The sequence below is a fragment of the Streptosporangium sp. NPDC087985 genome (genome assembly GCF_044741965.1).
Taxonomy (GTDB): domain Bacteria; phylum Actinomycetota; class Actinomycetes; order Streptosporangiales; family Streptosporangiaceae; genus Streptosporangium.
On the sequence record NZ_JBIUTQ010000002.1, the window covers coordinates 548794 to 604729 of the forward strand.

54 protein-coding genes and 4 tRNA genes (1 of these 58 cut by a window edge) are annotated in these 55936 nt (G+C 69.3%); 26 read left to right on the forward strand and 32 right to left on the reverse strand.

What is annotated here, in order from left to right:
- The 5 genes from ACIN94_RS07810 to der form a co-directional block, all read left to right on the forward strand.
- A partial coding sequence (locus ACIN94_RS07810; RefSeq protein ID WP_400701046.1) for a pseudouridine synthase occupies window positions 1–1247 on the forward strand: 1247 nt, incomplete at its 5' end.
- Window positions 1248–1324: 77 nt separating this feature from the next.
- A complete protein-coding gene (gene aroH, locus ACIN94_RS07815; RefSeq protein ID WP_400701049.1) occupies window positions 1325–1684 on the forward strand; it encodes a chorismate mutase in 360 nt (119 codons plus the stop codon).
- Window positions 1685–1691: 7 nt separating this feature from the next.
- The gene (locus ACIN94_RS07820) at window positions 1692–2801 is read left to right on the forward strand and encodes a prephenate dehydrogenase (RefSeq protein ID WP_400701052.1); all 1110 of its coding nucleotides are present in this window, start codon (window positions 1692–1694) and stop codon (window positions 2799–2801) included.
- 127 nt (window positions 2802–2928) lie between these two features.
- On the forward strand, window positions 2929–3585 hold the full coding sequence (gene cmk / locus ACIN94_RS07825; protein WP_400701055.1) for a (d)CMP kinase: 657 nt from the start codon (window positions 2929–2931) through the stop codon (window positions 3583–3585).
- Window positions 3586–3620: 35 nt separating this feature from the next.
- Complete coding sequence (gene der, locus ACIN94_RS07830; RefSeq protein ID WP_400701693.1) at window positions 3621–5009, forward strand: ribosome biogenesis GTPase Der; 1389 nt, start codon at window positions 3621–3623, stop codon at window positions 5007–5009.
- 80 nt (window positions 5010–5089) lie between these two features.
- Here der and ACIN94_RS07835 read toward each other — a convergent pair whose 3' ends face one another.
- The 9 genes from ACIN94_RS07835 to ACIN94_RS07875 all read right to left on the reverse strand — a co-directional run bounded on the left by ACIN94_RS07835 (window position 5090) and on the right by ACIN94_RS07875 (window position 14080).
- Entirely contained in the window at window positions 5090–6514 is a 1425-nt protein-coding gene (locus ACIN94_RS07835; RefSeq protein ID WP_400701058.1) for a DUF2207 family protein, read from the reverse strand.
- Between the two features lie 2 nt (window positions 6515–6516).
- The gene (locus tag ACIN94_RS07840) at window positions 6517–7068 is read right to left on the reverse strand and encodes a LemA family protein (RefSeq protein ID WP_400701061.1); all 552 of its coding nucleotides are present in this window, start codon (window positions 7066–7068) and stop codon (window positions 6517–6519) included.
- Between the two features lie 238 nt (window positions 7069–7306).
- Window positions 7307–8890, reverse strand: a complete 1584-nt coding sequence (locus ACIN94_RS07845) for an MFS transporter (RefSeq protein ID WP_400701064.1) — start codon at window positions 8888–8890, stop codon at window positions 7307–7309.
- A 3-nt stretch (window positions 8891–8893) separates the two neighbouring features.
- Window positions 8894–9574, reverse strand: a complete 681-nt coding sequence (locus tag ACIN94_RS07850) for an LppX_LprAFG lipoprotein (RefSeq protein ID WP_400701067.1) — start codon at window positions 9572–9574, stop codon at window positions 8894–8896.
- A gap of 59 nt (window positions 9575–9633) precedes the next feature.
- Window positions 9634–10098, reverse strand: a complete 465-nt coding sequence (locus ACIN94_RS07855) for a MarR family winged helix-turn-helix transcriptional regulator (RefSeq protein ID WP_400701070.1) — start codon at window positions 10096–10098, stop codon at window positions 9634–9636.
- 99 nt (window positions 10099–10197) lie between these two features.
- Window positions 10198–10788, reverse strand: a complete 591-nt coding sequence (locus ACIN94_RS07860) for a malonic semialdehyde reductase (protein WP_400701073.1) — start codon at window positions 10786–10788, stop codon at window positions 10198–10200.
- A 212-nt stretch (window positions 10789–11000) separates the two neighbouring features.
- Entirely contained in the window at window positions 11001–11639 is a 639-nt protein-coding gene (locus ACIN94_RS07865) for a 4'-phosphopantetheinyl transferase family protein (protein ID WP_400701076.1), read from the reverse strand.
- 40 nt (window positions 11640–11679) lie between these two features.
- Window positions 11680–12441: a hypothetical protein gene (locus ACIN94_RS07870; protein WP_400701079.1), complete on the reverse strand. Its 762-nt coding sequence runs from the start codon at window positions 12439–12441 to the stop codon at window positions 11680–11682.
- 220 nt (window positions 12442–12661) lie between these two features.
- Complete coding sequence (locus ACIN94_RS07875) at window positions 12662–14080, reverse strand: aminopeptidase P family protein (RefSeq protein ID WP_400701082.1); 1419 nt, start codon at window positions 14078–14080, stop codon at window positions 12662–12664.
- A gap of 323 nt (window positions 14081–14403) precedes the next feature.
- On the opposite strand from ACIN94_RS07875, the gene ACIN94_RS07880 reads away from it, so the two are divergent.
- Entirely contained in the window at window positions 14404–14832 is a 429-nt protein-coding gene (locus ACIN94_RS07880) for a CBS domain-containing protein (protein WP_400701085.1), read from the forward strand.
- 47 nt (window positions 14833–14879) lie between these two features.
- Here the strand turns inward: ACIN94_RS07880 and ACIN94_RS07885 are convergent, their stop codons facing one another.
- Window positions 14880–18182 carry a S8 family serine peptidase gene (locus tag ACIN94_RS07885; RefSeq protein WP_400701088.1) on the reverse strand — a complete coding sequence of 1101 codons (3303 nt, stop codon included), beginning with the start codon at window positions 18180–18182 and terminating at the stop codon, window positions 14880–14882.
- Window positions 18183–18672: 490 nt separating this feature from the next.
- On the opposite strand from ACIN94_RS07885, the gene ACIN94_RS07890 reads away from it, so the two are divergent.
- Entirely contained in the window at window positions 18673–18927 is a 255-nt protein-coding gene (locus ACIN94_RS07890; protein ID WP_326821594.1) for a Smr/MutS family protein, read from the forward strand.
- A 47-nt stretch (window positions 18928–18974) separates the two neighbouring features.
- Here the strand turns inward: ACIN94_RS07890 and ACIN94_RS07895 are convergent, their stop codons facing one another.
- A complete protein-coding gene (locus tag ACIN94_RS07895) occupies window positions 18975–19880 on the reverse strand; it encodes a hypothetical protein (protein WP_400701092.1) in 906 nt (301 codons plus the stop codon).
- 272 nt (window positions 19881–20152) lie between these two features.
- Between ACIN94_RS07895 and ACIN94_RS07900 the strand changes: the two genes are divergently transcribed.
- The 7 genes from ACIN94_RS07900 (at window position 20153) to ACIN94_RS07930 (ending at window position 26381) form a co-directional block, all read left to right on the forward strand.
- Window positions 20153–20404 (forward strand): hypothetical protein, encoded by a 252-nt coding sequence (locus ACIN94_RS07900; RefSeq protein WP_400701095.1) that lies wholly within the window; start codon window positions 20153–20155, stop codon window positions 20402–20404.
- A gap of 127 nt (window positions 20405–20531) precedes the next feature.
- Window positions 20532–21497 carry an ABC transporter substrate-binding protein gene (locus tag ACIN94_RS07905; protein ID WP_400701098.1) on the forward strand — a complete coding sequence of 322 codons (966 nt, stop codon included), beginning with the start codon at window positions 20532–20534 and terminating at the stop codon, window positions 21495–21497.
- Window positions 21498–21499: 2 nt separating this feature from the next.
- A complete protein-coding gene (locus ACIN94_RS07910; protein WP_400701101.1) occupies window positions 21500–22417 on the forward strand; it encodes an amino acid ABC transporter permease in 918 nt (305 codons plus the stop codon).
- On the forward strand, window positions 22414–23166 hold the full coding sequence (locus tag ACIN94_RS07915) for an amino acid ABC transporter ATP-binding protein (protein WP_400701104.1): 753 nt from the start codon (window positions 22414–22416) through the stop codon (window positions 23164–23166). Before ACIN94_RS07910 ends, ACIN94_RS07915 begins: the two co-directional genes overlap by 4 nt.
- A complete protein-coding gene (locus tag ACIN94_RS07920; RefSeq protein WP_400701107.1) occupies window positions 23163–24266 on the forward strand; it encodes a M20 family metallopeptidase in 1104 nt (367 codons plus the stop codon). Before ACIN94_RS07915 ends, ACIN94_RS07920 begins: the two co-directional genes overlap by 4 nt.
- The gene (locus ACIN94_RS07925; protein ID WP_400701110.1) at window positions 24263–25450 is read left to right on the forward strand and encodes a cyanophycinase; all 1188 of its coding nucleotides are present in this window, start codon (window positions 24263–24265) and stop codon (window positions 25448–25450) included. The genes ACIN94_RS07920 and ACIN94_RS07925 overlap by 4 nt, the downstream gene beginning before the upstream one ends.
- Window positions 25451–25487: 37 nt before the next feature.
- Window positions 25488–26381, forward strand: a complete 894-nt coding sequence (locus ACIN94_RS07930) for a MurR/RpiR family transcriptional regulator (RefSeq protein ID WP_400701113.1) — start codon at window positions 25488–25490, stop codon at window positions 26379–26381.
- A 4-nt stretch (window positions 26382–26385) separates the two neighbouring features.
- On the opposite strand, the gene ACIN94_RS07935 is transcribed toward ACIN94_RS07930, so the two are convergent.
- Window positions 26386–26823 carry a MerR family transcriptional regulator gene (locus ACIN94_RS07935; protein ID WP_400701116.1) on the reverse strand — a complete coding sequence of 146 codons (438 nt, stop codon included), beginning with the start codon at window positions 26821–26823 and terminating at the stop codon, window positions 26386–26388.
- A gap of 94 nt (window positions 26824–26917) precedes the next feature.
- On the opposite strand from ACIN94_RS07935, the gene ACIN94_RS07940 reads away from it, so the two are divergent.
- Window positions 26918–27967, forward strand: a complete 1050-nt coding sequence (locus ACIN94_RS07940) for an aldo/keto reductase (RefSeq protein WP_400701119.1) — start codon at window positions 26918–26920, stop codon at window positions 27965–27967.
- Between the two features lie 145 nt (window positions 27968–28112).
- On the opposite strand, the gene ACIN94_RS07945 is transcribed toward ACIN94_RS07940, so the two are convergent.
- Window positions 28113–28418: a hypothetical protein gene (locus ACIN94_RS07945; protein ID WP_400701122.1), complete on the reverse strand. Its 306-nt coding sequence runs from the start codon at window positions 28416–28418 to the stop codon at window positions 28113–28115.
- A 197-nt stretch (window positions 28419–28615) separates the two neighbouring features.
- Here ACIN94_RS07945 and ACIN94_RS07950 point away from each other — a divergent pair, with 197 nt between their 5' ends.
- Entirely contained in the window at window positions 28616–28924 is a 309-nt protein-coding gene (locus tag ACIN94_RS07950) for a hypothetical protein (protein WP_400701125.1), read from the forward strand.
- Between the two features lie 28 nt (window positions 28925–28952).
- Window positions 28953–30911 carry a hypothetical protein gene (locus tag ACIN94_RS07955; RefSeq protein WP_400701128.1) on the forward strand — a complete coding sequence of 653 codons (1959 nt, stop codon included), beginning with the start codon at window positions 28953–28955 and terminating at the stop codon, window positions 30909–30911.
- 10 nt (window positions 30912–30921) lie between these two features.
- Here the strand turns inward: ACIN94_RS07955 and ACIN94_RS07960 are convergent, their stop codons facing one another.
- Window positions 30922–31398: a hypothetical protein gene (locus ACIN94_RS07960; RefSeq protein ID WP_400701131.1), complete on the reverse strand. Its 477-nt coding sequence runs from the start codon at window positions 31396–31398 to the stop codon at window positions 30922–30924.
- Window positions 31399–31898: 500 nt separating this feature from the next.
- Here ACIN94_RS07960 and ACIN94_RS07965 point away from each other — a divergent pair, with 500 nt between their 5' ends.
- Together ACIN94_RS07965 and ACIN94_RS07970 are read left to right on the forward strand one after the other, a co-directional pair.
- Window positions 31899–32726 (forward strand): helix-turn-helix domain-containing protein, encoded by an 828-nt coding sequence (locus tag ACIN94_RS07965; RefSeq protein WP_400701134.1) that lies wholly within the window; start codon window positions 31899–31901, stop codon window positions 32724–32726.
- Window positions 32717–32917 (forward strand): DUF397 domain-containing protein, encoded by a 201-nt coding sequence (locus ACIN94_RS07970; RefSeq protein WP_400701137.1) that lies wholly within the window; start codon window positions 32717–32719, stop codon window positions 32915–32917. Before ACIN94_RS07965 ends, ACIN94_RS07970 begins: the two co-directional genes overlap by 10 nt.
- 458 nt (window positions 32918–33375) lie before the next feature.
- Here the strand turns inward: ACIN94_RS07970 and ACIN94_RS07975 are convergent, their stop codons facing one another.
- Window positions 33376–34455: a serine/threonine protein phosphatase gene (locus ACIN94_RS07975; RefSeq protein WP_400701140.1), complete on the reverse strand. Its 1080-nt coding sequence runs from the start codon at window positions 34453–34455 to the stop codon at window positions 33376–33378.
- Window positions 34456–34681: 226 nt separating this feature from the next.
- Here ACIN94_RS07975 and ACIN94_RS07980 point away from each other — a divergent pair, with 226 nt between their 5' ends.
- On the forward strand, window positions 34682–35161 hold the full coding sequence (locus ACIN94_RS07980; RefSeq protein ID WP_400701143.1) for an AAA family ATPase: 480 nt from the start codon (window positions 34682–34684) through the stop codon (window positions 35159–35161).
- Window positions 35162–35211: 50 nt separating this feature from the next.
- On the opposite strand, the gene ACIN94_RS07985 is transcribed toward ACIN94_RS07980, so the two are convergent.
- Window positions 35212–35733, reverse strand: coding sequence for a MarR family winged helix-turn-helix transcriptional regulator (locus ACIN94_RS07985; protein ID WP_400701146.1), 522 nt, complete (start codon window positions 35731–35733; stop codon window positions 35212–35214).
- 67 nt (window positions 35734–35800) lie between these two features.
- Here ACIN94_RS07985 and pip point away from each other — a divergent pair, with 67 nt between their 5' ends.
- A complete protein-coding gene (gene pip / locus ACIN94_RS07990) occupies window positions 35801–36760 on the forward strand; it encodes a prolyl aminopeptidase (RefSeq protein ID WP_400701149.1) in 960 nt (319 codons plus the stop codon).
- 10 nt (window positions 36761–36770) lie between these two features.
- Here the strand turns inward: pip and ACIN94_RS07995 are convergent, their stop codons facing one another.
- The gene (locus ACIN94_RS07995; RefSeq protein WP_400701152.1) at window positions 36771–37667 is read right to left on the reverse strand and encodes a LysR family transcriptional regulator; all 897 of its coding nucleotides are present in this window, start codon (window positions 37665–37667) and stop codon (window positions 36771–36773) included.
- A gap of 122 nt (window positions 37668–37789) precedes the next feature.
- Between ACIN94_RS07995 and ACIN94_RS08000 the strand changes: the two genes are divergently transcribed.
- Window positions 37790–38182, forward strand: a complete 393-nt coding sequence (locus ACIN94_RS08000; protein ID WP_400701155.1) for a nitroreductase family deazaflavin-dependent oxidoreductase — start codon at window positions 37790–37792, stop codon at window positions 38180–38182.
- A gap of 138 nt (window positions 38183–38320) precedes the next feature.
- Window positions 38321–40162 carry a glycoside hydrolase family 15 protein gene (locus ACIN94_RS08005; RefSeq protein WP_400701158.1) on the forward strand — a complete coding sequence of 614 codons (1842 nt, stop codon included), beginning with the start codon at window positions 38321–38323 and terminating at the stop codon, window positions 40160–40162.
- 65 nt (window positions 40163–40227) lie between these two features.
- Here the strand turns inward: ACIN94_RS08005 and ACIN94_RS08010 are convergent, their stop codons facing one another.
- Window positions 40228–42975: an AAA family ATPase gene (locus tag ACIN94_RS08010; RefSeq protein ID WP_400701161.1), complete on the reverse strand. Its 2748-nt coding sequence runs from the start codon at window positions 42973–42975 to the stop codon at window positions 40228–40230.
- A 179-nt stretch (window positions 42976–43154) separates the two neighbouring features.
- On the opposite strand from ACIN94_RS08010, the gene ACIN94_RS08015 reads away from it, so the two are divergent.
- Entirely contained in the window at window positions 43155–43823 is a 669-nt protein-coding gene (locus tag ACIN94_RS08015) for an esterase/lipase family protein (protein WP_400701164.1), read from the forward strand.
- Window positions 43824–43950: 127 nt separating this feature from the next.
- Here the strand turns inward: ACIN94_RS08015 and ACIN94_RS08020 are convergent, their stop codons facing one another.
- From ACIN94_RS08020 to ACIN94_RS08045, 6 genes are all read right to left on the reverse strand, one after another.
- On the reverse strand, window positions 43951–44322 hold the full coding sequence (locus ACIN94_RS08020; RefSeq protein WP_400701167.1) for a PTS-dependent dihydroxyacetone kinase phosphotransferase subunit DhaM: 372 nt from the start codon (window positions 44320–44322) through the stop codon (window positions 43951–43953).
- Window positions 44323–44398: 76 nt separating this feature from the next.
- On the reverse strand, window positions 44399–45040 hold the full coding sequence (dhaL, locus tag ACIN94_RS08025; RefSeq protein ID WP_400701170.1) for a dihydroxyacetone kinase subunit DhaL: 642 nt from the start codon (window positions 45038–45040) through the stop codon (window positions 44399–44401).
- Between the two features lies 1 nt (window position 45041).
- On the reverse strand, window positions 45042–46034 hold the full coding sequence (gene dhaK / locus ACIN94_RS08030; protein ID WP_400701173.1) for a dihydroxyacetone kinase subunit DhaK: 993 nt from the start codon (window positions 46032–46034) through the stop codon (window positions 45042–45044).
- A gap of 140 nt (window positions 46035–46174) precedes the next feature.
- Window positions 46175–47149 (reverse strand): aldo/keto reductase, encoded by a 975-nt coding sequence (locus ACIN94_RS08035; RefSeq protein ID WP_400701176.1) that lies wholly within the window; start codon window positions 47147–47149, stop codon window positions 46175–46177.
- Window positions 47150–47357: 208 nt separating this feature from the next.
- Window positions 47358–49253: a S9 family peptidase gene (locus tag ACIN94_RS08040; protein ID WP_400701179.1), complete on the reverse strand. Its 1896-nt coding sequence runs from the start codon at window positions 49251–49253 to the stop codon at window positions 47358–47360.
- Window positions 49254–49350: 97 nt separating this feature from the next.
- Window positions 49351–50406: a zinc-binding dehydrogenase gene (locus tag ACIN94_RS08045; RefSeq protein WP_400701182.1), complete on the reverse strand. Its 1056-nt coding sequence runs from the start codon at window positions 50404–50406 to the stop codon at window positions 49351–49353.
- Between the two features lie 220 nt (window positions 50407–50626).
- Here ACIN94_RS08045 and ACIN94_RS08050 point away from each other — a divergent pair, with 220 nt between their 5' ends.
- Window positions 50627–52063, forward strand: coding sequence for a glutamate--cysteine ligase (locus ACIN94_RS08050; RefSeq protein WP_400701185.1), 1437 nt, complete (start codon window positions 50627–50629; stop codon window positions 52061–52063).
- Window positions 52064–52150: 87 nt separating this feature from the next.
- The gene (locus ACIN94_RS08055; protein ID WP_400701188.1) at window positions 52151–53194 is read left to right on the forward strand and encodes a hypothetical protein; all 1044 of its coding nucleotides are present in this window, start codon (window positions 52151–52153) and stop codon (window positions 53192–53194) included.
- 25 nt (window positions 53195–53219) lie between these two features.
- On the opposite strand, the gene pcp is transcribed toward ACIN94_RS08055, so the two are convergent.
- From pcp to ACIN94_RS08095, 8 genes are all read right to left on the reverse strand, one after another.
- Window positions 53220–53840: a pyroglutamyl-peptidase I gene (pcp, locus tag ACIN94_RS08060; RefSeq protein ID WP_400701191.1), complete on the reverse strand. Its 621-nt coding sequence runs from the start codon at window positions 53838–53840 to the stop codon at window positions 53220–53222.
- A complete protein-coding gene (locus ACIN94_RS08065) occupies window positions 53837–54214 on the reverse strand; it encodes a thiol-disulfide oxidoreductase DCC family protein (RefSeq protein WP_400701194.1) in 378 nt (125 codons plus the stop codon). Before ACIN94_RS08065 ends, pcp begins: the two co-directional genes overlap by 4 nt.
- 76 nt (window positions 54215–54290) lie before the next feature.
- Entirely contained in the window at window positions 54291–55175 is an 885-nt protein-coding gene (locus ACIN94_RS08070) for a hypothetical protein (RefSeq protein ID WP_400701197.1), read from the reverse strand.
- A 273-nt stretch (window positions 55176–55448) separates the two neighbouring features.
- Window positions 55449–55520 (reverse strand) — tRNA-Val (locus ACIN94_RS08075).
- A 13-nt stretch (window positions 55521–55533) separates the two neighbouring features.
- Window positions 55534–55605: transfer RNA gene (locus ACIN94_RS08080), tRNA-Gly, on the reverse strand.
- A 77-nt stretch (window positions 55606–55682) separates the two neighbouring features.
- Window positions 55683–55753 (reverse strand) — tRNA-Cys (locus ACIN94_RS08085).
- A gap of 25 nt (window positions 55754–55778) precedes the next feature.
- Window positions 55779–55850 (reverse strand) — tRNA-Gly (locus ACIN94_RS08090).
- Between the two features lie 77 nt (window positions 55851–55927).
- On the reverse strand, window positions 55928–55936 hold the 3' portion of the coding sequence (locus ACIN94_RS08095; protein WP_400701200.1) for an N-acetylmuramoyl-L-alanine amidase. Its footprint extends 1932 nt past the window's final position; the window shows 9 of its 1941 coding nt (coding positions 1933–1941); its start codon lies beyond the right edge, outside the window — the gene reads right to left on this strand; the stop codon is at window positions 55928–55930.

Here is a 55936-nt window from a genome sequence, read left to right on the forward strand (position 1 = left end):
GTCGTGATGACCGTGGGGCGTCCCGTGGTGGGTCGCAGGGCGGTTTCCGTTCGGACGGTCCGCGCCGTGATGACCGTGGCGAGTTCCGTTCCGAGCGTGACGGTTCGCGCAGCCAGTACGGCAGGCCCGCCGAGGGTGGTTTCCGTTCGGATGGTCCGCGTCGTGAGGACCGTGGCGGGTCGCAGAGCGGGTTCCGCTCGGACGGTCCGCGCCGCGATGACCGCTCCGGCGCCCCGCGAAGGGATGCCCGTGACGGTTCGCGCGGCCGCTACGAGGCGCCGGGTGGCGGTTCCCGTGGCCGCTTCGGCAGGACCGATCGACGAGACGAGGTCCAGACGATCGGTGGCAAGCGGGCCGGCTCCTACGGCGAGCGCCGCCCCGGTGCCGACCGTGGCCCCGCGAAGGCCGAGCGCCGCCCTGGCGCGATCGAGAACGACCGGTTCAAGACCGCCCGCCAGCCCAAGCGCGACTCGGACTTCTACGACAGGGACTACGTCGACGAGCGCGACACCACCGAGGTCCCGGACGGCGTCCGGCTGCAGAAGGTCCTCGCCCAGGCGGGCGTGGCCAGCCGCCGGGCCTGCGAGGACATGATCGGCGATGGCCGGGTGACGGTCGACGGCCAGGTGGTCCGCCGCTTCGGTGCCCGGGTCGACCCGGCCAAGCAGGTCATCCATGTCGACGGCAAGCGTCTGCCGACGATGCCTGACCTGGTCTACCTCGCCATCAACAAGCCGATCGGCGTCGTCAGCACCATGTCCGACCCCGACGGCCGTCCGTCGCTGGCCGACTTCGTGGCCGACCGCACCGAGCGGCTGTTCCACGTGGGCCGTCTGGACACCGAGACCGAAGGTCTCATCCTGCTCACCAACGACGGCGAGCTGGCCAACCGGCTCACCCACCCGAGCTATGGCGTGCAGAAGAAGTACTGGGCGAAGGTCCCCGGCAAGATCGAGCGTGATCTGGGCCGCCGCCTGAAGAAGGGCGTCGAGCTGGAGGACGGCATCGCCAAGGCCGACTCCTTCACCCTGGTCCAGGAGCACGGGCAGCAGGCGCTGGTGGAGATCGTCCTGCACGAGGGGCGCAAGCACATCGTCCGCCGCATGCTGGAGGAGGTCGGGCATCCGGTCATCGACCTGGCCCGCATCGAGTTCGGTCCGGTCAAGCTCGGCCGTCTCAAGCCGGGCACCGTACGCGCGCTGAGCCTCAAGGAAGTCGGCGAGCTCTACGCCGCCGTCGGCCTGTAACCTTCCTGGACACGCATGGTTTCAACACGCCGGATCGCCTGCGGGTGGTCCGGCGTGGACGGTATGGAGGAGCGACGATGGTGCGGGCGATTCGGGGCGCGATCCAGGTCGAGGGTAACGACCGGGAGGCCATTCTGTCCGGGGTGACCGAGCTGGTCACCGAGGTGATGGGACGTAACAGGCTCACCACCGACGACGTGATCAGTGTGATCTTCACGGCCACCCCCGATCTGACCGCGGAGTTCCCCGCCCTGGCCGCCCGCAAGCTCGGCTTTCACGACGTCCCGCTGATCTGCGCGTCTGAGATCGACGTTCCGGGCGCGCTCCCCCATGTCGTACGGCTGATGGCCCATGTGGAGACCGACCGGCCCCGCCAGGAGATCCAGCACGTCTACCTGCGCGGCGCGACGGCCCTGCGTGTGGACATCGCCCAGTAACCCCGTCATGCGGCACCACGTCCAAGAAGTTCAGGGAGAACGCGTGAGCGGCCTCGAAAGCGTCCTCGTCGTCGGCACAGGGCTGATCGGCACCTCCGTCGCCCTGGCCCTGCGCGAGCAGGACATCACCGTCTACCTGTCCGACCGCGACGAGGGAGCCGTACGGCTGGCACGGGAGCTGGGTGCCGGCACCGAGTGGACCGCCGGGCGGACCGTGGATCTCGCGGTCATCGCGGTCCCCCCGCACATGGTCGCCGACCGGCTCGCCGACCTCCAGCGCGCCGGGGCCGCCCGGTTCTACACCGATGTGGCCAGCGTCAAGGTGCTACCGCTCCAGCAGGCCGTGGATCTCCGCTGCGATCTGACCACCTACATCGCCGGACACCCGCTGGCGGGCCGGGAGCGCTCAGGGCCCGCCGCGGCCCGGGCCGACCTGTTCCTGGGCCGTCCGTGGGCGCTGTGCCCGACGGAGGAGACCTCGCCCGATGCGGTCGAGGCCCTGATGGGACTGATCAAGCTCTGCGGCGGCGAGGCCGTCAGGGTCGAGGCGGCCGAGCACGACCGGGCCGTCGCGGTCGTCTCGCATGCCCCGCATGTGGCCGCCGCCGCGGTGGCCGCCCGGCTCGCCGCCGCCCCGGCGACCGCGCTCGGCCTGGCCGGGCAGGGCGTCCGCGACGTCACGCGCATCGCGGCCGGCGACCCCGGCCTGTGGACCGGGATCCTGTCGGGCAACGCGCTGCCGGTGGCCGACGTGCTGGAGGCGGTGGCCGCCGATCTGGCGGCCGCGGCCGCCTCGCTGCGTGCCTCCGCCGATCCGACGGCCATAGGCCAGGTCACCGAGCTGCTGCACCGCGGCGTCGCGGGCACGGACCGGATCCCCGGCAAGCACGGAGGCCCGGCACGCACCTACGCCACCGTCCAGGTCATCATCGGTGACCGCCCGGGCGAGCTGGCCCGGCTGTTCCAGGTTGCAAAGGAGGCGGGCGTCAACATCGAGGACGTCCGGCTGGAGCACGCCCCCGGCCTGCCGCTGGGCGCCGCCGATCTGTCCGTGCAGCCGGATGCGGTGACCGCGCTGTCCGCGGCACTGCGCGCGCACGGCTGGCACCTGCCGTAACCGCTTTTCCCGCGGTCCGCCCGGTGGGCCGCGGCGGACGCTTCCGGAGCCGATCGATGCGTGTTTCCGCCCTGGCTCCCGGTAGCCTCCTAGGGACAATTGAAACGGGCTGCAAGGGAGAGGCGTCGTGACCGGACTGGTCGTCGCCATGGACGGTCCTTCGGGGTCGGGCAAGTCGAGTGTGTCGCGCGGGGTCGCGCGGGCACTGGGACTGCGTTATCTCGACACCGGAGCGATGTATCGGGCCATCACGTGGTGGGTGCTCGAGCGGGGCGTCGATCTCACCGACCCCGGAGCGATCGCCGCCAGGGCACTGGACCCGGTTCTCTCGATGGGCACCGACCCGGACGCCCCGACGGTGGCGGTGGACGGTGCCGACGCGGCCCTGGCCATCCGCACCGCCGAGGTCACCGCCGCGGTCTCCGCGGTCAGCGCGGTGCCCGAGGTGCGGCGCCGGTTGGTGGCCGAGCAGCGTGAGATCATCGGCGGGGGCGGCATCGTCGTCGAGGGCCGTGACATCGGCACGGTGGTCACGCCCGACGCCCCGGTCAAGATCTATCTGACCGCGAGCGCGGACGCCCGGGCACTCCGCCGTACGGCGGAGCTGACCGGCACCACGGTGGAGGCGCAGCGGGCCGCGATGGCCCGGCGCGACACCCTGGACTCGACAAGGAAGACCGACCCGCTTGCCATGGCGGCTGACGCCGTCGAACTTGACACCACGGCGCTGAACCTGGAAGAGGTCATCGCCGAGGTGCTACGTGTGATTAAGGAAAAGGCGTGATCGGGGAAGAAGACAGCGGCTGGATCGAGGCTGAGCTGGCCGATCTGGGTACCGACAACAGCTCTGAGGACGTGGGCCCGGACTCGGGCCCGCAACCGGTCGTGGCCGTGGTGGGCCGCCCCAATGTGGGCAAGTCCACTCTGGTCAACCGGATCATCGGCCGCCGTGAGGCGGTCGTGGAGGACGTGCCGGGCGTGACCCGCGACCGGGTCACCTACGACGCCAACTGGCGCGGACGCCGGTTCACGGTGGTCGACACCGGCGGCTGGGATCCCGACGCGACCGGGATGGCGCTGAAGATCGCTGAGCAGGCGCAGGTCGCGGCCGAACTGGCCGACGTGATCCTGTTCGTGGTGGACGCGGTGGTCGGTGTGACCGACGCCGACGAGATCGTCGGGCATGTGCTGCGCGGTTCCGGCAAGCCGGTCATCCTGGCCGCCAACAAGGTCGACAACCAGCAGATGGAGCTGGAGGCCGCTGCTCTCTGGTCCCTCGGCCTGGGTGAGCCACAGCCGGTCTCGGCCCTGCACGGCCGCTCCAGCGGCGATCTGCTGGACGTGATCCTGGACAAGCTGCCGGAGACGCCGCAGCAGCGTTTCGGCGTCGAGCGCGGTCCGCGCCGGGTGGCCCTGCTGGGCAAGCCCAACGTGGGCAAGTCCTCGCTGCTGAACAAGCTGGCGGGTGAGGAGCGCGTGCTCGTCGACCCGATGGCCGGCACCACCCGTGACCCGGTCGACGAGCTGATCCAGCTCGGCGGCAAGACCTGGCGGTTCGTGGACACCGCCGGTATCCGCCGGCGTGACCGCGAGCTGAAGGGCGCCGACTTCTACGCGAGCATGCGCACCCGGGGCGCCCTGGAGCGCTCGGAGATCGCGGTCGTGCTCATCGACGCCAGCGACGTGCTGACCGAGCAGGACCTGCGGATCATCTCCCTGGTGATCGAGTCGGGCCGTGCCATGGTCGTGGCGTTCAACAAGTGGGACCTTCTCGACGAGGACCGCCGCTACTACCTGGAGAAGGAGATCGACCGCCAGCTCATCCGCGTGCCGTGGGCGCTGCGGGTCAACATCTCCGCCAAGACCGGCTGGCACGTGGAGAAGCTCGTCCCGGCCATCGAGAAGGCGCTGGACTCCTGGTCCACCCGGGTCCCCACGGCCCGTCTCAACGCCTTCCTCACCGACCTGGTCGCGGCCACCCCGCCCCCGGTCCGCGGCGGCAAGCAGCCCAAGATCCTCTTCGCCACCCAGGCGTCGACGGAGCCGCCCAGGTTCGTGCTGTTCACCTCGGGCTTCCTTGAGGAGACCTACCGCCGCTTCATCGAGCGCCGGATCCGCGAGGAGTTCGGCTTCGCGGGCTCTCCCATCGAGGTCACGATGAAGATCCGCGAGAAGCGGCAGCGGCAGGGACAGGGACAGAAGAAGTAGGGAACTCCCGCGCGTGGCCCGGTCCCCAGGCCGGGCCACGCCGGTCAGGTGCGCGGGGCCGTACGGACCGGGCCAGGTGGTCAGGCGGGGTCGGGGCCGTATCCGGTGTCGCGGAAGAGCTTCACCTCGCCGAGGTTCTCAGGGGCGTTCATCTGGTACTCCCCGGTGTCGGAGTAGCTCTCGATGTGGTGATGCGAGCGCTCCAGGACCTCGATCTCGTTGATCCAGCCCAGCCGGCGGCCGAGGACGGCACGCACGACGTCGCCCTCGGACAGGCCGTCCCACAGCTCGGCGCTGATCCCGTAGGCCTTGACCAGGCGCTCGTTCCCCTCGTCGAGGGCACACCAGTAGACGTACTTGGGATTGTCGCCGGAGCCGGCCTGGTAGCGGCGGAGCCGTACGATCTGGCCCTGCGCGGTGGTCTTGGTGGTGAGGTCGGAGAGCGCGTGGAGAATCGGGACCACCGCCACGCACATGCCCACGGCGAGGGAGACGGGGCGGACCAGGCTGTCGGGCCAGAGATCGAAGGCAGAGGCGACCAGTAGCGCGATCCACGTCCAGAAGCCGGTGAAGGCGCCCGCGACCAGCGCATAGAAGATCATCGGTAGTGGCCGGCGTCCCCACATCAGGCGGCGCGGGTAGCGCACCTGGACGGTGTGCCACATGCCCCCGTAGTCCGACCAGGCACGCCGGTCGTCGGCGGGGGTGCTCACCGGGAGACTGGTCACCGCGCGGGGGGCGAGACCCAGGGCGGCGGCGTAGGCGAGCTGCCGTCCCCAGATCGTGACCGCCGCGGCGGGCTGCTCGGCGAACCGGCCGCCCGCGAGGTGCTCGCGGACGCCCAGCCAGTGGCCTGCCACCTCGGCGCCCAGCCGGGTGCCCCGCTCACCGTTGAGCCTGCCCATCAGCTGGACGAGGACGCCGAAGGCGACCAGGGCCGCGCCGAAGCCGCCCCGGTCGTCGCCGTCCTTCGAGGTGACGATGACCGCCAGGCCGATCATGAGCGCGGGCAGCGCGGCGGTGACCGTGAGGAGGGCGGCCTGGGCCCTGTTCCAGCGGGGCTGCGACAGTCCTTGGGCCCGGGCTTCGGCGATGACCTTCCGGCGGAAGCTCTTCCACCACCGGCCCAGGTCGCGCGAGCCCTCGGCGAGGGCGCCGGTGGCCACCACGCCGTTCACGGCGAGGGACGTCACGTGGTCGAAGACGAGCTGCTCGTACGGGTTCAGGCCCACCGCGCGGCGGATCCTCACGAGGGCGAGCTCCGGGCCGATCTCCTCGATCTGCACGGCGCCCTTGGCCGCCAGGTCCAGGAGGGTCGCGGAGGGCGCCTCGTCGCACAGGCGCCAGTCGCCGGTGATGAGGTCGACGAGCGCCGGGGACTGCCCGGGAAGCTCGCCGGGGGGCGGCCCGGCGTGAACGGGCGGGTTCCTGGTCGCGACAGCCATGGCGAGCAGGAGCAGCAGCCAGAGTCCGGTGGCGGCCGTCGCCGCGAGCCAGAGGCCCATCTCTAGAACCGGACCTGGACCGGGCCGCGCTCCTCGTCGGGTGCCCGGAAGTAGTCGCGTGGGGAGAAGCCGGTCATGCCCGCCACGATGTTGGCCGGGACCGTCTGGATGGCGTTGTTGTAGGTCAGGACGGCGTCGTTGTAGTACTGCCGGGAGTAGGCGATCCGGTTCTCGGTGGTGGCCAGTTCCTCCTGCAGGTCGGCGAAGTTCTGGCCGGCCTTCAGATCGGGGTAGGCCTCGGCCACCGCGAACAGGGTCTTCAGCGCCGCGGACAGGGCGTTCTCGGCGACCGCCTGGTCACGCGGGGTCCGCGCGGAGATCGCCTGGGAACGCGCCGCGACCACCGCCTCCAGGGTCTGCCGTTCGTGGGAGGCGTAGCCCTTCACGGTCTCCACGAGGTTGGGAACGAGATCGTGGCGGCGTTTGAGCTGGACGTCGACCTGGGCCCACGCGTTGTCCACCGCGCCGCGCGTGCGGACCAGCCTGTTGTAAACCGAGGTGAGGAGAAGGACGAGGAGGAGAACGAGGACGGCGAGGACAGCCAGAGTGATCAAGGGGGGCCTCCTGGAGGGGGGCGGCAGCGTACTGTGAGCCGGTCCGCCGGATCGGGTCCATCTGATCCCGTACTCCTTGCAGGCCGCCTGCAGACGGATGTCCAGCCCAGACCTGATTACCCCGGATCTTCCCTTAAAGGAGTCTGATCCGATAGACCTCGGAGCAAGATCGCGAAGATGGGTGAGGGCCCGGAGTCAAAGGTCGGCCCGTGTCCGTCCTCAACGGAGGCGCCGGCGTTCAGCGTCCTGTCATGGGCGGCGTCCCGGACCTGGGCGGGAGCAGCAGCGCGACCAGCGCTCCCGCCGCGCACAGGACGGCGGTGATCAGGAAGATCTCGCTGTACTCGGTGTGCAGGGCGACCCGGACCCGGTCTCCGTACTCGGCGAGCCGCTGGGCGTAGACGGCGGGGTCCACGCCGAACGGCAGCGGCGTGTCCAGGTCGGCGGTGAGCGACTGGAACCGGTGGAAACCCCACGCCGACAGCCCGGCGACGCCGAGCAGCATGCCCATCATCCGGGCCACGACCACGGCCGCGGACGTCACACCGTGCTGGGCGGCCGGGGTGGCCCGCAGCGCGGCCGAGGAGAGGGGGGCGATCACCACGCCCAGGCCGAGACCGGCGACGACGAGGTCGACGTCCATGCGGTACCCGGCGGCTGCCAGGTCGACGGGCCACTGGCCGATACGGACGTAGCCAGCCGTGGCCAGAGCCAGCCCGGCCACCGCCACCGCCCGCTCGCCGTACCGGCGGGCCACGACCCCGCCCAGCAGCGCGGCCACCGAGAGCGCGATGAGGAAGCGGGACAGCACCAGCGCGCCGTCCAGCGTCTCCAGCCCGAGCAGCGTCTGCGCGGACAGCTGGACGTCCACGAGGGTGACCAGCAGTGCCGCGCCGGTCAGGAAGCTCACTCCGAGCGTGGCGAAGAACGGGCCGCGCAGCACCCCGGCCATGTCGATCAGCCGGGTCCGGGACCGCATCTCCCATCCGACGAACCCGAGGGCGGACACCGCCCCGGCTGCGATCATGGGCAGACCCCAGGGCGGGAGGACCGACGTGCTCGGGTCGGGATTGTAGAGGCCGGCCACCAGCAGGCCCAGCGCGAGGGCCAGCAGCAGGCCGCCGACCACGTCGACGCGGGTGCCGCGGGCCGGCCCGCGCACCGGCGGGGGGACGGACCGCTGGACGGCCGCCGCGGCCAGGGCGACCAGCGGAAGGTTCAGCCAGAAGATCGACCGCCAGCCGCCGAACAGGATGCCGTCCAGCCGCAGGGTGACCGGCACCAGGGCCGCGAGGGCCGCGCCGTACAGGGGGCCGAGCACGCTGCCGAGCTCCTGGGCCGCGCCGACCGCGCCGAGGGCCACCGGGCGGTCGTGCTCGTCCCACAGGTCGCCGACCATGGCCATGGTGATGGGCAGCAGCGCGCCGCCCGCGATGCCCTGCAGGCCACGCCCGGCGACCAGCCAGGGCACCGTGTCGCCCAGCGCGGTGACGAGCGAGCCGGCTGCGAAACCCGCCAGGCAGAGGTGGATCAGTGGGCGCCTGCCGTACCGGTCGGAGAGCCGGCCGAGCAGCGGCATGGCCGCGATGTAGCCGAGCAGGAAGCCGGTGACGATCGGGGTGGCCCGCTCCAGGTGGTTCAGCGGGACGCCGACGTCCCTGGCGATGTCGACGAGGACGGTGACCACGACGTAGGCGTCCAGGGCGGCCAGCAGCACCGCGGTGCCGCCGACGCCGAGGGCCACCCGGCGCCGGGCCGTCCGGTCACCGCCGGGCACCGGACGGTCATGGGCGCTCGCGGGAGGTGCCGTGGGGTCGGTCATGGGTCACTCCACCGGCGCGGTGACCTGGACCGGCACGTCGTAGTCGCGGAAGGAGACGGTCACCTTGCCGCCGTTCAGCGGCAGGTCGGCCTTGAGTAGACGGCCGGTGGCCTTGTCGATCCAGAGCATGCCGTTCACGCTCTGCGCGATCCCCGGCACCATCGTGGCGAGGACCTGCTGGGAGAGGGTGGCCGAGACCCGGTAGGCGTCGGTGCCGTCCACCTTCTCCTCGGCCTCGGTCCTGGGGTCCAGCGCGTTGGTCAGGAGCTGAACGACCCCTCGGTCGGGGTTGAGGATGGCCGACGGGTCGTAGATCGCGGCGAGATCGCTCCGTGACATCCTCTGGAAGCCGCCGGTCACGCCCTTGAAGTGGACGACCTCCCCGATCACCACGAAGCTGATCTCCTGGAGGCTGCCCGCCAGGTCGAGCTGGATGGTGCCGTCGGCGTCGCCGGTCCCGCTGAGGCGACCGGTCGCCTTCTTGACCGGCACCGGCGGAGTGCCCTCGGTCTCCATGGTGAAGGCGGCGGACGTGGCGGCCCGCATCGCCTCCGCCGACTTCTTGACCAGCTCGGCACCGCCGGGCAGCGCCGCCCGATCACTGGAGGCGCCACCGCCGCTGCATGCGGTGATCAGGGAGAGCGCGGCGATTACCGCGGCGATGAGGATCCGGTGAGCAGGCATGGCCGGATCGTAGCGACCGTCCGCCGGCTAGGGGCGGACTCGCCGGTATCGGTTTCGCTTCACCGCAGGCTTTTCAGATGGTTCACCACGGGGGTGTAGGCCTTCTCCAGCTCGATGAGCTGGTCGTCGGTGAGCAGGTCGATGAAGTGCTGCCGGACGCTGTTCACGTGGTGCGGCGCGACCTTCTTTATGGTGGCCCAGCCGTGTTCGGTGAGCACGGCGAAGGTGCCGCGCCGGTCGTCAGGGCAGTCCTCCCTGGCCACCAGCCCCGCCGCCTCCATCCGGGAGATCTGGTGGGACAGGCGGCTGCGGGACTGGATCGTGGCGTCGGCCAGGTCGCTCATGCGCATGCGGTGGTCGGGGATCTCCGAGAGGTTGACCAGGATCTCGTAGTCGTTGACGGAGAGCCCGAAGGGGTTCAGCTCACGGTCGAGGCGGTGTTCCAGGAGCTTGTACGCGGCCAGGTGGGCACGCCAGGCCCGCTGCTCGATCGAGGTGAGCCAGCGTGGCTCCTCATCGTTCACTGGTGGCTCACCGCTCCTCGTCCGCCGGGCGGCTCCGGCCGGTCGGTCACTGGGCTCCCCGTGACGGGTCCGCTCCCGGTTCATGGATCAGAACCTACCTCAAACGGTGGTGACAACTTCGTCGTAGGCCAGGCGGGGAAGGCGGTCGAACCAGGGGTTCTCGCCGGGCTTGCCGATGTTGACGACGGCCAGCACGGTGTGGTCGCCGTCGAAGTACTCCTTGTCGATCCCGGCGGCGTCGTAGCCGGTCATCGGACCGGCGGCCAGGCCCGCGGCGCGGACGCCCAGGATGAAGTAGCCGACCTGCAGGGTGGCGTTGAACCTGGCGGACTGGATGCGCTTCGCCTCGTCGGTGGCGAACATGTCCCTGGCGCCGGTGGCGTGCGGGAAGACCTTGGGGAGTTCCTCGTGGAAGTCCAGGTCGGCGGCGAGGATGGCGACCAGCGGGGCGGCGGCGGTCTTGGCCTGGTTGCCCGGGGCCATCAGGCCGACCAGGCGCTCGCGGGCCTCGGGGGTCCGGACCAGGACGACCCGCAGCGGCTGCTGGTTCATCGCGGTCGGGGCGTACTTGACCAGCTCGTAGATCGCGCGCACCTGCTCGTCGCTGACCTGCTCGTCGGTGAAGGTGTTGGCCGTACGGGCATCACTGAAGAGAAGGCGCTGGGCGTCGGAGGAGAGAACGAGAGTCATCTTTGATCCTTAGTGCGTTCTGCGAATTACCTACCTTCTCCAACATGAGTGAAAATTCAACCATTCCTGAGGGCCGGTGAGACATGAGACACAGGCGACCTGCCAGTTCATCGGCCCGCCGCCCTGGACCGGGCCGCCGGCGGAGAGGAACGCAGGCTCAGTGAGCTCTTTCCCCGACCTCACAGGTGTCCCTTGCCCCGGCCTCCGGAAGATCAGCCCAGGGCGGCCGGATGGTCGGTGACGACGCAGACCGCGACACCTGAGCCGGTCCGCCACTCCAGCAGGTGCCTGCCCTCCCACTCCAGGCGGCCGGACCCGTCCACCTCGAGGGGGAGCCCGGACAGGTCCGTCGTGCGCAGGTCGTCCATGGTGAGCTCGCCTCGCTTGATGAGCGCCTCCTTACGGACCCAGAGGCGGATCAGCGCTCCGTTGTCACCGACCAGGGGCCTTTCCACGGGAGCCAGGGCGTGCGCCACCAGGACCTCGTCCAGCGGGCCCTCGGGGACGTGCTCGGCGTCCACGCCGACCCGGCCCGGGCCCACCGCCGCGCACACGTAGCCATGGGTGTGGGTCAGGCTGACGCCGAGCTCTGGGACCTCCGCGAGGTACGGTCTGCCGTGCCCCGGCCCGCACCGGTCGCAGTGCTGGAGCAGCGTCAGCCGGTCCTCGGGAACGCCGACGACCTTGGCCGCGCATCGCCGTACCAGGAGGTGGGCCGCCACGAAGTCGCGCCGGTCGGTCTCCCGGAGGAACTTCGCCGCGCGTTCGCGCTCGACCTCGGTCAGCAGATCCATGGCGGCGGGGGAGTGGATCTCGCCGGTGGGGCCGGCCATCACCAGGCAGTCGTGCATTCGATCAGACTAGATGTTCGAGGCCTTGGCCGGGGGATGACTACCCGTCCTTTCCGGTGGCGCTCGGGGAGGGCCCGGGAGCCGGTTCCACCGCCTTGCCGTGGGGGTCGGTGACCAGTTCGTCGGCCGCGCCCATCACGGTCGCGTCGTTGACCTTCCACTGGTCGCCGGTCTTGACCAAGCCGAGCTCCATGTAGGTGCCGAGCATGCGCCGGGTCCCTGCCGTGCTCGTGACCTGGGAGTCCACGACCGTGATCGCCTTTGCCCTGCCCCGCGCGATCTCGGAGACGTAGACGCCCCTGACCAGGGCGGACGAGCTCGCCTTCATCGAAGTGATCACTCTTTCAAGGGGGCTGAACGCCTCGTTGTAGGTCTTCTCGAAGTTCTCGTCCGAGATGGCGAGGACCTGGTCGCGATAGGCCTGGAGGTTGGAGTAGTCGTAGGTCTGCAGGGCCGTGGCGAACTCGCGTGCCCGCGCGGAGACCGCGCCGCGTTCGGCCTTCTCCGCGGCCAGCCGGCCGGCGGCCCTCCACTGGAGCGCGGCGGTCGTCGCCGTCGACGCCAGGACCACGGCGGTGACCGCACCGATCAGCCTGCCCCGCCACGCCCCGAACCCCACCGGCTTCTTCCCCGCGGCCCAGGTGCTCGCCTCCCCTCCGGCCCGATGCGCGACGTCGGGCGCGAGGGCCGATCCGGGCTCCCGGCGCTCGGGCAGAGCGGGGACGGCCTCGGCTGAGGGTTCCGTGGGCGGGCCGGGGTCGACGGCGGCAGGTTCCTCAGGCTGCTGCGGAGTGGGGCTCAAGTGTCTTACTCCTGTTCACGGCGGCAGGATGTCCGGCCGGTGGCGATCCAGCCGAGCACGCCGCAGGAGATCACGACGGAGACGGATGGACCACTGCGCTCACCGTGTTGAATTCTTTCCCTTTCCGCAGGTCGTTCGCTCTTCCTGGTTACTTCGCGAACGGATTTCCTCGTTGCGCCGGCCGCCGTGGCTCACCGGGCCGGGCTCCCCGCCCGCTGCCTCAGGCGAGGATCGCGCTCATCCAGCCCTCGATCTCGTCGGGGTGGCGGGGCAGCTCCGCAGACATCAGGCGGGCGCCGTCGGCGGTGATGACGAGGTCGTCCTCGATGCGCACGCCGATGCCGCGCAGCTCCGGCGGGAGCGTCAGGTCGTCCGGCTGGAGGTAGAGGCCGGGCTCGACGGTGAGCACCTGCCCCTCCTCCAGCACGCCGTCCAGGTAGACCTCCGAGCGGGCCTTGGCGCAGTCGTGGACGTCCATGCCGAGCATGTGGCCGCTGCTGCACAGGGTGTAGCGGCGGTACAGCCCGCTGTCGGCCTCCATCGCCTCATCCGCGCTGATCTTCAGGACGCCCCAGTCATGCAGGCCCTCGGCGATGACCCGCATGGCCGTCCGGTGGAAGTCACGGAAGCTCGCACCCGGCCTCAGGACGGCGATCGCCGCGCTCTGAGCCTCGTAGACCAGCTCGTAGACCTGGCGCTGGATCGGACTGAACCGGCCCGACAGCGGCAGGGTCCTGGTGATGTCGGCGGTGTAGAGGTTGTCGGTCTCCACGCCCGCGTCGAGCAGCAGCAGGTCGTTCTCGTTCAGCCGGCCGTCGTTGCGGATCCAGTGCAGCACGCACGCGTGGGCGCCGGAGGCCACGATGCTGTCGTAGCCGACCGCGTTGCCCTCCAGGCGGGACCGGAGGCCGAAGACACCTTCCAGGTAGCGCTCGCCGCGCCGGTGGGCCAGCGCCGCGGGCAGCGCCCGCACCACGTCCTCGAACCCGCGCGCGGTCGCGTCCACCGAGAACTGCAGCTCGGCGACCTCCCACTCATCCTTGATCAGCCGCATCTCGGAGAGGAACGTCTCCAGCTCGCCGTCCCCGTCGTGCGGCGCGACCCGGGCGTCCAGCGACGCGTCCACCCCGCGCAGCACCCGTGCGGGGCCGCCGAGCACGTCGTCGAGCTTGTCGATCGGCGCGCACTCGATCAGGTAGAGCGCCTCGGCCTCGGCCAGGTCGGGGCGGCGGCCCACCCAGAACTCGCCGTAGCGGCGGTCCCGGTAGAACTCCTGCCCGGCCGTCCCCGGCGCGGAGCGCGGTGAGCGAGGCCGCAGGAACAGCGTGGCCGCTCCGGACGGCGCGATGACCAGGACGTTGTCCGGCTCCTGGTCGCCGGTGAGGTAGGTGAACGCGCTGTGCGCCCGGAACCGGTAGTCGCTGTCGTTGCTGCGGGCCTTGAGTGTGCCGGAGGGGATGATCAGCCGCTCGCCGGGGAAACGCGCGGCGAGCGCGGCACGGCGCTTGGCGGTGTAGGAGGCCAGCGGCAGCGCGGTCAGGTCGTCGCGGCGGGTGTCGGCCCAGCCGGTCTCCATGAACGCGGCGAGGGCTTCGGAGACCGGCAGGTCGTGGCTACCGGTGTTGAGTTTGTCGGTCATTGTGTCCCCGGGGGCGAAGATATGTGGTATTTCACACGTTACTGCTGGTCCATGCGGCTCGCACCCCACTTTAGGTGGATGCGGGCCGCGCTCCGGACCGGAGATCAGCCCACCGGCACCGGGTAGTCCTTGGCCAGGTCGGAGACCGCCGCCTCCTTGAAGATCACGGCGCCGCCGAGGGCCGTCCTGTCCGGCTTGACGACGGAGGAGGCGCGCGTTCCCTCGGGTGAGGGCGCTCCCTTTACCGCTGCCGGCGCTTAGACAGGGCGTCGGCAGGGCAGGGTTCAGAGATACCCCAGCCGGGATGAACCGAGGTGGTGTCAATGCTGATCGGCGCGATTCTGCGGAGCAAGGGAACGGCTGTGGCGACCGTCCGCCCAGAAGCGACGGTGACCGAACTCCTGGCGATCCTGGCCGAGCGCAACATCGGCGCCGTGGTGGTCTCCGAGGACGGCTCGTCGATCGCGGGCATCGTCTCCGAACGTGACGTGGTGCGGCGGCTGAACGACCAGGGCGCCGACGTGCTGGCCGCCCCGGTGTCGTCCATCATGACGACCGAGGTCCGCACCTGCCTGCCCACCGCCAACGTCGACGACCTGCGCCAGACCATGACCACGCACCGCATCCGGCATGTGCCCGTCGTGGAGGGTGAGCGGCTGGCCGGGATCGTGAGCATCGGCGACGTGGTCAAGAGCTCCATCGAGTCGCTGGAGAGCGAGAAGGCCTACCTGGTCGACTACCTGCAGCGCTGAGACCCGGGTGGGGCCCGGCACTCCGGTGCCGGGCCCCACGGGGTCCGCTACTGCACGGTTATCTTGTCGACCTTGATCGTGGTGCCCTTCACCTGCGGTGTCGACGTACTCGTCGTCACCGTCCCGGTCCCCTTGCTGACTCCCTTGACCTTCATCGTGTAGGTCAGGGTGCCGCCGGGGGCTCCGGGGGTGCTGGTCACCCGCAGGTCCTGGGTCGGCGGCCCGGTGATCTGGGAGCCGGCCGTACCATCGCTGTTCTCGGCACCGACGGTCAGGCCGTAGCCCGCCGGCGGATTTCCGGGAAGCCTGCTCGGGTTGTAGGTGTAGGTGATGTCCTCGGTCCCGTTCAGCCCGATCCACTGCTGGAACACCTTGGTGTTCCTCGTGCCGTAGGGGTTGACCCGCCATTCCACGACGAGCCAGGTGTCCACGCCGTCGGTCAGGGTCGCTACGTAGACGCCCGGCGCGCCGGTGCCGTCCAGGTCGGTCCAGTAGGTGGCGAGCACGTTGTTCGGTCTGGCCGGGTCGGGCAGGGTCTGCGGTTCGTAGTCGATGTCGGCGGAGCCCGAGGTGCCTCCGGGGATCGTGTAGCCGTTGGAGACGATGCCGAGCCGGGTGTAGGTCTTGCCTGCGTAGACGAACGCCGGAACGGTGTAGTTCAGCGCCTGCTCGTCGCCGATCGGCGTCGGCGCGATGCCGAAGGCGTCGAGCGGCAGGTAGGGCGCGGGCCCGGTGCCGGGCGCGATGCTCGGCCTGTCCGGCTGCTTGGCGGTCAGGGTGGTCTTAGCCGTCGCGGTCTGGGAGCCGACCTTGGTGGCGCCGGTCACCGAATTCAGCTGCAGCTTGCCGTCCAGCGTGCTGACCGCCGTGACCTCGGCGTCCTCAAGGGTGTTGTTCTGCACGCTCACCGTGCAGGTGGACTCGCCGGTGTTGCGGGCGATGGTGTCCGGCACGCAGGTCTGCTCGACCGGGACGGCGCCTTGCTTGCGGTAGAACGCGACCGGCAGGTGCAGGTCGCGGTTGCCGTTCACCTGCTTGAGGTTCACCTGGCCGAAGTACTGCCCCTCGGGCAGGTCCGGCGCGGTGACCACCACGGTGATCTCGACGCTCTTGCCCCGCTTGACGTTGAACCGGGACGGCTGCACCGAGACGTTCGCCCCGCTCACGGTCGTGCCCGTGGCGGTGTAGACAAGCGTCTTGTCGGTGACATTGGTGAGCGTCCGCTTGGCGGTGATGAGACCCGGCATGGTCGGGGCGTTCACCGACGGCAGGTTGAGATCGATGCGGTTCAGCGGGTCGTTCGCGGAGGCGGCGAAGTTCTCCGCGGTCTCGTTCAGCGTCAGACCCGGGTCGCCGGCCTTGGTCAGGTCGATACGGCCGCCGCCGAGGTCGAACGGGTCGGCGGGTGTGACGCGGTCCTGCTTGGTGACCGAGGTCTTGGCCGTCGTCTCCAGCGCGGACTTGACCTGGCCCGGGGTCCAGTCGGGATGCAGCGCGAAGACCAGCGCCGAGGCGCCCGCGACGTGCGGTGACGACATCGAGGTGCCGGCGATGACCTGGTACAGGTTGCCCTGCGGGCCACCCGCCGGGTCCTCCAGCGTCGGCGTCTGCCCGGCCAGGATGTGCAGGCCGGGCGCGGTGACGTCCGGCTTGAGGAAGTCGCCACCCGGTCCCCGCGAGGAGAACGTGGTCATCGCGTCGCCCTGCCAGGTGGCCTTGGTGCCCTGGGTGAACGAGCCGGTCGTCCCGGGGTTGGCCGACAGGAAGGCCTGCAGGGTGTCGCCGTCGGGCTTGTCGAGGTGGACTGTCGGGATCCAGTGGTTGTCGGTCATCACGTCGAGCGGCGTGGTGTTGGTGAGGATCATGCCGGCCGCGCCGCCCCTAAGGACGTTGTAGCCCTTCATGACCCGGCCCGCGCCGCGCTCACAGACGACGATCTTGCCGGTGAACAGGCCCGGAGGGGCCGGTGCCGTACACAGCGCGTTGTAGTACGGCGCTGCCGAGGCGAGCACCACCGGGAGCGACGAGGTGACGCCGGCCGTGATGGAGGCGCCCTTGACCGTGGTCTTCGCGCCGCCCGAGCCGTTCAGCGTGACCGTGGACTGGAAGGTCCTGCTCTGCGTGGAGGCCGCCACGGTGGTCACCCACGGGCCGAGGTGGTTGACGGTGGCCGCTCCGGGGCCCTCGTTGCCCGCCGAGGCGGAGACGAGGACGCCCGCCGCGTAGGCGTCGAGGAAGGCCAGCTCCACCGGGTCGCTGTAGGGGGAGGTGCCGCCGGAGATCGAGAAGTTGATCACACGGACGCCGTCGAGGATGGCCCGGCCCACCGCCTGCGCGGAGTCGGAGGGGTAGCAGCCCTGCACGCCGCAGACCTTGTAGACCGACACGTGCGCCGCCGGAGCCATGCCATGGATCGGCCCGCGGCTGATGCCGAGCGGGTTGGCGTCGGCCACCGGGCCGCCGGCCGAGGTGGTCGCGGTGTGGGTGCCGTGACCGTTGGAGTCACGGGCGCTGGTGGGGTAGACCTCGCCGCCGAACACCGAGTTGTAGGTGTCGAGGAACGGCGCGCCGCCGATCAGCTTCCGGTTGCAGACGAACGGGCCGGTCCCCGGCGTCAGCGGGTTGTTCCCGAAGTTGCAGACGCGCGGGGTGCCGTCCTTGGTCGGAGGTACGGGGGGCAGCGTGCCGGGATCGGCGAACTGGGGGTGCTCCGGCCAGACACCGGAGTCCAGGATGCCGACGATGACGCCCTTGCCGGACGAGGCGCTGCCGCCCAGCTGGCTGTAGATCGTGGGGGCCCCGATGAAGGAGGCGCTGGAGTCGGTCAGGAGCTGCTCGGGCCTGTCCTCCTGGACGGCCGCCACCCCGGGCAGTTTCAGCAGCTCGGCTGCCTTGTTGGCGGGGATCCGCAGCGCGATCCCGCCGTAGACGGTGCGCAGCTTCTGCCCGGCCCGGGCGCCCGGCATCTTGGCCAGGCCGGAGAGGAAGGCGTTCTCGACTTCCTCGATGTGCTTTTCGTATTTCTTGGCCTCGGCGCTTTTGATATCAAGCGCCCTGCCGGTCTTGGAGGGGCTTGTCGCAGGAAGTCCTTCGAGCTCACCCTGATAGGCGGCGTACGAGTCGTAGTCGAGTTTGACCATCACGTTGACGGTGGCGTCCGAGGTGGACTCCAGAAGAGCCTGGTCGCTCTGGGCGAGCTTGCCGGTCGTGGACTTGGCGCCCTGGACCGATTCGCCTCCGGTCAGCGGGGTTGCCGTCCACTTTCCGGTGTCCGGGGTGGGGGGCGGATCCGCGCTCGCCGGCGGCGCCATCGCCGCGACGAGTCCGACGCCGGCGGCGAGCACCGCCACACGCCTGATCCGTGATAACTGGGACTTCCTGAGCAACGAGACCTCCCTGTGGGGACGCATGACCACGTCACGCCATGGGAGGGGTGAGGTCACCCGGACATGCCCGGATCAGGGCATGGCTGAGGAGGCCTCGGCCCTCCCCGTTGGGTGACGAGAGAGCGACCGCCTGTAAAGGCGGACGATCATGACTGGGAGCCTAACCAGAGGTTATTTATTTGCCTAGATCCGGAAATTGCCACAATTAGCGCCCGAGTTGGTCAACTTTGATGGCAGGGCCGCCCCGCGATCCGGCAGGACCTCATCGTGGCCGGTGAACGAAACGCCGGCGCCGATGGCCGGCCGGGCACTCACCGTGGCCGTCCCGGATTCCCCGTGGACCGACGCGTAAATGGCCATGTTTCGTTGTTTACGTGATTTGATGCTTATTGCCTGATTTGTTCCGGGGAGGGTGGGCTCACCCGGGGGGCGGGAGGATGAGAGGCTTGGGCGCGTGAAACTGAAGCTGGATCTGCACCCGATCTTCAACCGTGGCGGTGAGATCGACAAGGCGCTGCGCGGCATCATCGACGAGGCCATCAGGAAGAAGGCCACCGAGGTCGAGATCATCCCCGGGAAGGGCTCCGGCCAGCTCAAGAAGAAGGTCCTGCGCTTCCTGGAGCAGAAGGAGATCAAGGCCCTCTATCACCGCATCGACAAGGACTCCAAGAACCACGGCCGCCTGTTCGTCTACTTCCGCTACAAGTAGGGCGGCCGGGCCATGGCCGGTGACGACCTCCATGGCGGACGTCCTCGTCAGATCCCCTCCGGCTGCCATGTCAGCCGGGTGATGCCAGGTCTGGCGGGAAGGGTGCTCTTGCCCACGGGGCTGCCGAATTCGTAAACGACCCGGTGCATCGTCCAGGTGCCCTTGCCGGTCTCCAGCATCTCCGAGTAAACGGGCAGCCGGGTCTCGGGGTCGATGTAGCGGATGATGTCCACAGCGGACCCGCCGTTGGCCAGCAAGCTGTACGGGTGGGTGAACGAGTCGAGTTCGGTGTACTTGAACGCGTCATGGTACAGGCCCGCGCCAACCGCTGACCCGGTGCCGAACCGCAGCGGCTTCACGCTGATCTCGAGGCGCACGTACGGCTTGCCATCCCGTTTGACGACGCTCATCCCACGGCCTTTGATCAACCCCTGATAGTTGCCGAGTTGCCCGACGAAGATGTCGGCCTGCTTCTCGGTCAGCCCGCCGACGCCGAGACCGTCGTTGAGCCACACCTGGGAGGGGAGGCTCGGGCACCGGGTGGAGGATCTCATCTCCCAGTCGCCCTCACCGGCCCAGAACCATTCCTCCTTACCGCGGCACCAGGTTGCCCACGCCGTCCAGGTCTTTCCACCTGCCACGGTCACCTGTGATTTCTCCAGGCGCACGTCTTTGGTCCGGTAGTCGAACCCCGAGACCACGACGTTACGACTGCCGCCGGGATAGAACTTCTCCTGCCGGTAGTACTCCTGCACCAGGTTGACCGATGGTTGCATCGCCTGCTGCCGCAGCGACTCCAGGTAGAGCTCGCGCGCGTCGGCGGGCTTCTTGGCGTCCTTACCGTTCTTGGCGTCCTTCGGGGAGGGTGTAGCCACGGTGGTGCTCTCGGCCGCCTGCGGGCGCTCGCCCCAACCGGTCACCGCGCAACCGCACACCGCCGCCAGCAGGGCCATCGCCAGCCCTCCTCGAAAAAACCGCACCGCGCACCTCTCAGGTCTCGCCTCTGTTCAGCCGGAGACTCTACGCCCAGGCGCCCGACCCGCTACGGCACCCCTTCTGCTGCACACGTTCCCTTCACCGCGCCGCGAGTCCTGTGCTCGGGCGTCCTCGTCCGTACGGCGAGCAGGAGTTGGAGGCGCCGTTCGGGTTCACCGTGCTGGAACGCGACTGAGCGTCACCCGGTAGGACGCAGCGGACCGTCCTCAGGTCGCATGAGCGCGCGGAAATGCCTGACGAGTCTGCGCACCACGTCGGGATCACGGAGGATCACGCCGACTTCGAGGTTGTGGGCGAGCGCTCGATCGGCTGGAGGCCGCGCCTGGACGCCCTGGCCAGTTCTCGGGCCACTTCGGCAACGCCGAAGGCGGTGAAGCTCACCACGAGCAGCGACGTACGGCTGGCGCGGATCACCTCGATGATGACCGAGCCGGTTGTGACGCAGACGGTACATCCGATGGGGCGGGCCGTAAATATGTAACATTCGTAACGATCGACCGGTGCGGGAGCCGTTGCAGAGACGTTACGTCCGTTACACCTTCACGGCAGGAATGGATATCTGTAATGTCTGGTCCACTCGTCAGAGCCCCCACCAACGAGGTGCGATCATGCGCAGACTCACCCTGCTGCTCACCGGAGTCACCCTGCTCACCGCCGCCGCGTGCGGGAAGAGCACCACGGCGGCCGATCCGGCCACGACCGGCGCCGCCTCCGCCTCCGCCAGCCAGGCGCCACAGGCCACAACCATCGCCGGAGTGCCCATCACCGCCGACCCCGCCCTGGCGGGGCTCCTCCCGGACCAGATCAAGAGCGCGGGGAAGGTCCGTGTCGCCACCGAACCGCCCTACGCGCCGTTCGAGATGTTTGTCTCCGAGGGGAGCCAGGAGCTCACCGGGATCGACGTGGATCTCGGCCATGCCATCGGGGCGAAGCTGGGCGTGCCGTTCGAGTTCGCCGTGCAGAAGTGGGACGGCATCATCCCGGCCATCCAGACCGACCAGTTCGACGCGGTGATGTCGGCGATGACGGACAACAAGGAGCGGCAGGCGGTGCTGACCTTCGTCGACTACTCGGTGTCCGGCACGGGCATTCTGGTCAAGAAGGGCAATCCGGAGGGCATCGCCGCGCACACCGACCTGTGCGGGAAGAAGGTGGCGGCGCAGGCCGCCACCAACCAGTCGAAGCTCATCGACAAGTGGCAGGCCGACTGCAAGGCGGCGGGCAAGCCCGCGGTCGACAAGAAGGAGTACCCGAAGGACGTCGACATCCAGCTCGCCCTCAAGTCGGGCACCGTCATCGCCTCGCTCATGACGAAGCCCGCCGCGATCTACACGGCCCAGACCACCGACGGGGGTAACGCCTTCCAGGCCATCGACGACCCGGCCGCGATGGGCGGGTACAACGCCTCCCCGAACGGCATCGGTGTGGCCAACAAGAACAAGCAACTGGCCGAGGCGATGCAGAAGGCCCTCCAGGCCTTGATCGACGACGGGAGCTACGCCAAGATCCTCGCCAAGTACGACGCCGAGTCCATCGGCATCACGACCGTGACGATCAACGCGGCGGTCGACTGATCATGGCAGGCAACCAGGCCGCCGGGCCCGCACCGGGCTCGGCGGCGCCAGAGACGCTCAAGGCGATCCCGGTCCGCCACTACGGCCGGTGGGTGGGCGCCGCTGTGGTGCTGCTTCTGCTGGCGGCCCTGCTGAACTCGGTGCTCAGGAACCCGAACCTCGACCTGCCATCGGTCCGCGACTACCTGTTCAAGGGCGTCATTCTCGACGGCCTGGTCGTAACGATCTGGCTCACGGCCGCCTCGATGGTGATCGGCGTGATCGGCGGCACGCTTGTCGCGGTGATGCGGCTGTCGGCCAACCCCGTGCTGTCGCTCAGCGCGGGAGCGTTCGTCTGGCTGCTCCGGGGAACGCCGTTGCTCGTCCAGATCATCTTCTGGGGATTCTTCGGCCTGTTCTACTCCGACATCTCGCTGGGCATCCCGTTCACCGACGTGGTCTTCTGGTCAGCCCCCTCGAGCCAGGTCATCACGCCCATGATTGCGGCCCTGCTCGCGCTCGGCCTGAACGAGGCGGCCTACGCCGCCGAGATCATCCGGGCGGGGATCCAGGCAGTCGACCACGGGCAGACCGAGGCCGCGCACTCCCTCGGCATGTCACCGGCGCAGACCATGCGGCGGATCGTACTTCCGCAGGCCATGCGGATCATCGTGCCCCCGATGGGAAACGAGACGCTCAACATGCTGAAGACCACGGCGCTGGTTTCGGTGATCTCGGCTGCCGAGCTGATGACCCAGGTGCAGCGGATCTACAGCCAGAACTTCAAGCAGCTCCCGCTGCTCATCGTCGCCTGCGTCTGGTATCTGGTGCTGACCTCGCTGCTGTCGGTGCCGCAGGCCTACCTCGAACGCAGGTTCGGGCGCGGCACGCTCCAGCAGAGCCCGGGCATGTTCCGGCGGATGTTCGGGAGGATCCGGTGATCCGAGCAGTAGGCGTCCGCAAGAGCTTCGGCAAGCTGGAGGTGCTCAAGGGCATCGACCTGACGGTCGAGAAGGGACAGGTCGTGTGCCTGCTCGGTCCGAGCGGCTCCGGCAAGAGCACGTTCCTGCGGTGCGTCAACCACCTGGAGAAGATCGACTCAGGCCGCCTCGAAGTCGACGGCCGCCTGGTCGGCTATGCCCTGCAGGGCGGCAGACTCCGCGAGCTGAGGGACAAGGAGGTGGCCCGGCAGCGCCGCGACATCGGCATGGTCTTCCAGCGCTTCAACCTGTTCCCGCACATGACCGCGCTGGAGAACATCGTTGAGGCGCCCGTCCGAGTGAAGGGCGTGCCCAGGGCGGAGGCCGTACGGCAGGCCAGGGAGCTCCTGGCCAAGGTCGGCCTCCAGGACAAGGAGAAGGCCTATCCCGCACAGCTGTCCGGCGGGCAGCAGCAGCGGGTCGCGATCGCCCGCGCGCTGGCGATGCGGCCCAAGCTGATGCTGTTCGACGAGCCGACGTCGGCGCTCGACCCCGAGCTCGTCGGCGACGTCCTCGATGTCATGCGCGAGCTGGCCACCGAGGGCATGACCATGCTCGTCGTCACCCACGAGATCGGGTTCGCGCGCGAAGTCGCCGACATGGCGGTTTTCATGGACGACGGCGTGGTCGTCGAGTACGGCCCTCCCAGCGAGGTTCTCGTCACCCCCCAACACGAACGCACCAAGGCGTTCCTCTCGAAGGTGCTATGAACACCCACGGATTCGTCCGCGACCTGGAACTTCTCGTCAACATCGACAGCGGCTCCTACAACGCGGCGGGCGTCAACAAGGTCGCTGATTTCTGCCAGGGCCGGCTCGTCCAGCTCGGCTGCTCGGTGGAACGGATCACCACGGGCCTCGGCGACGTCGTGATCGGCCGCAGGAAGGGCAACGGCGGCCCGAAGATCCTGCTGATCGGGCACATGGACACCGTCTTCGACGACGGCACGGCCGCCGCCAGGCCGTTCCGGATCGAGGGGACGACCGCCTACGGACCCGGGGTCTGCGACGACAAGGGCGGCCTGCTCGCCGGCCTGTACGCCCTGGAGTCGCTGATCGAGCAGGGGCGTGAGCCGTACGACGAACTGGTCTTCTGCTGCTCCCCAGACGAGGAGATCGGCGCGCCGGGCAGCAGGCCGATCATCGAGGCGCTCGCCCGCGAGGCGGCCTACGTCCTGTGCCTGGAGGGCGCCCGGGAGAACGGCGACCTGGTCAAGGCCCGCAAGGGCGCCGCCGACCTGACCGTTGAGATCGAGGGAAAGGCCGCGCATGCCGGGATCGAACCCGAGCGCGGGGCCAACGCCGCCCTCGCAGCAGCCCACCTCACGGTCGCCCTACAGGGGCTCAACGGCCTCGCCCCCGGCGTGACGGTCAACGTCGGCGTCATCCGGGCCGGGTCCCGGCCCAACATCGTCTGCCCCACGGCCTCCATCGAGCTGGAGGTCAGGGCCACCGACATGCGGGACTTCGACGCCGTGCTTCAGGCCGTGGAGCTGCTCGCCGCCGATCCCGGCGTGCCGGGCACCCGCGCGACCGTACGGCGAGGCCTGGTGTGCAGCCCAATGGAGGCGGACGAGCGGCTGGTCGCCACCGCTCAGGCCGCCGCACGCTCTGTCGGGCTGGAGGTGGGCGCCGCCGTCACCGGAGGAGTCGGCGACGCCAACCTCTGCGCCCCGACGCCGACCCTCGACGGGCTGGGTCCCGTCGGCGGCGGCGACCACTCCGACGCCGAGTGGCTCGACCTGACCTCGGTCGGGCCCCGGATCAGCCTCCTCGTCACCCTGATCAATTCACTACAGGAGACGCCATGACCCCCCTCACCCGCAGAACCGCCGTCGTCGCCCTCACCGCCGGCCTGCTGGCCGCCGCGGTAGCCGTACCGGCCGAGGCCAGAACCCAAGGCGGCACGCTGATCCTCGTCGGCGGCGCGCTCGCCGACACCAACCACCAGATCTACGGCGAGATGGTCGACCGCGCCGGCGGCGCGAACGCCCGCTTCGGCGTGTTCACCGCCGCGTCCGTCCCCCTGTCGCAGGACCCGGACGCCGGGACCCCCGACGCCAGCAACAGCGAGGCCAACGGGAAGTTCTACGCCGACCTGCTGAAGAAGCACGGCGCGGGCTCGGCGGAGTGGGTCCCGATCGACCTGGACCACATGACCGCGGCCGACGACCCGGCCCTCGCCGCGCGCGTGCGCTCGATGACCGGATTCTTCTTCGGCGGCGGCGACCAGTACCGCTATGTTCTGACCATGATCCGGGATGGGAAGGACTCGCTCGTGCTGCGCGCGATCCGCGACCGGCTCAACGAGGGGGCCGTCGTCGCGGGCACCAGCGCGGGCGCCCAGATCCACGCCGGACGCGACATGGTCACCGGCGGCGTCAGCTATCTGGGCCTGCGCGACGGCGCGCAGCCGGGTTACTTCGAGGACGACAGGCTCGGCTACCACCCGGCGGGCGGTTTCGGGTTCTTCACCCACGGCCTGCTCGACTCCCACTTCTCCCAGCGGGGCAGGCAGGGCCGCTCGATCAAGCTCGCCGCCGACACCGGTCACGACCGGGTGTTCGGCCTCGACCCCAACACCGCCCTCGAGGTGACCGGCGTCGGCACCGGCCGCGAGAGGCTGACCGTCCTCGGTCAGCGCGGCATCTCGGTTCTCGATATGCGGCAGGCTGATGGGACGACCGGGGTCCGGTGGAGCTACCTCACCAGCGGAGACACCTACGACCCCTACACCTGGAGCCCGCGGGTCTCCAGTCCCCTGCACGAGGCGAAGGGCCGGACCGCGAAGACGCCTAGCCAGGACATCTTCGGCTCGTACGAGATGACCGATGTCGCCCTCGACCTCGCCACCGCGGGCAGGTCGCGGAGCACGTACGGGCTCACCCTGGAGTCCAACCCGCGGTTCCGAGTGACGCTCACCAAGGAGGACGGCTTCCGCGCCTGGGCCTCCGGTAGCTTCGCCGACCTGTGGGTGTCGATCACCAAGGAATGAGGCCGCCTTGCGGCGATAACCGGCAATAGGATCATCGATGATGGAGAGGGACCAGCGAGTGGCGCGGATCAGCGACGTGATCAGGGAACGGCTGGGCGAGTGCAGCCCCGCCGAACGCAAGGTCGCCCGCGCCCTCCTGGCCTCCTACCCGGCGGCCGGGCTGGAGACCGTGGCCCGGCTCGCCGAACGGGCCGGCGTCAGCGCCCCCACCGTGCTGCGCTTCGCCGGGCGGCTGGGCTTCGGTGGCTTCCCGGAGTTCCAGGACGCGCTGCGCGACGAGCTCAGCGAGCGCGACGCCTCGCCGATAACGCTCTACGAGACCACGGAGTACGGCTCGCGCACCGCTTCGGACGCGGCGACGCTGCTCCGGTCCTCCGGCCAGGTGTTCCAGGAGTCGGTCGGGCAGACGTTCACCACGATCCCGCCCGACGACTTCCAGGCCGCCGTCAACCTGCTCGCCGATCCCGGCCGCCGGATCCTGATCTTCGGCGGCCGCTTCAGTCAGCTCACCGGCCGATACCTCGCGCTGCACCTGGTCCAGATGCGCGACAACGTCCACGCGCTGCCGGATCTGAGCGTCGAACGGGCCGCCCTGCTGGCGAGGCTCGGTCGCAAGGACGTGCTCGTGCTGTTCGACTACCGGCGGTACGAGCCGGGGTCCCTGGCACTGGCCAGGCAGGCCAGGGAGCAGGGCGCTCGGGTCATTGTGTTCACCGATCCATGGCTGTCCCCCGCCGCCTCGGTGGCCGACGTCGTCCTGCCGTGCCAGGTGGGGGCGCCCTCGCCGTACGACAGCCTCGTCCCCACCTTCGCCGCCGTCGAGGCGGTCGTCGCCGGCCTTCTCATGGCACTCGGCCCGGCGGCCCACGAGCACATGCGCAAGGTCGAGGACACCGCACGCTGCCTCAACCTGTACAGCCAGCAGGAGTGACCCACTAATCCCGTTCGGCGTGCTCCGGCAGCGACGACGCGCCGCACATGTGCTCGACGGGGCCATGTTCGAGGTGGTCTTCGTACACCCCGACCTTGAAGGTGATCAGGTCCAGACAGTGGGTCAGCTTGTCGATCTGGGCGATCACGTTCTCCCGGTGCCGGCGCAGCAGCGTGAGCCGCTCTTCCTCGGTGCCGGAACCCTGTCTGACGAGTTCGGTGTACTGGCGGATCGCGGGGAGAGGCATGCCGGAGGCGCGGAGGATGATGCAGAGCCGCAGCCATTCCACGTCGTCCTCGCTGTAGAAGCGACGCCCGCCGGGGCCACGTCGTACGGGATTGGCCAGGATGCCTTCACGCTCATAGAAGCGCAGCGCGTGCACGCTCAAACCGGTGCGTTCGGCGACCTGTCCGATGCTCAGGCTCTGCACGACTTCAGGCATGCCCTCCAGAGTAGAGGTTGCCCTAGAGCTGACTCTAGAACCTAGAGTACCCCGCATGATCGCCCCTATCCATGACCACTAAGGGAGCATGACCATGCGCTACCGCGTCCTCGGCGGTACTGGCATCGAAGTAAGTGTCCACTGTCTCGGAACCATGATGTTCGGCGCTGTCGGCAACCCCGACCACGAAGATTGTGCCCGCATCATCCACGCCGCCCTCGACCAGGGGATCAACTTCATCGACACCGCGGACATGTACTCGGCGGGCGAGTCGGAGGAGATCGTGGGGAAGGCGCTGCGCGGCCGCCGTGACGACGTCGTGCTCGCCACCAAGGTGCACTTCCGGATGGGCGATGGCCCGAACCGCAGTGGCAACTCCCGACGCTGGATCATCAGGGAGGTCGAGGAGAGCCTCAAGCGCCTGCAGACCGACTGGATAGACCTCTACCAGATCCACCGTCCCGACCACACGACCGATATCGAGGAGACGCTTTCCGCGCTGAGCGACCTCGTACACCAGGGCAAGATCCGCGCCTTCGGCTGCTCCACGTTCCCGGCCGATGAGATCGTCGAGGCGTATCACGTCGCCGAGCGCCGCGGCCTGCAGCGTTTCAGGACCGAGCAGCCGCCGTATTCGCTGCTGGCCCGGGGCATCGAGACCTCCGTGCTGCCGGTCTGCCAGCGGTTGGGGATGGGTGTGCTGACCTGGAGCCCGCTGGCCTCGGGCTTTCTGACCGGCAGGTACCGCAAGGGGCAGCCCATCGATCTCGCCACCGGCCGCGCCGCGCTGACGCCGGCGCGCTTTGATCCCTCGCTTTCCGTGAACGCCACCAAGCTGGACATCGTCGAACAGCTTGTCGAGGTCGCGGATGGCATCGGCTGCTCCCTGCCCGAGCTGGCCGTGGCCTTCACCGTGGCGCATCCCGGCGTCACCTCGGTGATCATCGGGCCGCGGACCACGGACCAGTTGGAGACGCTGCTGAAGGGTGCCTCACTCACCCTCGACGACGCGACCCTCGACCGGATCGACGAAATCGTGCCGCCCGGGACCAACGTCTACCACCCGGACGGTGCCTGGCGCTCGCCGGTGCTGGTCGACACCACCCGGCGCCGCCGCCCGTTCGCGGACCGCGCTGCGGCCTAAACCAAGCTCTTCGCCCATCGCCGACCTGGTCTGCCTGAAGCCCGGGCAGCGTAGTTGGTTGATCTACCGCGCCCCGGCTTTATCACCGGCTTCTTTGCTGAGACCAGACTGCTCTTCAACCTGGCCTGACTCCGGAGATTTAACCTCAGTAACGCTCCGGCCGCTGTTGTCGCTGAATCTGGAGGCGCAGCTCCTGTTCACGCTTCAGGTGCTGCTGCTCACGGCGTATTTCCCGTTCTTCGGCGTCCTCCTCGTCCCAGCGTGTTCGGGTCTTCTTGATCTGGTACAGGGTGATACGGGCTACCGAGGCGATGGCGATGGCCATGGCCATGGGCAGGGGCATTTCTGAACGGCCGGTGATGAACAGTGCGAAAACGGCGACGACACATATCCATGACGCGGTCTTGGCGGCGATTTCTATCGCGTCGGTGTGATCTTCAAACAGTGACACTCGCTGTCCCAATGGTGGTCGATTTAGCGTGAGATGGAATGACTGAAATACCCGACTCGTCCACTCTCAAAGCTACGGCTACGGCGATGGGATCGCGATTTCGGCGGTGGCCGGGTCTTGTCGACATAGACGATCAATACCTAGTGTGGTATTAGATTTTTTCTTTCATCGCGGGGTCCGGAGAGGACGGGGGTGGCGTGGCCGAGCCGATGGTGCCCAATCCCCGGCGCGCGGAACTGCAGCGTCTCCTCGCGGAGGTTGCGGACAGGGCGCACGAGGTACGGCAGGCCTACCAGCGCGCCTCCTCGGCGATGCGGTCGGGGAAGGTCTGGACGGGACCGACGGCCGCCACGTGGACCACCGAGCTGGAAGACCGGCACCAGAGGTTGGGGCGGCTCGCGCAGCGCGTGATGGACGCGATCGAGGAGGAGCTGCGCCGGCAGCCCGCCATGGTGACCGAGTCCCAGGCGGACACCATGCGCCGGGAGATGGCCGGGCGCATATGACCGTCGTGACCGCGAAGGGGAACGCTCGATGGCACCCACCGCCGAGTTCTGCGGCATCGATCCCGAGGAGATGGGACAGCTCGCCACCTCCCTGCGCGGCGCGGCGGACCGGCTGACCGCTTTCAGCCGGGAATTCGAGGGAAAGCTCCGCCAGAACGGGATCAGTACCCCCGCGCTGCGGGAGATCGCCGACATCGCCGACTGGGGCGGCACGCAGGTCTCCATGCTCCACGGCCGGATCGACCTGATCAGAGCCCTGGGCGACGGCGCCCCGGAGCTGGGCGGCGGAGGCGACCGGCCGTCGTTCGTCCGTCTCCCCGACGAGCTGGAGGGCTTCGAGACCGCCCAGGGCCTGGCGAGCATGTACGGCAAGGACATCTTCGTGAACTTCGCGGGCGAGCTCCAGGGCGAGGTCATCCACAACCACGCCGACGAGGTCGCCAAGCTGGCCGACAACCCCCAGGCCGCCGCTGCCTTCTTCGCCCTGCTGTCCCCGCAGGTCCGCGACAGCCTGCCGAGCCTCATCGCGAACACCGGCAGCAAGACCGCCAAGCAGGACCTGGCCGCCTTTAGCAAGGCCCTCGGCGCGGCACTGAGTGCCCCCACCCTCGTCCCGGCGTTCGCCAAGGTCAGAAGCGACCTGGTGAAGCCGGCCGGCAGCAAGGTCGCCGCATGGAACCGGCTCGCGCTGCTCAAAGGCGCGAACGCTCCCTCGGGCGTCCGCAGCGCGGCGGCCCGCGCCCTGGTCCTGGACGATTTCGTGAAGAAGCCCCGGCAGGACTGGCGCGCCGCCGGAGCCACCGAGGTCAAGGCGTATGGCCTGCCCTCCGACGTGGTCGCGCTGGGACTGGAGGTGCTTGCCGGAGACGGCACGGCCGCGCGGGACGCGTTCACCGCGATGGGCGGGGCCGACGTCAAACTGAGCCAGGTCGAGAAGATGAAGCGGTTCCTCGACTACGCCAAGGGGGCGGGCACCGGGGACGAGGTGGCTGGCGCCTTCGGCCGGGTCATGGAGGCGGGCACCGAGGCCACGACCGAGAAGCCCGGGCAGCACAGCCCGGCCGCCGCCGCCTTCACCCTGGACGCGATCAGGGCCGCGGGCTCCTTCGGCGACGGCCTCCCGGAGCCCGCCCGGGGCTCCATGGCCACCATCGCGAAGTCCTACATCCACGAACTGGCCTCGGGCGCCCGCTTCGACAAGGCCGTGGACCGGACCTCCGGACTCAAGGTCCCAGACCATTGGACCCCCCTTCCCGGCGTGACCCCGGCGTTCTACCTCAGCCCGGGCGACACTCATCGCTTCTTCAAGACTTTTGTCGGGGACAAGCAGCTCACCGACGACTTCGACAAGACTGCGGCGCAATTCCGCCATGACACGCTGACGGCAGCAGCCCGTCTGGATGTGCAAGGTGGGACCAGGTATTTCGAGGACACGGCGAGGGTGTTCGGCGACCTCGCTGGCGTGGAGTTTAAGGCGACATTAGATGTGCGCGGTGAGCAGGACGCCACCAACGATTTGATCCTCGACATCACCAAGAACACCCTTGCCCTCGGGGTCGACCAAATTCCCATCGTGGGAACGGGATGGGAGCTGACCAAGGCATATGTAATCAGCGGCGTTCTCGACGGCTGGGCCGACAGCTTCGAGACACGGGTCGAGGAAGCCACCGGAGCTCGGTCGGACTTCGTCCTCCGCCAGAAGTACGACATGGCTCACCTCCTTCATGAGGCCGGTTACCCAGCGAGCGAACCGCCTACCGAGCTCATCAGCAAGAGCACTGGCAATCTCAAGACTTATGACGAGCTCTTAGCAGAGGCGAAGCAGGAAGCTAGCGAGGATAAGAAATGGGAGCAGGTGCTCCGGCAGAAATTGACACCTTACGAAAAGTGGATGGACCGTAACGACAGCTTAGACAAAAAGATCGAGTACTCCTCACAGTTCCTGACCAGCGAACAAGCCAAAGAGCAGCTAAGAGTCTGGAATTGATTCGGTTTCCTCACTGCGGCAAACATGCGGTCATCGCGTGCAGTCGCCAAGTGGGAGCCTCCGAAGCCACATACACGGTCACCGTGATACCCAGGTCCTTCTTCGCGCCGTGGATGAATCTTCCTTCATCAGTATCCATCTGACTGAAGTCATGCTCCAACTTGTATCCGAACTTTTGAGTAAGGACGTTCTCCATCAGTGCTTGGGCTCGGCCCAGATGAGAGTCCAATGGTTCGTTGACACGTTCATCATCGGCCGTGGCCCGCAGTACCCGTCTGAACTTGTCTTTGTCGCAGCGGATGTCCTTGTCCGGACGCTGCAGGATACGCAGTTTCATGAGTGGATTCTTGAAGAGATCATCTGTCTCTAGCCGCTGCACGTCTTTCTGTAGCTCCGCCGCCGCCTCTTTCAGTGAAGGCCCGGAAGTGCATCCCGATGCCGCCATCACCAGCGCCAGGCCGACGGCCAGTAACCGGACGAAACGCATTCAGTACCTCCGGGGGACGGCTGATGCCGGGACGTACCCAATCCTTACCCACTCGGCTCGCCTTCGCCACAGCCTTCCCATATCCGTCTGTCAGTGAGGGTCGTCTTCGCGTCGATGGAGCGGCTCCACCCGCCGTTGTCGGCCTGGCGGAGGCATGTCCTCGCGGGCTGGAGCCGTGATCCGTCCGGCCGGCAGCTTGCTTACCGTCATGGGTTCGTCTTTCGGGTGCTTTCTGGCATTTGTTACCGGGAGTGAAGGGTGCTGTCGCATTCGTGTGTGGTCTGATCCGTCTCCGGTTAAGAAGGCGATGAACTGCTTTCTTTATTGGACTGTCATGGAAGGAATTTCTGTGCCTAGAATGCCGTACCGAGAGTTGATCGGCTACCGGCTCGAAAATCCAAGCCAGAGCAGATGATGACGGTCGTTGGTCTACCCCAGACTGGTTTTGGTATCGCCGATCGGATAATAGGTCCGTTTTTTCTAAATCGGGAGGAAACGCAATGGATGGGGTGCCCTCTCTCGACCCTGGCTCTCCCCGCGTGCGATTCGGCGCCGAGATGCGCCGTCTGCGTGAGGCCGCAGAGCTCTCGCAGACTGCCGTGGCTTCCCGCCTTGGCTGCACCCAGACCCAGGTGTGCCGCCTGGAGAAGGCCACCCGCACCCCATCGAAGTCCGACGCAGAGAGGCTGGACCGGCTCTTCGGGACGGCCGACGGCGCCTCCTTCACCCGGCTCTACCAACGCATCATCGCCCAGTCCGGCAGCCCGGTCTGGTTCCGCGACTGGGCCGAGGAGATCGAACCCATCGCTCTCGTCCTACGCTCCTGGGATCCTCTCCTCGTCCCGGGCCTTCTCCAGACGGAGTCCTACGCCCGGAATATCTTCAGCCAGGAGCCTGAGATCACTCCCGAAGAGGTGGAGAAGCGGGTCCAGAACCGTATACAGCGACAGGGGATCCTCGACCGGAGCAATCCCTTTGCGCTTCGCATACTCATTGACGAGGGCGTGCTACGCCGTAAGGTCGGTGGAGCCGAGGCGATGCACGAACAACTCGGCCATCTGCTGGAGGTCGCCCAGAGACCAACTGTCTCCATTCAGATTGTCGGCTCGGAATGCCTGACAGGCCTAATGGGTGCCTTCATGATCGCTGAACTTCCGGACGGCAAACCGGAAGCTATTCACGTGGACTCTTCGGCTGAAGGGCAGGTCACGACGGACCTCGATTCCGTGACTGCAATCCGAAAGCGCTATGAGGCGATCCGGCTCTGGGCCTATCCTGAGCACATGTCCCTCAAAATGATCGAGGATGTGAGGCGGGAATGGATCTGAGTGCCGCGGTGTGGCGGAAGTCGTCGCGTTCCGGTGGAAATGGCGGTCAGTGTGTAGAGGTCGCTGCCAACCTGCCTGGGGTGGTCGCGGTCCGTGACAGCAAGGACCCTGACGGCCCCAAGTTGCTCTTCACTCCCGCCGAGTGGGGATCCTTCATCGGTGGCATCAAGACCGGCGAGTTCGACCGCTGACCTGCCCCTGCCCCCCAAGTTCGGCTACCACGCCTCTGAACTGCGGGGAAACGGCCGGGTGACGACCACCTGTCCCCGCCGGGGGCGTGGTAGCCGACGTCAGAAGAGAGCCCGTCGGGGGAACAATCCGTCCTTGAAGCAGTCGGTTCCCTGCATCACCGGGTCTGAGCCTTGCGTACGGCTGGCCAGCCAGTGTGCCCAAGGACGCCGCGCGGTTGGCGCCTGCCCTCAGGGCGGCGATCGTCGGGCCGGCGTATTGCATCCCGGCTCAACGCGATGATCTGGGCGCGTTGGATCCAGTCGGTAGGGGCGTGCCGGGCACCAGCGAGTTTGTGGATCTGATGCTCCTCCCCGCTGTCTCGTGGTGCCCGGGTATAGGAGTTTCGGCATGACAGCATTTTCTCTGTGTCATCCATGATGCCCCTGATCAGACTGATCAGGAGTAAACGCAACACCCGCTAAGGAACGTCACACCAGGCTCGGTTGACCTCATCGACCGGATAGGGGGTGGTTCTGCTCTCGGTCTGCAGCTCTCGATAAAACTTGTTCATGACGGCGACGATCGGCGCATAACGCTTGATGATCGCTGTCACCGATTTGGGAAGATTTCCGGGATTCCCGCCCTCGGCATATTCCCGAAGGAGCGCCTTACGATCCATCTGACTGCACAGGGCGGTGGCCAGCCAGTTGACCAGATGAGCTGTCGTATAGTCTCGGTCATAACTCAGGTGTTCCGCGAAGAAGCCGGATTCGGATTCTTCGAAATCGAATCGAGAGCTCTTCGCAAGGCCGAAATCCGCGAAGTAGAGGTGCCGGCCGTCTGTGAGGATATTCTCAAAATGGGCGTCGAAGTGTAGGAGTCCATTCGAGTTCATGAAGGAGACGCCGGTTCTCAGGCTCCGTTCCACCATGGCGCACGCCGATTCGACGGCGTCATCACCGAGGGCGACCTGTGCGGTCAGCCACTCGTGCAGGTTCTGGGGGATGTACTCAAGAAACAGCACGACACTGGCCGATGACCGCGTGACCGCCTCAAGCCGCTCGCGCACCGCCGGCGAACCGTCCCAGTACGCGACCGTGCGTGCCAGGTCCGCTCGCTCCTCGGACGTTGGTGTGCGAGGTGGCGGCCCCGCCAGCACTCGCCAGTGATACATCAGCGGGAAACTCTCACATTGCCTTCCGAGCACCCAATTGGTCGTCATGGCATGTACGGCCAGCTCGCGCCACACGCCGAACCCCGACCCCGAACCCAGCCCGTACTGACAGAATGTGGGGAGCCGGAATACGTTCGCCGTGGACATGACGTTCTCCGGGCGTCTTTCCAGATCGGTGAGAGGAACTTGTTTCGCGAAGACCGGTGTGCCTTCGATTTCCAACAACACCGCCGTGCCACCCACCCCGGAGCTAATGAGCGGAGCCTCGTCCACGAGATTGCCCAGCCGTCGATCGCTCAGCAACGCCAGGGCGGTGGAGGCGGCACCGTAGCCGGCAAGACGTGCGGAGTGAGACATGTCGGAGCGGTCCAGCGACAATCCCATGAAGACACACCCTGTTTCATCATTTTTATGATCTTGGTAGTGAGGCTATCGCAAATCGGACAATGTAAATGTCCCGGATGCGTAGCCGTCCGCGCTGCGCCACGATCTGTGACTACCGTGGACTTCCTTTGCCGGGCAGAAGGAGGCCCCCAACTACCAGAACTTCCGGGCGTGGATATGGGTAAGGACTCTGGAATAAACGGAGGACGCCCAGGAAGGGGCTCCCATGGCCACTCTGTTCCTGACCTGTGGTCTGCCGGGCTCCGGAAAAACGACCCTGGCCAAACGCCTGGAGCGCGAACGGTCGGCGCTCCGGCTGACGGCCGACGAGTGGCTGCATCGGCTCCATCCGGAGCGCGGGCCCGAGCTCGACGCGCTCCGCGCTCCCATCGAGCAGATGCAGTGGGATGTCGCCGTACGCGTGCTGCGGTTGGGGTGCAACGTGGTGATCGACTGGGGGCTCTGGTCGCGGGAGGAGCGTGACCATTACCGGTTGCAGGCGCGGGAACTGGGCGCACGCGTGGTGCTGTGCGTACTTGACCCGCCACGTGAGGAACTGCGGAGACGCCTGGCACGGCGTAACGCGGACCTGCCCTCGGGCACGTTCCGCATCTCCGAGGCCGAACTCGATCTGTGGTGGTCCAAGCACTTCGAACGGCCGGGCCCCGACGAGCTCGCCGCTTTTGACCAGCTCTCCGTGCGGTGAGGTGCCGATCGGAGCGGTCTATCGGGCGGTGGTCGTTGGCGGCATGTGAGCTAACGACAGGGCCGAACCTCTTCTGCAGCCGCCAGGGGCTGGTCGGTGAGGTTCGCCGCGGCGGCGATTCGCTGGCGCATCGGGCGCCGGTGCAGGGCGTCGAGTGCCTCGTCGACGAGCCGGCTCAGGGGGAATGACAGCTCGGCCTCGAATTCGACGGCTGCGGCGGCAGTGGCCGCCCATTCGGTCTCCAGTGCCGGGAGGAGAGACTCGGCCTTCGGCGTCAGGCTGACGATCCGTTGGCGCGCGTCGTTGCCCGGGGCGAGGACGACCAGTCCGTCCTCGGCCATCTGGGCCACGGTCTGGCTCGCCGCCGAGTGGGTCACGCCGGTCGCGTGTGCCAGGTCGCTGATGGGGCAGGGGCCCGAGGCAGCCAGGATCCGGATGACCGGGGTGAACCGCGGCCGGAAGCCGTCCAGCCCGAGGTCGGTGTAGACGGCGGCGACGCCGGCGTCCAGGAGGTTGAGCAGGTGGCGCAGCCGGGTGCCGAGCAGCTCCGGCCCGGACGCGGAGAAATCCATTCGGCTAATGTAACAGTGCTGTCGTATTCTTGTCGCTCCTACACGAGACACCGAAGGGAACGACGACATGGCCAAGGCCTACCCCCCGATCGAGCCGTACGAGCACGGCATGCTCGACACCGGTGACGGCAACCTCGTCTACTGGGAGGTCTGCGGCAACCCGGACGGCAAGCCCGCCCTCGTCGTTCACGGCGGGCCCGGCTCGGGGTGCTCCACCAGCGTCCGCCGGACCTTCGACCCCGAGCGCTACCGGGTGGTCCTGTTCGACCAGCGTGGCTGCGGACGGAGTACCCCGCACGCGAGCGACCCCGCGACCGACATGAGCCTCAACACCACCGAGCACCTGATCGCCGACATGGAGAAGCTGCGCGAGCACCTCGGCATCGACCGCTGGCTGCTCTACGGCGGCTCCTGGGGGTCCACGCTGATCCTCGCCTACGCCGAGCGTCACCCGCACCGGGTGTCGGAGATCGTCATCCCCGCCGTCACCATGACCCGGCGCTCGGAGACCGACTGGCTGTATCGGGGGGTGGGGCGCTTCTTCCCCGAGGAGTGGGACCGCTTCCGGGCCGGTGTCCCCGAGGCCGACCGCGACGGCGACCTCGTGGCGGCCTACGCCCGCCTCATGGAGGACCCCGATCCGGACGTGCGGGCGAGGGCCGCGACCGACTGGATGAACTGGGAGGACGCGGTGATCTCTCTGGAGCCCAACGGCAAGCCGAACGCCTACAGCGATCGTCCGCCCGCCGCGACACTGGCGTTCGTCCGCATCTGCGCGCACTACTTCTCCAACGGTGCGTGGCTGGAGGAGGGCGCCCTGCTCCGTGACGCGGGACGGCTGGCCGGAATCCCCGGCGTCCTGGTCCACGGCCGTCACGATCTGGGCAGCCCGCTCGGCACCGCCTGGGAGCTGGCCCAGGCCTGGCCCGACGCGGAGTTGCACGTCATCGGCGACTCGGGGCACACCGGGAGCGCCGCGATGGGCGAGCTGCTCGTCGGCACACTCGACCGGTTCGCCCAGCGGTGAGGCCGCGCCGCTAACGGGCCTCCTGACCCACCGCCGCTCCTGTCGGGAAGGACGCCGGTGGTGATCTGCGGAGCGCGGCGACGGCGGTCGCCGCGCGGACGAACGCGGCGAGGGCCGGAGAGCGGCTCTGCTCCGGCCAGGCGATCATCATTGTGCTCGGTGGCGCGTCGAGGACAGGCACGCCCACCAGGTCGCCGCCCAGATAGCCCAGGGCCGACTCCGGCAGGATAGCGATCACTCGCCCTACGGCGATGAGCTGTACCAGCTGCCCGGCGTCATGGACCTCGGGGCCTTGGGCGCCGCCCTGGAGCATGCCTGGCCAGTGGGGCGTGATCTCGCCGTCCAGATCCGCCAGGGTCACCGCCGCTCTCCCGGCCAACCGATGCCGGGCCGGGAGCACCACCACCTGCCGCTCGATCAACAGGTCCTCGGTGTCGAGGCCGTCCAGGTCTGGCGAGCCGTGCAGCAGCCCGACGTCCGCGTGTCCTCCGCGCAACAGGGCCGCCTGTTCACCGAAACCGCAGAAGAGCACGTCCACCGGGATCGCGTCCGGTTCGCTCTCGTAGGTGGTCAGGATCTCCGGCAGCATGCCACCGTCCCCGACGGCTTTCGTCACCAGGACCAGTCTCGGATCGGGCCGGCCCGCCCGCTGGGTCCGCCGGGCGGCTGCCGCCACCCCGCTCAGGACCCTCCTGCCCTCGTGGAGCAGCGTCCGCCCGGCGGCCGTGAGAATGACCTTCCTGCTGGTCCGCTCCAGCAGGATCACGCCGAGGCGACGTTCGAGCTGCTTGATAGCCCTGGACAGGGGTGGCTGGGCGATACCGAGCCGCTGCGCCGCCCGGCTGAAGTTCAGCTCCTCGGCGACCGCCACGAAATAGGCCAGCTCGCGCGTCTCCAACCGATCCATACCCTCAGGGTATCGTCGGCGACCGAGCCGGTCATGGTCCTCCATGCCCCGCTCGTGATGAGGTCAGATCATGACCGATCGCACCACACCGACCGGCTGACCAGGCAGGGGGAGTTGTGGAAATGACGGATGGATACCGGCGTCCAGGCTGGTTCACCGTACGGGTGCTCAATTCCCTGACGCGATGGCTGGGAACGGCCAGCACGCTGGAGGTGGTGCGACGCCAGACGGGTGTCCTTCAGCGCGTGCCGGTCAACGTGCTCGAGCTCACCGGCGACCGGTATCTGGTCTCCATGCGAGGCCAGACCCATTGGGTGCGTAACCTCCGTGCCGCCGGCCGCTGCACCCTGCAGAGGCGTGGCCGACGGCGTGCGTACCTGGCTGTGGAAGTGTCCGGAGAGCAGCGGTCACACGTCATCGCCGCCTACAGGGGCCGGTGGCAGGTGCGACGCTTCTTTGATGGGATGCCCGATCCCGCCGACCATCCGGTTTTCCGTCTCGACCCGGTCGACTGACCGGAGAGCCTTCCGACGGGTCCGTGGACCTCTCCCAAAACCTTCCGGCCCCTTGACGCGGAGCAGACCCTGGCGACGACCTCGGACGCATAGCTTGGGGGACATAAGGCGCGGGGTTGCGATGGGGAGAAGGCTGACATGACGGCAGCGGGATCCGCTTATCCTCCGGGATCGGTAGACGCTCCCCGATACCCGCCGATCGCCGACCACGGGTTGATCGGCGACCTGCGCACTGTGGCACTCGTGGACACCCGCGGTACGGTCAGCTGGTACTGCTGCCCGCGTTTCGACGCGCCGAGCGTGTTCGCCTCGATCCTCGACGCCGACCGGGGCGGATCGTTCGAGCTGACCGCCGACGTGCCGGCGAGAACCAAGCAGTTCTACTTTCCCGACACCAACGTGCTGATCACCCGGTTCTTCGCCGCCGACGGGGTCGGGGAGATCCAGGACTTCATGCCGATCGCCGGCGACCCGGGTGAGATCGACCGGCACCGGCTGATCCGGCGGGTGCTGTGCGTCCGGGGGATGCTGCCGTTCCGGGCGCGGGTCGCGCCACGCTTCGACTACGGAAGGCAGTCGCACCGGCTGAGCCTGCGGGACGGCCGGGCGACCTTCGAGTCGCCGTCGCTGTCCCTGGCGCTGACCGCCTGCACGCCCCTCGAGGCCGACGGCCCGGACGTGTGGTCGGAGTTCAAGCTCAGCGAGGGCGAGAGCACGGTGTTCGCTCTCGACGTGCTCGGTGACGGCGTGGCGCCCCGGTCATGCCCGATCGTCGAGGCCGAGCAGGAGTTCACCGCCACGGTCGCGTTCTGGCGGCGCTGGCTGTCCGCGTCGCGCTATCGCGGCCGGTGGCGGGAGATGGTGCACCGTTCCGCGCTGACGCTCAAGCTGCTCACGTACGCGCCGACCGGCGGGATCGTGGCCGCGGCGACGACCAGCCTGCCCGAACAGATCGGCGGGGAGCGCAACTGGGACTACCGCTACGTCTGGATCCGCGACTCGGCGTTCTGCGTGTACGCGCTGCTCAGGCTGGGCTTCAGCGAGGAGGCGGCGGCGTTCATCGGCTTCCTGTCCAAGCATGTCAACTGCAGCGGCGGCGGTCTGTCGGGCCCGCTGCAGATCATGTACGGCATCGACGGGCGCACCGAACTCCCCGAGGTCGAGCTGTCCCACTTCGAGGGCTACCAGGGTTCCTCCCCGGTCCGGATCGGGAACGCGGCCGCCCACCAGCTCCAGCTGGACATCTACGGGGCTCTCATCGACTCGATCTACCTCTATAACAAGCTGTGCCAGCCCATCTCCAGCGACGACTGGGAAGAGGTCCACACCCTGGTGGACTGGGTCTGCGACAACTGGGACCGGCCCGACGAGGGCATCTGGGAGACGCGTGGCGGCCGCAAGGACTTCGTCTACTCGCGGCTGATGTGCTGGGTGGCGATCGAACGGGCCATGCGGATGGCCGCCCACCGGGGACTGCCCGCCAACACGCCGCACTGGCAGCGGGCCCGCGACGCGATCTACCGGCAGATCATGCGGCGCGGCTGGTCGGCCCCGCTGCAGGCGTTCGTCCAGCACTTCGACGACGACGTCCTCGACGCCTCCGTGCTGATGATGCCGCTGGCCAAGTTCATCGCCCCCACCGACCCGAAGTGGCTGTCCACCCTCGACGCGCTCGGCAGGAGCCTGGTGTCCGACTCGCTGGTCTACCGCTACGACCCCGAGGCCAGTCCGGACGGGCTGCGGGGGCAGGACGGCACGTTCTCGATCTGCTCGTTCTGGTACGTCGAGGCGCTCACCCGCGCCGGGCGTCTCGACGAGGCGCGACTGGCCTTCGAGAAGATGCTCACCTACGCCAACCATCTCGGTCTGTACGCCGAGGAGATCGGGCGGACCGGCGAGCAGCTCGGCAACTTCCCGCAGGCCTTCGCCCATCTCGCGCTGATCAGTGCCGCGTTCAACCTCGACCGCGCCCTCGGCTAGGGGGCGCCGTTCACCGAGGGGCCGGTTGCACGGGTCCGGCTCGCCGGACGGGGTGCGGTCGCCGGCTACGGGCCGGGGCCGTGGTGTCCCGTCGCCGCGGAGCGGATCAGCTCGGCGCGGGAGGTGATGCCGAGCTTGGCGAAGATGTTGCGCACGTGGTAGTCGACGGTGCGGGGGCTGACGAACAGCTCCGCCGCGACCTCCCGGTTCGTCGCCCCTTCCGCGATGAACCGGGCGATCTGCAGCTGCTGCGCGGTGAGCACCTCCCCGATGGGATTGCCCGGCCCGGCCACCGACTCGCCGGTGGCTCGCAGTTCGGCGCGTGCCCTCTCCCGCCAGCGGGGCGCGCCGAGCCGCTCGAAGATCTCGAACGCCTCGCGCAGGTGGTCGCGTGCCTGCGCGCGCCGGCGTCCCCGGCGCAGGTACGTGCCGTAGAGCAGTGCCGTATGCGCCCGTTCGAAGTCCCGCTCGCTGAGCGCGTGCAGTTCCAGCGCGGTCCGGTAGTGCCCGTCGGCGGCCGGCCCGTCGGCGAGCAGCGCCCGGCACCGTTCGGCCAGGGCCTGGGCCCAGGTGCTCTCCACGGTGTCGGCCCAGAACCGGAACATGCCCAGGGCGCGGACGGCCCGCTCGCGGTCGCCGCTCCGTACCGCCGCCTCCACGAAGTGCGGGGCGGACAGCATCGTGATCGCAGCGTGTCCCAGACCGGTGCCTGCCCGGGTCATCCGAGTCAGCCGCTGCGCGGCCTGGCCGTACCTGCCGGCGGACAGGTCGCTGAACGCCAGCGCCCACACGGCCACGGCGGCGGCCAGGCCGATCTCGTGCCGGCGGGCGAAGGCCAGCGCGGCCTGCGCCCGTTCCCTGCAGGTATGCTCGTCGCCTTCGATGGCGGCGTGCAGCGCGAGGAGAGCCCGCAGGTGGCAGACGCAGTTGAGCTGCCCGGTGTCGGTGGCCAGGCGCAGTCCCTCCAGCGCGTTGGCGCCGGCGATGCCGAGCCTGCCGGTCCAGAGCTCGCTGTAGATCAGCGGTTCGAGGGCCTGGGGGACCGCGGTCACCGCGCCGCGGGTCCGGGCGAGCGCGACCGCACGTGAGGACAGGGACCGCGCGTTCGCGTCGTCGCCCAGCATCAGTGCCGCCGTGCCCGCCCAGCCAAGCGCGTCCGGGTCGTCGACGAGACCAGCCGTCCGTACGACTTCGCGGAGCGGTCCGAGCGCCCGGGGGATGTCACCGGAGGCGGCCTCGGCCATCGCGGACAGATACGCGCGCATCAGTACGGCCCGCGTTCCCGGTGTCGTGTCCAGGGAGTCCGCCCGGCGTGCCGCGGCGGCCAGGCGGACATGGTCGCCCGCGTACGAGGCGGCCTCCGCCGCGCCCATGAGGGCGCGCAACGCCATGACGGGGTCGAGCAGGCGGGCGGCCGACAGCAGCGACTCGTAGGCGTCCTTGGTGGCTCCACCCCGCAGGCCGATTACACCGGACAGGAAGTCGATCCCGCCGGGCTCGTGGGTTCCGGCCGAGTGCCTGGCCCGGTCGAGCAGCTGGACCGCGAGGTCGGTGTGGCCGGCGAGCCAGCGGTCCCAGGCCGCCGCGACGAGGCGCCGGCCGCGCTGGGACTCGGTAGGGGTCAGCTCGGCGGCCCGTTCCAGGGCGACGGCCGCGGCCGCGTAACCGCTGCGGACGCGGGCCCGGGCGGCGGTCTCCTCAAGCTCCGCGGCGAGGTCGGCGTCGGGTTCGAGCGCGGCGGCCGCCCGGTGCCAGGAGCGCCGGTCCGGCGGGCCTGAGGTCTCGGCGAGCACCTGGTGTGCCCAGCGTCTGCGGGTCAGTCCCGCCCCCTGGTAGACGGCCGACCGCATGAGCGGATGGCGGAACCGCACGCCCGTCTCGGACAGCTGCACCAGCCCCGCCGCCTCCGCGGCCTCGATCGCCGACACGTCGATCCGGATGTGGGATGCGGCGCGTAACAAGGTCGCCGCGTCGATCTCCGCCTCCACCGCGGCGAGCAGGAGCAGCGTCCGCGTCTCCTCCGGAAGCGCCGCGATCCGGTCGAGGTAGGCCCGTTCCAGACCGGGCCCGATCGGCAGGGGGCGGGGCAGTGCCGTACGGCCGGCGAGCTGCTCGGTGGTGAGACAGCCGACGATCTCCCTCAGGGCCAGCGGGTTGCCGCGGGTGTGAGCCACCAGCCGGCTGCGCACCGTGTCGGCGACCGGCCCTTCGGCGAGGGTGCCGATGAGCCGGCCCGCGGCGTCCGGGGTGAGACCGCCGACCGGTGTCACCGGGAGGTCGTGGAACACGGAGGGGTGATCGGGCCGGGCGGCCGCCAGCAGCGCCACGCCCTCCGCCTCCAGCCTGGTTGCGGCGAAGGCCAGCGCGTCGAGGGACGGCCCGTCCATCCAGTGCGCGTCGTCCAGCACGGCCAGGACGGGACCGCGTTCGGCCGCCTCGGACAGCAGGCTGAGCACTGCCACCGAGATCAGGAACCGGTCGGGCGCCGGGCCTTCCGCCTGGCCGAGTGCCACCGCCAGGGCTTTGCGCTGCGGTCCCGGCAGCCCGTCGACGAGCGGAGCCAGCGGGCGGAGGAGCCGGTGCAGGGCGGCGAAGGGCAGCCGCGACTCGGAAGGCACACCCCGGGCTGCCAGCACGGCGAAGCCATCCGCGTGGGCGGTGGCGTATTCGAGCAGCGCGGTCTTGCCCGCGCCGGGCTCGCCGACCAGCACCCGCACGCCGCTGCGCGAGGCCGAGGCGGCCCGGAGCAGAGAGTCGAGCTCGGCCTGCTCTCGCTCGCGGCCGTACAGGACGGGCGGTGTGATGACCGACACACCCATAAGTTACTCGTCAGTTACATCCGTGTGAATAGGCCATCCGACCGAGAAGGCGCACTCCTGGTGAGATCGCCGGTCTTGCGATGACCGGTGATCTCACCGGTGCCCGAGTGGCACCTGTAAGCGGACTCTTTCGTCGGCGCCGCCATACGGCGGGCCGTATGGAGGAGGCATCTATGCGACGACGGTTGCGACTCGTCTGGCTGGCCGTGCTGGCGCTCAGCGTCTCATTCGTCCCCGTGCCGGCGCAGGCCGCGGTCCACAATCCGGTGATCTTCGTGCACGGCTGGGCCGGAGGGGGGTGGAACTGGGCCGTCATGAAGAGCGACTTCCAGAAGGACGGCTGGCCCGCCGACCGCCTGTTCGCATGGGACTATCGCTCCACCCAGTCCAACGTCACCACGGCGAAGGAGCTCGCGAGCTTCGTCGAGCAGGTCCGCCGCCAGACGGGGGCGGAGAAGGTCGACATCGTCACGCACTCGATGGGCGGGCTCTCCTCGCGCTGGTATCTGAAGTTTCTCGGCGGGACGGCGTTCGTCGACCACTGGGTGTCCATCGGCGGGCCCAACCACGGCACCAACGCCTCCTACCTCTGCGACCTGCTCATCGTCTCCTGCGGCGAGATGAACTACAACTCCTCCTTCCTGAAGCAGCTCAACAACGGTGGTGAGACTCCGGGGCCGGTCAACTACGGCACCTTCTGGTCGTGGTGCGACGAGATCATCAATCCGGACGAAAGTGTCAAACTGGACGGCGCGGTCAACGCCCAGGTCGGCTGCATCGGTCACCTGTCTCTACTCATCTCCGGCTCGGTCTCCCGGCAGGTGCGCGACTTCGTCCGCTGACGGCCCGCCACCCGCCCGCGCTCTCCCGGCCCGCCCCGGGGGCAGGGCTCCCCGTCCCCTCTCTCCGGAGGGGGACGGGGAGACCCGTCCGGACCTCGAGCGGCGGAATCCTCCGGCAGGGGAGACGTCAGAGCTTGCGGAAGGTCCGCGACTCCTCAGCCGCCGCGAGCACCGCCTCCAGCGAGGCACCCGAGCCCGCGGTGACGACGGCCGCGATCGCGCCCTCCACGAACGGTACGTCGGCGATCACCACCCCCGGTCCCTCCACCAGCCGGGCGGTCAGCACCGAACTGCCCAGGTCCGGGATGAGGACCACCCCGTCACCCCGGTCCACCTTCTCGACCGCCGCCGCCACCAGGTCGAGGCTGGTGCCCAGGCCGCCGTCCTCGGTGCCCCCGGCCGCGGCCAGGGGGACGCCCTCCCCGCCGATCTGCGCGGCCAGGGCCGCCACCTCGGCGGCCAGCGGGCCGCTGTGGGAGACGAGGACGATGCCTACCACCGGGCCGGTCCCTCCGGCCGGATCGACGGCGGTCCGGACCCCGCGCGGGAGGTTCCCGGCCCGGTGAGAAGGCGGATCACCGGGTCACCACCGCGCGCAGGGCGCCGACGATGAGCGCGGTGGACGCGGCACCGGGGTCCTCATGGCCCACGCTGCGGGGGCCGAGGTAGCTGGCCCGGCCCTTACGGGCCTGCATCGGGACCGTGGCCTGCGCCCCGGCGAGCGCCGCCGACGCGGCCGCGCCGACCGCCGCCGACGGCTCCTTCCCCTCCCGTGCGGCCTGCGCCAGCGCCCGGACCGCCGGAGCGAGCGCGTCCACCATGGTCTTGTCGCCCTCGGCGGCCGACCCCAGCCTCTGGATCCCGGCCAGGGCGGCTTCCAGGGCGGTGGACAGCTCCGCGACGGACACCTCGCAGGTGTCGCCCAGGGCCTTGCCCGCCTCCCGGAACGCCATGCCGTACAGCGGCCCGGAGGCCCCGCCGACCTTGCGGATCAGCGTGCTTCCCACCATGGCCAGCAGCGCTCCGGGGGAGCCAGGCTCCGTACCGGCCAGGGCCTGGGTGACCGCGGTGAAGCCCCGGTCGAGGTTGGTCCCGTGGTCGGCGTCGCCGATCGCGGCGTCCAGCCGGGTCAGCCGGTCCTTCTCCGCCCGCACCGTCCGGGTGACCTCCTCGATCCACGCGGTGAAGAGCGCGGTGTCCAGAGCGGTGCCGGTCACGTCAGCGGCCCCAGCGCAGGGCGGGGGTCTCCACCGGAGCGTCCCACAGGCGGGTGAGCTCGTCGTTCAGCCGGCAGACCGTGACGGAGAAGCCCTGCATGTCGAGACTGGTGACGTAGTTGCCGACCAGGGCGCGTGCGGCTCTCGCGCCTCTCTCCGCCAGGTAGTCCGCCACCTCGGCGAAGGCGATGTAGAGCTCGATCAGGGGCGTGCCGCCCATGCCGTTCACCATGACCAGGTTGTCACCGGAGATCGGCATGTCCTCGTCGATGGCGTCCATCACGGTACGGACCAGTTCGCGGGCCTCGCACATGGCCGAGCGGGCCCGGCCGGGCTCGCCGTGGATGCCGATGCCCAGCTCGACCTCGTCGTCCCCGAGGTCGAAGGTGGGTCTGCCCGCGGCCGGGGTGACGCAGGCGCTCAGCGCGACGCCGAAGGACCGGCTGGCGGCGTTGACCTCCTTGGCCACCCGCACCACCTCCTCCAGCGGCGCGCCGGTCTCGGCCATGGCTCCGGCGATCTTCTCCACGGAGAGCGTCGCGCCGGTTCCCCGGCGGCCCGCCGTGTAGAGGGAGTCCCGCACGGCCACGTCGTCGTCGACCAGTACGCCGGCCACCTCCATGCCCTCCTCGGCGCAGAGCTCGGCGGCCATCTCGAAGTTCAGGACGTCACCGGTGTAGTTCTTCACGATGTGCAGCACTCCCGCGCCGCCGTTCACCGCCTGGCTGGCCGCGATCACCTGGTCGGGCACCGGGGAGGTGAAGATCTCGCCGGGACAGGCCGCGTCGAGCATGCCGTACCCGACGAAACCGGCGTGCAGCGGCTCGTGCCCGGAACCCCCGCCCGAGACCAGGCCGACCTTGCCCGCACGGGGTCCCGAGGCGCGCACCACGATCTGGTTCTCCACGTCCACCCGCAGTCCGGGATGCGCCGCCGCGAGCCCGCGCAGCGCGTCGGTGACGACTGAGTCGACGCCGTTGATGAGTTTCTTCACATTGCAAGGCTTCCCCTGGGCCCTGTCGGCAAGCACGCCCGGGAAGAACCTCTTCCGGGCCGCCGCCTGACCGGCGGGTTCCGGTCGCAGGGCCCGCCCGGTGTGATGAGACGGGCCCTGCGCGCCGGTGAGCTCGCGCGTCAGTGGGCGACGGCGTGCGGGCGGTACGGCTCGGCCAGGAAGTCGAGTTCCTTGTCCGTCAGAGCCAGGTCCACCGCGGCGACGGCGTCGTCGACATGCCTGTCCTTGGTCGCGCCGACGATCGGAGCGGACACGCCCGGCTGGCGGAGCAGCCAGGACAGCGCCACCTGGGCCGGCGGAACCCCCCGCTCCCGGGCAGCCTGGGCGACCCGGTCGAGGATCTGGCGGTCGTTGTCCGCGTCGGTGTAGAGGAAGCCGATGCGCTGGTCGCTCCCGGCGCGGGTGCTCGCCTCCTCCGCCCCGGCGCGGGCGAGCAGACCCCGGGCCAGCGGACTCCATGGGATCAGGCCCACTCCCTGGTCGACGCAGAGCGGGTTCATTTCCCGCTCTTCCTCGCGATAGAGAAGATTGTAGTGATTCTGCATCGTCGCGAATTTTGTCCAGCCGTTGGCCTCGGCGACGTGCTGGGCCTTGGCGAACTGCCAGGCGCTCATGCTGGAGGCGCCGATGTAGCGGGCCTTGCCCGCGCTGACCACGTCGTGCAGCGCCCGCATGGTCTCCTCGATCGGGGTCTCGGGATCCCAGCGGTGGATCTGGTAGAGGTCCACGTAGTCGGTGCCCAGGCGGCGCAGCGAGTCGTCGATCGCCGACATGATGTGCTTGCGTGACAGGCCACCGTCGTTGACGCCCCTGCCCACGGGGAAGAAGACCTTGGTGGCCAGCACGTAGTCGTCCCGGCGGGGGAAGATCCCGCTGAGCAGGCGGCCGGTGACCTCCTCGCTGCTGCCGTCGGAGTAGACGTCGGCGGTGTCGAAGAAGGTCACTCCCGCGTCGGCGGCCCGGCGCACGATCGGCTCCGCGGCGGCCTCGTCGAGGATCCAGTCGCTGCCCCTGGCCGGATCGCCGTAGCTCATCATGCCCAGGCAGATTCTCGACACCTTTGTGCCGGTGGACCCCAGACGCACATATTCCATGATGGAACCTCCCGATCTTCGCTATCAACCCCAGCCTAAGACCGGCGCTTCCCCTCGGGGGGATCGGCGGCCGACCGGTGGACACCGGCCTCCGAGGTCACCTCCCCGCCGGCCCGCGTCGCCATCCCGCGGACCCGGGCGCCCGTGATCGTGAAACGTGCGCCCAACCTGGCAGGCCGGGCATCCGCCGGATGCCCGGCCGGCAGGATCAGGCCAGGTGGCGCGACCACCATTCGAGGACGGCCTCGAAGCGCTGGAGGCGGTGGCGGGGACGGCCGCTGCGGCTGAGCTCGTGCCCCTCGCCGGGGAACAGCAGGAACTCGGCGGGGACGCCGTTGCGGCGCAGGGCGACGAACATGCGCTGGGCCTGCTCGACCGGGCAGCGCCAGTCCTCCTCGGAGTGGACCACCGCGAACGGCAGGTCGATCCGGTCGGCGTGGTAGAGCGGGCTCATCGCGCGCTGGGCCTCGACGTCGGGGCCGCAGTAGGCCTCGGTGAAGAACCAGCCGATGTCGGAGGAGCCGGTGAAGGAGTCCCAGGCGTTGACCGCCCGCTCGCTCCAGGCGGCCTTGAACCGCTCCCCGTGGTGGGCGGCCAGCCAGCTCGTCATGAACCCGCCGTAGGAACCGCCCATCACGCCGACCCGCTCGTTGTCGCACTCGGGCCGGGCCAGTGCCGCGTCCAGCAGGGCGAGCACGTCGTCGGTGTCCACGGTGCCGAACGCGCCGATCACCGCCTGTCCGTGAGCCTGGCCGTACCCCGCCGAACCGCGCGGGTTGGGCAGGACCACCGCGTATCCGGCCGCGGCGTACACCTGGGTCTCGTCCAGGAAACCCCACCCGTGGTGGTGGAACGGGCCGCCGTGCACGTTCAGCAGGACCGGGTGCGGGCCCTCACCCTCCGGCAGGGCCAGCCAGCCGTGGACCGGGTAGCCGTCGGCGGACACGGCGGTGATCTCCTGGAGCGGACGGGTCCCGGCCAGCGGTCCGCAGAAATCGGTGAGCGTCCCGTCCGGGGTGACCACCTCGCCGGGGCTCTCCGGTGTGGACACCACCGCGACGACCCGCCCGTCGTAGGCGGTGAACGCCTTGACGTCCGCCTGCTCGCCCAGCACGAGGGGGAGTTTCTCCAGCGGCGTCTCCGGTGCGCCGGTGGGGACCAGCCGCAGTTCGACCGCGCCGCGCACCCGCACCGCGACCAGGACGCCGTCCTCGACCGTGACGGGGAGCATCGGCTCGATGTCCACCGACTCCTCCTCGGTCAGCCGCACCCCGGTCGCCGGTCCGTCGCCGATCCGCAGGGGAGCGCGGTAGAGGCCGGTGTTGCGGGCCACCGAGTTGATGCCGGAGAAGGCCGTGCCGAGGTAGAGCACGTCCCCGCCGGGGAGCGCGACGGGGTGCCCGGCCGATCCGTCGCTGTGTACCACGAGAATCGGCGCGCCACCGGCGGCCGGCACCGCGTACAGGTCGGTGTGCAGGCTCTCACCGTCGAGGTCGCGGTTGGCCGGGACCAGCACGTGCTCGCCGTCGAGGGTCCAGTTGGGGGAGCCGACGTCGTAGGGGCCGTCGGTGAGCCGTACCGGCTGGGGGACGTCCGCCAGGGCGTCGACCATGTACAGGGCCGGGCGCCGGTCCAGGGTGAAGCCGACGTCGTCGAGCCGGTAGCGGAACCCGGTGATCCGCCGCGGCGCCTCGGCCGCGGCGCTCACCTCCTTCTCGGTACCGTAGCGGCCGTCTTCGGGGACGCGGGCGACGAAGGCGATCCGGCGGGAGTCGGGGGCCCAGACCGGGGCGCCCGCCCCGAGCGGCAGGTCGGTGAGCGGGCGGGCCTCGCCGCCGCCGGTGGGCATCACGTGGAGCTGGGGCCTGTCGCCGGCGTTCGCCCGGAGGAAGGCCACCCAGGCGCCGTCGGGGGAGATCCGGGGCATGCTGTCGTGGTCGCCGAAGGTGAACTGGACGGGCGGGCCGTCCTGGGGGAGCCGCCACAGGCCACCGCGGTAGGCGTCGGCCTCCAGGTCGGGCCGGGCCACGCCGACGAGGAGGAGATCCTCGTGAAGGGTGATGCTACCGGGGACATGCAGCAGGGCGAGATCTTCTGGACGCATGCCTAGGGACGCTATCACCGTGTTCGTCATCTCCTGTGGGACCTACAAGTGGTTTGTCCGTATAGGTGTGCGCCGCCTGGCGCGGGGGGAAGGCGTGCTAGCGGGCCTGTCGCGACGGCAGGATCATCGTGACGCCGGGGACGGAACCGATCGCGGCGAGCGCGGGGCCCGCCTCGTCGAGGCCGATGGTGCGGGTGATCAGCAGATCCGGGCGGAGCAGCCCGCCGGTGACCATCTCCAGCATCGCGGGGTAGGCGTGGGCGGCCATGCCATGGCTGCCGAGGAGTTCGAGCTCGTGGCCGATCACCCGGTTCATCGGCAGCGAGGTGAGGCCGGGCAGCAGGCCGATCTGGACGTGGCGGCCCCGGCGACGCAGGCTCTCGATCGACGACGCGCACGTCTGCGGGCTGCCGAGCGCGTCGATCGAGACGTGGGCTCCGCCACCGGTCAGGTCCCGGACGCGCGCTGCCACGCCGGCACCGCCTCCGACGTCGCCGGGAGTGACGCCGGCGGTGGCGCCGAACCGTCCGGCCAGCTCCAGGGCCTCGGGGGAGACGTCCACGGCGACCACCCGGGCTCCCGCGGCGGCGGCGATCATCACGGCGGACAGGCCGACGCCGCCGCAGCCGTGCACGGCCACCCACTCGCCGGGCCGTACCCGGCCGACCGTCACCACGGCGCGGAAGGCGGTGGCGAAGCGGCAGCCCAGGCTCGCGGCGGTGGAGAAGGCCATCTCCTCGGGCAGCCCCACCAGGTTCACATCCGCGTTCTCGATCGCCACGTACTCGGCGAAGGAGCCCCAGTGGGTGAAACCCGGCTGGGTCTGACGCTCGCAGATCTGCTGGTCACCGGCCGCGCACGCCGCGCACGAGCCACAGGCGCAGACGAACGGGACCGTCACCCGGTCACCGGCCCGCCACGGGCCGACCCCCGGACCCACGGCTTCGACGACCCCGGCCAGCTCGTGTCCCGGCACGTGCGGCAGGACCCGGATGTCGGGGTCGTGGCCCTGCCAGCCGTGCCAGTCGCTCCGGCACAGCCCGGTCGCCTCCACCCGGATCACCACCCCGCCGGGCGGCGGTGCGGGGATGGGCACCTCCCGGACCTGAAGGTCGGATCCGAAGGCGTCGAAGACCACCGCTCGCACGCGCACACACTCCTCTGGCCGGTCTGGCTCGGTGACCTGGATCTTAAAGGGCGCGGGCACTGTCCTCATCGCCGAGGTGCGCGCGCCGAAGTCATGATCGCTCTCATTGTGGGTGCCGGACAGGGCGTTGAACAGGCTATGCGGGGGTCGTCTGTCGCCGGCCCGATTAGAACACGCATGCTGGGAGAGGAGGAGAGGCACAACGACCGACCGATCGGATGGTGAGATGGGCCAGCACGTCGACAAGGACCGGTTCTCCGAGGCGGAGTTCGCCCGTTTCGGAGAACGGCTGGTGGCGCAGCTCGCCGAGCTCCGTGAGCTGCTCGCCAGACCTGGCTTCGGCGCGGGGCCCGCGACCGTCGGGGCCGAGCTGGAGATGTTCCTCATCACCCCTGACGGCCGGCCGTTCCCGCGTAATCGGGAGGTGCGTGCCGTCGCCGCCGACGGCCGGTTCGTGCTGGAGCTCGGCCGGTTCAACCTGGAGGTCAACCTGACCCCGCTGCCGATCGCCGGGCGGCCCTTCAGCGCCCTGGCGCGGGAACTGCGGGAGACGATGGACCTGGTGGACGCGGCGGCGGCGACGCAGGGCGGGCAGGCCGTGGCGATCGGGATCCTGCCCTCGCTGAGCGAGTTCGACTTCACCTACGGGGCGCTCAGTGACGAGAGCCGCTACCGGGCACTGAGCCGGGGGATGCGGAGGCTGCGCAGCGAACCGTTCCGGGTGCGTATCGAGGGGGTCGAGAAGCTGGAGCTGGAGGTCGAGGGGGTGATCCTGGAGAGCGCCAACACCTCCTGGCAGGTCCATCTCCGTACGGCTCCCGCCGACTTCGCCCGCGTCTACAACGCCGCCCAGCTGGCAACCGGTCCTGTCCTCGCGGTCAGCGGTAACTCCCCGTGCTTCCTGGGCAGGCGGCTGTGGGAGGAGACCAGGATCGCGCTGTTCGAGGAGACGGCCGACGACCGGGACGTGGAGCGGCACGGCCGCAGGGACCGGCGGGTGGCCTTCGGCTCCGGGTGGGTGAGCGGTATCGAGGAGATGTTCGCGGCGTGTGTCCGCGACTACGAGCCGATGGTGCCGATGATCTCCGAAGAGCTGCCGGTGGCGGAGGGGGAGGCTCCTGCGCTGGCCGAGCTCCGGCTGCACCAGGGGACGGTGTGGCAGTGGAACCGGCCGGTCTACGACCCGGTGGACGGCGGTCACGTGCGGGTGGAGATGCGTGCCCTGCCGGCCGGGCCGACCCCCGCCGACATGGCGGCCAACACCGCGTTCCTGCTCGGGCTCACCGCGGCCATGTCGACCGAGCCGGTTGAGGAGTTCCCCTTCGCCGCGGCCTACCGCAACTTCTACCGGGCCGCGATCCACGGCCTGGACGCCCCGCTGGCCTGGCCCGGCCTGGTTGGGGAGGTCCCCGCCGCGCGGCTCGCCCTGGATCTGCTGCCGGTCGCCCGGGCCGGGCTCAGCCGGGTGGGCGTGGAACCGGCCGAGGCCGACTGGGCGCTGGGCATGATCCGGCAGCGGGTCCTGCTCCGCCGTACCGGTGCGATCTGGCAGCGGGAGACCCTCGGACGTCTCGGCGGCGATCCGGCGGCCCGGGCCCGCATGGTGACCCGTTACCGGGAGCTGGCACTCACCGGCGAACCCGTACATACCTGGCCCATATGATCACAAAAAATGTCTGATTAACGGCATACTCGGGAACTCCACATCGTGATCCGCCTGTCCGGGCGTGACCGGAGGAGGAGACCCCCCATGAGTGGGATGACGGCCGTACCGGTGGAACCGTTTCAGCTGAAACGGGACGGCGGCGAGTTCGCGGCCGGTGCCCAGGCCCTGGAGAAACAGCTCAAGCGGGCGACCCTCGACACCGTGCTCGCCAAGGCGAACCGCGTCGCGGTCAGGAAGGGCGCAGCCGGCGCCGGGGCCTTCGGGACGATGAAGCCCCAGCCGGTGGACTGGTACTGCTTCGACGCCGCCGACAACGCCGTCCGCGACTGGTACCCCCAGGGCCTGACCTGCTCCTCCGACGCGGGAACCGGCGGGGGAACGTACGTGGTGAGCTGGTACTACAGGCCCGATACGGGCGTCAGGCGGGGTGTGCGGCTGTCCTTCCTCAACACGGTGACGCTCCGCTACCGGCACGTGCTGCTCGTGGTGGCCCGCCCGGACGGCGAGATCGTCCCGATCAACATCCACGCCGGCGGCATCGCGTGGTACGGCGACCTGATCTACGTCGCCGACACCACCCGGGGCATGCGGGTCTTCGACACCCGGCAGATCTTCGAGGTGAACGGGGAGGACAAGACCAGGATCGGCAGGAAGGGCGGAGTGTACGACGCCTTCGGTTACCGCTACGTGATGCCGCAGACGGGCGCCTGGACCGCGGCCGCGGGCGCCGCCCGGTTCTCCTTCGCCGCGATCGACCGCACCACTCCGGTCCACACCCTGATCTCCGGCGAGTACGTGGACACCCCCGGCACGTTCGGCCGGGTGGCCCGCTGGCCGCTGAACTCCGACGGCTCTCCGCGCGCCGCCGACGGCGTCGTCTCCGCCCTGGACGCCTACCGCCTGCCCGAGTCCAAGATCCAGGGCGCGCTCTCCCACCGGGGCACCTGGTATCTCAGTCAGGGGGCGGGCGCGACCAGGAACGGCAGCCTGATCATGATCGGGAACACGGTCGGCAAGCGCCCCTACCCGGTGGGCTCCGAGGATCTCACCTGCGTCCGCGACAAGAACACGCTGTGGAGCGTGACCGAGTTCGTGGGCCGCCGCGTGGTGTACGGCGTGCCGCTGTAGGCGTCCTCTCCGCGGGGGTGCCCGCTCAGTGCAGGGAGCCGCCCGCCAGGCGGAGGTCGCCGTCCATGGAGACGGCCGCGGCCACGATCGCCGTCAGCGCCTCGGCGACCGTCGCCACCGGCATGGACGGCCTGGACTGGTCGAGAACCTGCTCCGGGGCGAACGGCACGTGCACGAAGCCGCCGCGGACTCCGGGCCGCTCGGTGGCGATCAGGTGCATGAGGCCGTAGAAGACGTGGTTGCAGACGAACGTCCCGGCGCTCTGCGACACGCTCGCCGGGACCCCGGCCGTCCGGGCCGCCGCCACGCACGCCTTCACCGGCAGCGTGGCGAAGTAGGCGGCGGGGCCGCCGCGCACCACCGGTTCGTCAATCGGCTGCCGCCCGGCGTTGTCCGGGATGCGGGCGTCGTCGAGGTTGACGGCCACCCGCTCGACCGTGACGTCGGGCCGCCCGCCGGCCTGCCCGACGCAGACGACCACCGCGGGGTCGTGCTCCAGCACCGCCGCGTGCAAGTGTTCCAGCGCCTGGCCGAACACGCACGGCAGCTGTACGGCCCGCACTCCGGGCACCAGCCTGACCGCCTCCCACGACGGGTTGACCTCGGCACCGTCGAACGGCTCGAAGCCGGTGAGCAGGACGGTCATCGCCGGTCCGCCGGCAGCGAGCAGGCGGGGGTGCCGCCGGGCAGGCGGTGGCGGTTTCTCGCGACGAGCAGGTAGAGCCCCTTGGCCACCCACCGGAACGGCGGGACCCGCAGCACGAACCCCGGCAGGCTCCACGGTGGCCCGGCGGCGATCAGCAGCCTGGCGACGGCCTGCGCCCCGCCGTACACCCGGCCCCGGTCGATCCACAGAACCTCGCGGTCCGCCCGCTCCCGTGTGGCGCCCAGCGCCGCCAGATCGGCGAACTGCCAGGGGGTGACGCGGGCCCGGACACCGATCCGGCGCTCGGCGAACCGGACGCTCGTCGTGCAGAACCCGCAGTCGCCGTCATAGACCAGCACCGGTTGTTCGCTCATGGAACGGACCCTATCCCGACGCCCCGATCAGGACTACGGGACCGGGGGCCGCAGGTCGGGGCAGTGGTGCGGGCGTTCAGCGGGAGGAGGGCCCGTCCAGGTAGCGGAAGGCCTCGTGGGCGGAGCGGATGCTGTCGTGGAGCGCCCTCTGGAGCTGGACGGCGTCCTCGCTCAGATGGCCGATCTCCGGCGCGGAGAACCTGGAGGCCCCCGACTCGGCGACGAGCTGCTCGTATTCCGGGAGGTGGGCGAGGAGGGCGTCGATCTGATCCTGGGACCTGAGGGTGCGGTCGGCGGCGGAGACATGGCGCGCGTAACGCTCCAGCGCCTCCACCCGGGCGACGACGGCGGCCTCGCTGGCGGCCAGCGCCCGCTCCAGTGGTGCCATCGCGGCGATCACCTCCGGCGTCCTCCCGCCGCGGGCGAGGGCGCGGTGCCTGGCCCGCAGCGCCGACAGCTTGGTCAGCAGGTGGGCGATCTCCCACTCCTCGGCCGGCAGCATCACCGAGTTGCGCACGCCGTCAAGCATGCCCAGGGCGTTGACCCGGGAGCCGAGGATGTGGTCGATCGCCCGTTGGACCCGGCCGAGCAGGTCCCTGGAGCCGTAGTCGAAGTCCTCCAGGATCAGGTAGCCACCCCTGAACCGCTGCGCGTGCCGGTACAACACACGCTCGACGGAGTTGTACGGAGCGGGTTTCCTAGCGAGATAGACGCAAGTGAGGATCGTGAAGTAGAGGCCGGCCAGAGGCACCAGGAGCGGCGTCGGCATGTGGGCGACGATCGCGGTGACGTTTGCCAGAGCCATGGTCACGGTAAGGGGGACCACCAGGGCCGCGGGGAGCCGTGAGCCGCGCGGTTCCGGACTCCATCCGGTCCGGAAGCGGGAGAGCAGTGGTCCGTGCCGCCGGAGCAGGTTGGCCACGTCCGCGGGTACCTCCGGATCGACCACCACGCGCTGCACAGGCGAGCTCCCTTCACCACGGTCGAAAGAGCATAGCGATTAACCGATTCCGAGTTATGCGTCCCTCTATGTTGCCTCTTAATGGCGTTGGCGGGTATTGAAAAGGATGATCTTCGTCATCCGCGGAGCACGAATGATCGACGGGAGTCAGGGGCCGGCCTCCGTCCGTGGTGACGGCCGGTGTCCGTGCCGTGCCGGTCGGCGACGGTGTGGCCGGCAGGCAGTGTGAACAGCAAAAGGTCCCCAGATCGATGATCTGGGGACCTTGGGCGGTGGACGATACAGGGATTGAACCTGTGACCTCTTCCGTGTCAGGGAAGCGCTCTCCCGCTGAGCTAATCGTCCTCGGGTTAACCAGAGCGGAAGACGGGATTCGAACCCGCGACCCTCACCTTGGCAAGGTGATGCTCTACCACTGAGCCACTTCCGCGTGTCTGCTCCGGGTTTCCCCTCTGCAGCACGTGCGCTACTTTACCGGATCCCTGGAGCTCCGGTGTCCGTGCACCGAGGTGGAGACGGGATTTGAACCCGTGTACACGGCTTTGCAGGCCGTTGCCTCGCCTCTCGGCCACTCCACCAGTCAGATCCCGGGGGACCTGCCAGAGCGGAAGACGGGATTCGAACCCGCGACCCTCACCTTGGCAAGGTGATGCTCTACCACTGAGCCACTTCCGCGTGTTTCCCGGAAAGTCTGTCCGGGACACGTGAAAACTCTAGCGCCTCCGGAGCGTGGATGTGTGCATCCGGAGGCCTCAGCGAGG

Excerpts from the sequence above, each read along its gene's own strand:
- aroH (WP_400701049.1), top strand. The coding sequence starts at position 1,325 with ATGGTGCGGGCGATTCGGGGCGCGATCCAGGTCGAGGGTAACGACCGG.
- ACIN94_RS07820 (WP_400701052.1), top strand. The coding sequence starts at position 1,692 with ATGCGGCACCACGTCCAAGAAGTTCAGGGAGAACGCGTGAGCGGCCTC.
- ACIN94_RS07835 (WP_400701058.1), bottom strand. The coding sequence starts at position 6,514 with ATGGGCCTCTGGCTCGCGGCGACGGCCGCCACCGGACTCTGGCTGCTG.
- ACIN94_RS07845 (WP_400701064.1), bottom strand. The coding sequence starts at position 8,890 with ATGACCGACCCCACGGCACCTCCCGCGAGCGCCCATGACCGTCCGGTG.
- ACIN94_RS07850 (WP_400701067.1), bottom strand. The coding sequence starts at position 9,574 with ATGCCTGCTCACCGGATCCTCATCGCCGCGGTAATCGCCGCGCTCTCC.
- ACIN94_RS07860 (WP_400701073.1), bottom strand. The coding sequence starts at position 10,788 with ATGACTCTCGTTCTCTCCTCCGACGCCCAGCGCCTTCTCTTCAGTGAT.
- ACIN94_RS07865 (WP_400701076.1), bottom strand. The coding sequence starts at position 11,639 with ATGCACGACTGCCTGGTGATGGCCGGCCCCACCGGCGAGATCCACTCC.
- ACIN94_RS07875 (WP_400701082.1), bottom strand. The coding sequence starts at position 14,080 with ATGACCGACAAACTCAACACCGGTAGCCACGACCTGCCGGTCTCCGAA.
- ACIN94_RS07880 (WP_400701085.1), top strand. The coding sequence starts at position 14,404 with ATGCTGATCGGCGCGATTCTGCGGAGCAAGGGAACGGCTGTGGCGACC.
- ACIN94_RS07895 (WP_400701092.1), bottom strand. The coding sequence starts at position 19,880 with ATGGCCCTGCTGGCGGCGGTGTGCGGTTGCGCGGTGACCGGTTGGGGC.
- ACIN94_RS07900 (WP_400701095.1), top strand. The coding sequence starts at position 20,153 with ATGCCTGACGAGTCTGCGCACCACGTCGGGATCACGGAGGATCACGCC.
- ACIN94_RS07905 (WP_400701098.1), top strand. The coding sequence starts at position 20,532 with ATGCGCAGACTCACCCTGCTGCTCACCGGAGTCACCCTGCTCACCGCC.
- ACIN94_RS07910 (WP_400701101.1), top strand. The coding sequence starts at position 21,500 with ATGGCAGGCAACCAGGCCGCCGGGCCCGCACCGGGCTCGGCGGCGCCA.
- ACIN94_RS07920 (WP_400701107.1), top strand. The coding sequence starts at position 23,163 with ATGAACACCCACGGATTCGTCCGCGACCTGGAACTTCTCGTCAACATC.
- ACIN94_RS07925 (WP_400701110.1), top strand. The coding sequence starts at position 24,263 with ATGACCCCCCTCACCCGCAGAACCGCCGTCGTCGCCCTCACCGCCGGC.
- ACIN94_RS07930 (WP_400701113.1), top strand. The coding sequence starts at position 25,488 with ATGATGGAGAGGGACCAGCGAGTGGCGCGGATCAGCGACGTGATCAGG.
- ACIN94_RS07935 (WP_400701116.1), bottom strand. The coding sequence starts at position 26,823 with ATGCCTGAAGTCGTGCAGAGCCTGAGCATCGGACAGGTCGCCGAACGC.
- ACIN94_RS07940 (WP_400701119.1), top strand. The coding sequence starts at position 26,918 with ATGCGCTACCGCGTCCTCGGCGGTACTGGCATCGAAGTAAGTGTCCAC.
- ACIN94_RS07955 (WP_400701128.1), top strand. The coding sequence starts at position 28,953 with ATGGCACCCACCGCCGAGTTCTGCGGCATCGATCCCGAGGAGATGGGA.
- ACIN94_RS07960 (WP_400701131.1), bottom strand. The coding sequence starts at position 31,398 with ATGCGTTTCGTCCGGTTACTGGCCGTCGGCCTGGCGCTGGTGATGGCG.
- ACIN94_RS07965 (WP_400701134.1), top strand. The coding sequence starts at position 31,899 with ATGGATGGGGTGCCCTCTCTCGACCCTGGCTCTCCCCGCGTGCGATTC.
- ACIN94_RS07970 (WP_400701137.1), top strand. The coding sequence starts at position 32,717 with ATGGATCTGAGTGCCGCGGTGTGGCGGAAGTCGTCGCGTTCCGGTGGA.
- ACIN94_RS07975 (WP_400701140.1), bottom strand. The coding sequence starts at position 34,455 with ATGGGATTGTCGCTGGACCGCTCCGACATGTCTCACTCCGCACGTCTT.
- ACIN94_RS07980 (WP_400701143.1), top strand. The coding sequence starts at position 34,682 with ATGGCCACTCTGTTCCTGACCTGTGGTCTGCCGGGCTCCGGAAAAACG.
- ACIN94_RS07985 (WP_400701146.1), bottom strand. The coding sequence starts at position 35,733 with ATGGATTTCTCCGCGTCCGGGCCGGAGCTGCTCGGCACCCGGCTGCGC.
- pip (WP_400701149.1), top strand. The coding sequence starts at position 35,801 with ATGGCCAAGGCCTACCCCCCGATCGAGCCGTACGAGCACGGCATGCTC.
- ACIN94_RS07995 (WP_400701152.1), bottom strand. The coding sequence starts at position 37,667 with ATGGATCGGTTGGAGACGCGCGAGCTGGCCTATTTCGTGGCGGTCGCC.
- ACIN94_RS08000 (WP_400701155.1), top strand. The coding sequence starts at position 37,790 with ATGACGGATGGATACCGGCGTCCAGGCTGGTTCACCGTACGGGTGCTC.
- ACIN94_RS08005 (WP_400701158.1), top strand. The coding sequence starts at position 38,321 with ATGACGGCAGCGGGATCCGCTTATCCTCCGGGATCGGTAGACGCTCCC.
- ACIN94_RS08015 (WP_400701164.1), top strand. The coding sequence starts at position 43,155 with ATGCGACGACGGTTGCGACTCGTCTGGCTGGCCGTGCTGGCGCTCAGC.
- ACIN94_RS08035 (WP_400701176.1), bottom strand. The coding sequence starts at position 47,149 with ATGGAATATGTGCGTCTGGGGTCCACCGGCACAAAGGTGTCGAGAATC.
- ACIN94_RS08040 (WP_400701179.1), bottom strand. The coding sequence starts at position 49,253 with ATGCGTCCAGAAGATCTCGCCCTGCTGCATGTCCCCGGTAGCATCACC.
- ACIN94_RS08050 (WP_400701185.1), top strand. The coding sequence starts at position 50,627 with ATGGGCCAGCACGTCGACAAGGACCGGTTCTCCGAGGCGGAGTTCGCC.
- ACIN94_RS08055 (WP_400701188.1), top strand. The coding sequence starts at position 52,151 with ATGAGTGGGATGACGGCCGTACCGGTGGAACCGTTTCAGCTGAAACGG.
- pcp (WP_400701191.1), bottom strand. The coding sequence starts at position 53,840 with ATGACCGTCCTGCTCACCGGCTTCGAGCCGTTCGACGGTGCCGAGGTC.
- ACIN94_RS08065 (WP_400701194.1), bottom strand. The coding sequence starts at position 54,214 with ATGAGCGAACAACCGGTGCTGGTCTATGACGGCGACTGCGGGTTCTGC.